At 35.4% G+C, this 52,984-nt stretch carries 52 protein-coding genes (1 of these 52 running past the window's edge); 30 read left to right on the top strand and 22 right to left on the bottom strand.

The window, feature by feature from the left end:
• Positions 1 to 104 precede the first annotated feature (104 nt).
• The 20 genes from AC1TPB_RS18575 to AC1TPB_RS18480 all read right to left on the bottom strand — a co-directional run bounded on the left by AC1TPB_RS18575 (position 105) and on the right by AC1TPB_RS18480 (position 17,744).
• Positions 105 to 2,372, bottom strand: coding sequence for a hypothetical protein (locus AC1TPB_RS18575; RefSeq protein ID WP_482077895.1), 2,268 nt, complete (start codon positions 2,370 to 2,372; stop codon positions 105 to 107).
• Complete coding sequence (locus tag AC1TPB_RS18570) at positions 2,373 to 3,320, bottom strand: copper amine oxidase N-terminal domain-containing protein (RefSeq protein WP_482077894.1); 948 nt, start codon at positions 3,318 to 3,320, stop codon at positions 2,373 to 2,375.
• Positions 3,321 to 3,732: 412 nt separating this feature from the next.
• The gene (locus AC1TPB_RS18565) at positions 3,733 to 4,239 is read right to left on the bottom strand and encodes a hypothetical protein (RefSeq protein WP_482077893.1); all 507 of its coding nucleotides are present in this window, start codon (positions 4,237 to 4,239) and stop codon (positions 3,733 to 3,735) included.
• A 15-nt stretch (positions 4,240 to 4,254) separates the two neighbouring features.
• Positions 4,255 to 4,638 (bottom strand): hypothetical protein, encoded by a 384-nt coding sequence (locus AC1TPB_RS18560; protein ID WP_482077892.1) that lies wholly within the window; start codon positions 4,636 to 4,638, stop codon positions 4,255 to 4,257.
• A 44-nt stretch (positions 4,639 to 4,682) separates the two neighbouring features.
• Positions 4,683 to 4,823 carry a hypothetical protein gene (locus AC1TPB_RS18555; RefSeq protein WP_482077891.1) on the bottom strand — a complete coding sequence of 47 codons (141 nt, stop codon included), beginning with the start codon at positions 4,821 to 4,823 and terminating at the stop codon, positions 4,683 to 4,685.
• A gap of 199 nt (positions 4,824 to 5,022) precedes the next feature.
• On the bottom strand, positions 5,023 to 5,172 hold the full coding sequence (locus AC1TPB_RS18550; RefSeq protein WP_482077890.1) for a hypothetical protein: 150 nt from the start codon (positions 5,170 to 5,172) through the stop codon (positions 5,023 to 5,025).
• A 45-nt stretch (positions 5,173 to 5,217) separates the two neighbouring features.
• A complete protein-coding gene (locus tag AC1TPB_RS18545) occupies positions 5,218 to 5,367 on the bottom strand; it encodes a hypothetical protein (RefSeq protein WP_482077889.1) in 150 nt (49 codons plus the stop codon).
• Between the two features lie 49 nt (positions 5,368 to 5,416).
• Positions 5,417 to 5,566, bottom strand: a complete 150-nt coding sequence (locus AC1TPB_RS18540) for a hypothetical protein (RefSeq protein ID WP_482077888.1) — start codon at positions 5,564 to 5,566, stop codon at positions 5,417 to 5,419.
• Positions 5,567 to 5,608: 42 nt separating this feature from the next.
• Positions 5,609 to 5,752, bottom strand: a complete 144-nt coding sequence (locus AC1TPB_RS18535) for a hypothetical protein (protein ID WP_482077887.1) — start codon at positions 5,750 to 5,752, stop codon at positions 5,609 to 5,611.
• A 40-nt stretch (positions 5,753 to 5,792) separates the two neighbouring features.
• Positions 5,793 to 6,695, bottom strand: coding sequence for a hypothetical protein (locus tag AC1TPB_RS18530; protein WP_482077886.1), 903 nt, complete (start codon positions 6,693 to 6,695; stop codon positions 5,793 to 5,795).
• A gap of 2 nt (positions 6,696 to 6,697) precedes the next feature.
• On the bottom strand, positions 6,698 to 7,708 hold the full coding sequence (locus tag AC1TPB_RS18525) for a hypothetical protein (RefSeq protein ID WP_482077885.1): 1,011 nt from the start codon (positions 7,706 to 7,708) through the stop codon (positions 6,698 to 6,700).
• A 7-nt stretch (positions 7,709 to 7,715) separates the two neighbouring features.
• A complete protein-coding gene (locus AC1TPB_RS18520) occupies positions 7,716 to 9,158 on the bottom strand; it encodes an ATPase, T2SS/T4P/T4SS family (RefSeq protein WP_482077884.1) in 1,443 nt (480 codons plus the stop codon).
• Complete coding sequence (locus AC1TPB_RS18515; protein WP_482077883.1) at positions 9,140 to 10,303, bottom strand: CpaE/TadZ family protein; 1,164 nt, start codon at positions 10,301 to 10,303, stop codon at positions 9,140 to 9,142. Before AC1TPB_RS18515 ends, AC1TPB_RS18520 begins: the two co-directional genes overlap by 19 nt.
• 12 nt (positions 10,304 to 10,315) lie before the next feature.
• Positions 10,316 to 11,074 carry an SAF domain-containing protein gene (locus AC1TPB_RS18510; RefSeq protein WP_482077882.1) on the bottom strand — a complete coding sequence of 253 codons (759 nt, stop codon included), beginning with the start codon at positions 11,072 to 11,074 and terminating at the stop codon, positions 10,316 to 10,318.
• Between the two features lie 13 nt (positions 11,075 to 11,087).
• Positions 11,088 to 12,332, bottom strand: coding sequence for a GGDEF domain-containing protein (locus AC1TPB_RS18505; protein WP_482077881.1), 1,245 nt, complete (start codon positions 12,330 to 12,332; stop codon positions 11,088 to 11,090).
• A gap of 1 nt (position 12,333) precedes the next feature.
• A complete protein-coding gene (locus tag AC1TPB_RS18500) occupies positions 12,334 to 13,809 on the bottom strand; it encodes a hypothetical protein (RefSeq protein WP_482077880.1) in 1,476 nt (491 codons plus the stop codon).
• 1 nt (position 13,810) lies between these two features.
• A complete protein-coding gene (locus AC1TPB_RS18495) occupies positions 13,811 to 14,044 on the bottom strand; it encodes a helix-turn-helix domain-containing protein (RefSeq protein WP_482077879.1) in 234 nt (77 codons plus the stop codon).
• Between the two features lie 161 nt (positions 14,045 to 14,205).
• On the bottom strand, positions 14,206 to 15,465 hold the full coding sequence (locus AC1TPB_RS18490) for a hypothetical protein (protein WP_482077878.1): 1,260 nt from the start codon (positions 15,463 to 15,465) through the stop codon (positions 14,206 to 14,208).
• Positions 15,466 to 16,068: 603 nt separating this feature from the next.
• On the bottom strand, positions 16,069 to 17,400 hold the full coding sequence (locus AC1TPB_RS18485) for an FtsZ/tubulin family protein (protein WP_482077877.1): 1,332 nt from the start codon (positions 17,398 to 17,400) through the stop codon (positions 16,069 to 16,071).
• A 20-nt stretch (positions 17,401 to 17,420) separates the two neighbouring features.
• On the bottom strand, positions 17,421 to 17,744 hold the full coding sequence (locus AC1TPB_RS18480) for a hypothetical protein (protein WP_482077876.1): 324 nt from the start codon (positions 17,742 to 17,744) through the stop codon (positions 17,421 to 17,423).
• A 1,102-nt stretch (positions 17,745 to 18,846) separates the two neighbouring features.
• Here AC1TPB_RS18480 and AC1TPB_RS18475 point away from each other — a divergent pair.
• The 17 genes from AC1TPB_RS18475 (at position 18,847) to AC1TPB_RS18395 (ending at position 37,681) form a co-directional block, all read left to right on the top strand.
• The gene (locus AC1TPB_RS18475) at positions 18,847 to 20,256 is read left to right on the top strand and encodes a hypothetical protein (RefSeq protein ID WP_482077875.1); all 1,410 of its coding nucleotides are present in this window, start codon (positions 18,847 to 18,849) and stop codon (positions 20,254 to 20,256) included.
• Between the two features lie 467 nt (positions 20,257 to 20,723).
• Positions 20,724 to 21,119: a hypothetical protein gene (locus tag AC1TPB_RS18470; protein ID WP_482077874.1), complete on the top strand. Its 396-nt coding sequence runs from the start codon at positions 20,724 to 20,726 to the stop codon at positions 21,117 to 21,119.
• A complete protein-coding gene (locus tag AC1TPB_RS18465) occupies positions 21,116 to 21,709 on the top strand; it encodes a hypothetical protein (RefSeq protein WP_482077873.1) in 594 nt (197 codons plus the stop codon). Before AC1TPB_RS18470 ends, AC1TPB_RS18465 begins: the two co-directional genes overlap by 4 nt.
• Positions 21,710 to 22,039: 330 nt before the next feature.
• Positions 22,040 to 25,111, top strand: a complete 3,072-nt coding sequence (locus tag AC1TPB_RS18460; RefSeq protein ID WP_482077872.1) for a type IV secretory system conjugative DNA transfer family protein — start codon at positions 22,040 to 22,042, stop codon at positions 25,109 to 25,111.
• Between the two features lie 157 nt (positions 25,112 to 25,268).
• The gene (locus AC1TPB_RS18455) at positions 25,269 to 26,135 is read left to right on the top strand and encodes a hypothetical protein (protein ID WP_482077871.1); all 867 of its coding nucleotides are present in this window, start codon (positions 25,269 to 25,271) and stop codon (positions 26,133 to 26,135) included.
• On the top strand, positions 26,125 to 27,261 hold the full coding sequence (locus tag AC1TPB_RS18450) for a replication-relaxation family protein (protein ID WP_482077870.1): 1,137 nt from the start codon (positions 26,125 to 26,127) through the stop codon (positions 27,259 to 27,261). Before AC1TPB_RS18455 ends, AC1TPB_RS18450 begins: the two co-directional genes overlap by 11 nt.
• A gap of 38 nt (positions 27,262 to 27,299) precedes the next feature.
• Positions 27,300 to 27,572 (top strand): hypothetical protein, encoded by a 273-nt coding sequence (locus AC1TPB_RS18445; RefSeq protein ID WP_482077869.1) that lies wholly within the window; start codon positions 27,300 to 27,302, stop codon positions 27,570 to 27,572.
• Between the two features lie 654 nt (positions 27,573 to 28,226).
• Positions 28,227 to 28,691, top strand: a complete 465-nt coding sequence (locus AC1TPB_RS18440) for a hypothetical protein (RefSeq protein ID WP_482077868.1) — start codon at positions 28,227 to 28,229, stop codon at positions 28,689 to 28,691.
• Positions 28,688 to 29,245: an NYN domain-containing protein gene (locus tag AC1TPB_RS18435; protein WP_482077867.1), complete on the top strand. Its 558-nt coding sequence runs from the start codon at positions 28,688 to 28,690 to the stop codon at positions 29,243 to 29,245. Before AC1TPB_RS18440 ends, AC1TPB_RS18435 begins: the two co-directional genes overlap by 4 nt.
• A 1-nt stretch (position 29,246) precedes the next feature.
• Complete coding sequence (locus AC1TPB_RS18430; RefSeq protein ID WP_482077866.1) at positions 29,247 to 30,191, top strand: Rad52/Rad22 family DNA repair protein; 945 nt, start codon at positions 29,247 to 29,249, stop codon at positions 30,189 to 30,191.
• A 101-nt stretch (positions 30,192 to 30,292) separates the two neighbouring features.
• Positions 30,293 to 31,735 (top strand): AAA family ATPase, encoded by a 1,443-nt coding sequence (locus tag AC1TPB_RS18425; RefSeq protein WP_482077865.1) that lies wholly within the window; start codon positions 30,293 to 30,295, stop codon positions 31,733 to 31,735.
• Positions 31,736 to 31,803: 68 nt separating this feature from the next.
• On the top strand, positions 31,804 to 33,627 hold the full coding sequence (locus AC1TPB_RS18420) for a hypothetical protein (RefSeq protein WP_482077864.1): 1,824 nt from the start codon (positions 31,804 to 31,806) through the stop codon (positions 33,625 to 33,627).
• A gap of 85 nt (positions 33,628 to 33,712) precedes the next feature.
• Positions 33,713 to 34,426: a hypothetical protein gene (locus tag AC1TPB_RS18415; RefSeq protein WP_482077863.1), complete on the top strand. Its 714-nt coding sequence runs from the start codon at positions 33,713 to 33,715 to the stop codon at positions 34,424 to 34,426.
• Positions 34,427 to 34,861, top strand: coding sequence for a hypothetical protein (locus tag AC1TPB_RS18410; RefSeq protein ID WP_482077862.1), 435 nt, complete (start codon positions 34,427 to 34,429; stop codon positions 34,859 to 34,861).
• A 284-nt stretch (positions 34,862 to 35,145) separates the two neighbouring features.
• Entirely contained in the window at positions 35,146 to 35,370 is a 225-nt protein-coding gene (locus AC1TPB_RS18405; RefSeq protein WP_482077861.1) for a transposase, read from the top strand.
• 218 nt (positions 35,371 to 35,588) lie between these two features.
• Complete coding sequence (locus AC1TPB_RS18400) at positions 35,589 to 36,563, top strand: hypothetical protein (protein WP_482077860.1); 975 nt, start codon at positions 35,589 to 35,591, stop codon at positions 36,561 to 36,563.
• Between the two features lie 572 nt (positions 36,564 to 37,135).
• Positions 37,136 to 37,681, top strand: coding sequence for a hypothetical protein (locus tag AC1TPB_RS18395; RefSeq protein ID WP_482077859.1), 546 nt, complete (start codon positions 37,136 to 37,138; stop codon positions 37,679 to 37,681).
• A gap of 151 nt (positions 37,682 to 37,832) precedes the next feature.
• On the opposite strand, the gene AC1TPB_RS18390 is transcribed toward AC1TPB_RS18395, so the two are convergent.
• Entirely contained in the window at positions 37,833 to 38,624 is a 792-nt protein-coding gene (locus AC1TPB_RS18390) for a hypothetical protein (protein ID WP_482077858.1), read from the bottom strand.
• Between the two features lie 47 nt (positions 38,625 to 38,671).
• Between AC1TPB_RS18390 and AC1TPB_RS18385 the strand changes: the two genes are divergently transcribed.
• From AC1TPB_RS18385 to AC1TPB_RS18335, 11 genes are all read left to right on the top strand, one after another.
• Positions 38,672 to 38,965: a transposase gene (locus AC1TPB_RS18385; protein ID WP_482077857.1), complete on the top strand. Its 294-nt coding sequence runs from the start codon at positions 38,672 to 38,674 to the stop codon at positions 38,963 to 38,965.
• Between the two features lie 27 nt (positions 38,966 to 38,992).
• Positions 38,993 to 39,928 carry an IS3 family transposase gene (locus tag AC1TPB_RS18380; RefSeq protein WP_482077896.1) on the top strand — a complete coding sequence of 312 codons (936 nt, stop codon included), beginning with the start codon at positions 38,993 to 38,995 and terminating at the stop codon, positions 39,926 to 39,928.
• Positions 39,929 to 40,430: 502 nt separating this feature from the next.
• Entirely contained in the window at positions 40,431 to 40,973 is a 543-nt protein-coding gene (locus tag AC1TPB_RS18375) for a hypothetical protein (protein WP_482077856.1), read from the top strand.
• Positions 40,974 to 41,147: 174 nt separating this feature from the next.
• Positions 41,148 to 42,554: a PIN-like domain-containing protein gene (locus tag AC1TPB_RS18370; RefSeq protein WP_482077855.1), complete on the top strand. Its 1,407-nt coding sequence runs from the start codon at positions 41,148 to 41,150 to the stop codon at positions 42,552 to 42,554.
• 128 nt (positions 42,555 to 42,682) lie between these two features.
• Entirely contained in the window at positions 42,683 to 42,901 is a 219-nt protein-coding gene (locus tag AC1TPB_RS18365; protein ID WP_482077854.1) for a hypothetical protein, read from the top strand.
• A gap of 256 nt (positions 42,902 to 43,157) precedes the next feature.
• Positions 43,158 to 44,336 (top strand): hypothetical protein, encoded by a 1,179-nt coding sequence (locus AC1TPB_RS18360; protein ID WP_482077853.1) that lies wholly within the window; start codon positions 43,158 to 43,160, stop codon positions 44,334 to 44,336.
• A 1,369-nt stretch (positions 44,337 to 45,705) separates the two neighbouring features.
• Positions 45,706 to 47,106: a hypothetical protein gene (locus AC1TPB_RS18355; protein ID WP_482077852.1), complete on the top strand. Its 1,401-nt coding sequence runs from the start codon at positions 45,706 to 45,708 to the stop codon at positions 47,104 to 47,106.
• A 687-nt stretch (positions 47,107 to 47,793) separates the two neighbouring features.
• Positions 47,794 to 49,203: a CHC2 zinc finger domain-containing protein gene (locus AC1TPB_RS18350; RefSeq protein WP_482077851.1), complete on the top strand. Its 1,410-nt coding sequence runs from the start codon at positions 47,794 to 47,796 to the stop codon at positions 49,201 to 49,203.
• Positions 49,204 to 49,388: 185 nt separating this feature from the next.
• A complete protein-coding gene (locus AC1TPB_RS18345; RefSeq protein ID WP_482077850.1) occupies positions 49,389 to 49,577 on the top strand; it encodes a hypothetical protein in 189 nt (62 codons plus the stop codon).
• 40 nt (positions 49,578 to 49,617) lie between these two features.
• Entirely contained in the window at positions 49,618 to 49,815 is a 198-nt protein-coding gene (locus tag AC1TPB_RS18340; protein WP_482077849.1) for a hypothetical protein, read from the top strand.
• A gap of 80 nt (positions 49,816 to 49,895) precedes the next feature.
• On the top strand, positions 49,896 to 50,069 hold the full coding sequence (locus tag AC1TPB_RS18335) for a hypothetical protein (RefSeq protein ID WP_482077848.1): 174 nt from the start codon (positions 49,896 to 49,898) through the stop codon (positions 50,067 to 50,069).
• Between the two features lie 541 nt (positions 50,070 to 50,610).
• Here the strand turns inward: AC1TPB_RS18335 and AC1TPB_RS18330 are convergent.
• A complete protein-coding gene (locus AC1TPB_RS18330) occupies positions 50,611 to 51,702 on the bottom strand; it encodes a hypothetical protein (RefSeq protein WP_482077847.1) in 1,092 nt (363 codons plus the stop codon).
• Between the two features lie 156 nt (positions 51,703 to 51,858).
• Here AC1TPB_RS18330 and AC1TPB_RS18325 point away from each other — a divergent pair, with 156 nt between their 5' ends.
• A complete protein-coding gene (locus AC1TPB_RS18325) occupies positions 51,859 to 52,074 on the top strand; it encodes a hypothetical protein (RefSeq protein ID WP_482077846.1) in 216 nt (71 codons plus the stop codon).
• A gap of 203 nt (positions 52,075 to 52,277) precedes the next feature.
• A protein-coding gene (locus AC1TPB_RS18320) for an adenine nucleotide alpha hydrolase family protein (RefSeq protein ID WP_482077845.1) crosses the window boundary here: on the top strand, positions 52,278 to 52,984 show its 5' portion. Its footprint extends 568 nt past the window's final position; 707 of the gene's 1,275 nt are visible here — the first part of the coding sequence; the start codon lies at positions 52,278 to 52,280; its stop codon lies off the right edge, out of view.

The following is a 52,984-nucleotide window of genomic DNA, read 5'->3' as shown; positions in this document are numbered from 1 at the left end:
TCAACCGCAAAGGTAGGTGTGGATAATGAAGAAAATGCTAATAGCAGTACGAGCATCATTAGAATGGATTTACTGGCTACTTTCTTCATATCGGTTATTCTCCTTTATTCCCACGTATTAGATTTTCTTCGATCACTAGCTGTTACAAAAGCATCAATCGTTGGTTGTCCAAATTCTTCTTGTACCTCAAGTAAGAATCTATATTTTCCTACATGCTTACTCTCGTAAATTACATTGGTTTCATTTCCACTTTGGAATAACACTTTCGGTTCGTTGTAGATGCCATCGTTATTCGCATCAAAAATGACAAACCAATTACGCTTTGCAATCTGATCACCATCAGTAGAATAGGAACGATCGGTAAGTTCAAACGTTGCTAGATTGCCCTTCACTGGATCTCGATAGATTTTCTCCTGGAATGTAAAGTTAGTATAAGGCACTTCATCAGGCAATATATTGTATACTCTTGTGATTTCATCGGTATAGCCTAATGTGTTCTCCATGTATAATGTCACTTTGTACTCACCTGGCGTTTTGAATAGAACATCGATGCTCTTACTACCTTTAAGCGCACTACTCGTTTTAATTTGTGTTTGTGGTATGTTTCCATATTGCGATTCAACCTTCCAAGTTGTCTTGCTATCTACAATCGGATATCGAGTTGAGGTTGTGCCATTTGCGGTAAAGGTTACTTTTCTATTCTCTTTTAATGTGCCTGTTTGATTAATATTTGCTATGACAATCGGCTCTGTGACAATAAGTGAATGTTTCGTACAATCTTGCAAACTATCATCATCGATTACGCATAAATCTATCGTTTTCGGTCCTAATTTGTCATACCATATCCACCCATCGCCTTCATTTTTCGTAATTGGATCTTTAGCACCACTCATCGTCCAATCATAGGTTTCAATCGTGCCGTCTTCATCGTAGGATTCATAACCATTGACATAAACATCGTCACCTAGCAGCACTTCGGAATCTGATTCAATGATCGCTGTCGGTTTCTTTTTCAATGGCGGTGGTGGTGGCGGTGGTGTCTGTTCTTTATAAACTAAAGAGGTAGCTCTCACTTGCCCCGAATCCATAAATTTTCCGTTGACTGGATCTACAAAGTATGAACTTGCTTTATAGTAAGCAAATATTCGACCAACATAGATTTCTGTAAATTCGGTTTTATTAGTCATTTTACTTTTTGGAATTGTAAAATCTATTGAACCACTAACCTTTAATTTTCCGTTCGCTTTTATCTCTATTCCAGGGGGATTGATCGAACTATCTTCCGTTCGAATGTAGAGCATGTAATAATCTATCGCTCCAGGACTACTTAAATTCTTTACTTCACCATCAAGAGTTAATTTTACTTTTACATCTTTATCACTAAACTTAGTGCTTGTTGGATCAGCCGTTAATGTTGCTACGATATAGGCATGGTTTGGCTTTGTGTAATCGAATGTGATTGTTCCACTATAATCATAAGATATGCTAGGTATTGTTGTAGCTGTTACATAGTAGGACATTGGACTAGCGTACATATAGCAAGCTGCATGCCCTGTTAGAAAAGCAGGGTTTTTGGTATCAATAACTCCCAAATCAGATAGGGTTCTTGATTCTGCGTTGTATTGCACTCCAATTTTCGGATTTTTTTTATCGTATCCATTATTTGGAAAAATAGGCGATCCTAATGTTGAGAATACTGCGCTTTTTGGCAGTTCAATAGTACTTGTATTAACTTGATTTGAAGGGAAACTCACCAAAACTTCATTTCCCTTTTTATCTAAAACAGGTTTACCGTTTTCATCTAATTTAACTTCAAACCAAGATATTCCTGTGGTGGGTAATTTAATATCTACAAAGGTTGCTATCAATTGTTTTTTTAGAGATTCATAAGGAACATCGCTTGGCATACCTTTCATATTAGAGAACCTAAATTGAGTCTGTGAAAAGTCCGATGTTTTCACCGATGCAATTTGCCAATCTATACCGTCACTATAACGGCACATGGCATTACCTGGATTTGAAGGGAACTTCAATTTAGAATTAGTAGCATATCCTTGTACCGTTTTAGAACTCACTACCTTTTCTTCGCCTTTAAGTGTTACCGTTATTGTTCTTGTTTCTGTAACTACGTTAGGTTCTCCGACAATCTCGCCTAATCCCGAAAATTTAAATGATCCTTTTACTATATTTTCTGCTTCCTTCGGAAAATATAATGTAATTGTTCGTGTCGCATTAGGTGAATCAAATATTTCTTCTTTAATTACTTTCAAATTTATCTCATATTGATTTGTATTCGTTTCGGCTTTAACACCACTAGAAACTAGTGGTGTTAATAATGCTAAAGCTAGTAATATAGCTACAATCTTTTTCATCTACTTATCTCCTTTTTCAGCTAACAATGATTCCTTTATCGAACTACCATTTAGAACACTGATAGCAACAAAGTCTAAATCTTTATTTACTAAATCTACAAATGGAATATTACTCGTAATTTTTTCACCTGCTTCAAGCGAGAAATTAGAAAGAATTTCAGTATTATTATTAATTGCATGTTTAACTAACCATGACGTTGAATATTCCATAGCATTTCCATCTCCATTAACAACAGCGACTTTTCTTTGCATATCGTGATAATCTCTAGCAATGCGTTTCTTAGAAACATTTTCAAGCGTTACATTCACCCATACAAGGTAATAAGCATCTTCAAATTTATAAATATCATACTTGCTATCTAGAGCCTTTGCTTCTGCTGCACTTGTTGGATAAACATACACTTCATTAACCGTCATTTTTAATCCATTCGCTGTTAGTTCAAGTGGCAACTTCTCTAATGGCGTTAATCCATAATCCTCAAAGTTGTGTTTCGCAACTTCGCCTGTATAGAACAACACTGTACCAGTAGCAGCTTCATAACCGATCTTCACGCCTAGACCTTGTGCAATGAATCTAGCCGGAATGAATACACGACCTTTTTTCATTTCAGAAACAGTATCCATAACCACTTTCTTACCATTAACGGTAATTTCTTTTTTACCAACAACAACAGATACCGTATTATTACCACGTACTAGAGTCGCTGTATTTGTAGCTGACGACCATTTGATATTTTTGTTTTCAACGCCCAATGCACTAGCGATCAAGCGTAGAGAACCCATTGTACGGTTGTCTTTGTTAACATATGGAGCAGGCTCACCAGTTGGCGTAACGAACAACTTTCCATTCACTTTGAACATAGGTACATCTTTTGAAGCTGCACCTACTGAACCAACTAATGAAAACATAAGTACCACACTTATTATTGCTAGAATATACTTTTTCACTTAAACATCTCTCCTTAATGGTATTTGATTACATTTCCTATTGTTAATATGTACTACTAACTAGCCTATATCTAATTATCTCATTACTAGACCAATTGTGCATTTTTAATAACACCTTATTTATAGGTCTAATCTCTATAGAACATAAGTGCATTTATATAGTGACTCCATTTTCAAAAAATATAAATCAAGAAAATAATATTGAATATTTGGAGTAGTCCTTTCCTTGTATTAATACTGTAACTATATTTTTATTGCTTTTCATTTCCACATTATTCAACCCTCCTTTTCTGCTTTGAAATAAAAAAGGCAGAACCGAATAAACAGGAGTTCTCCCCTACTTATACGGTTCTGCCGTATAACAATTTTTCATGTTCATTTACCTCTATTATAGGAAGGATTGAATTTTTTATCAAAAAGGGATATATTCATGTGAACTTCCCACAATAAAATCTTTATCTTGTGAAATTCCGAACTTTCTAGGGTGTCTCATGGAGATAATTGAAACGATGCTTGGCCCTTTTATCGTATCGATATAATCATAGGTGGTATTTATGTACGTACAAGGGAAACCTACACTACCAGCAGAACAACCCGTTTCTAGCTTTTCAAATACTAAGACTTGCAATTGATCCGAACTACGGAACAAGTTATTTGCAGTTGGGTAATGATTCGCATCAAACTTTAAGTTTTTTTGTAATGTCGAGTCTAAGACACTTCTAGCATTGCTAGTAAATAATATTGCTCCTTTACTAGCTAGAATGTTTTTATCTACTTGTAAAGCAGCGTCATGAGTAGCACGATCCAAACTATCTTTAAGCCTCATATGTGCTACTTTAGTTGAATGATTATCCATCTGCCATATCCATAGTATGGAACAAACAGCACCTACAAATAAAAGAATAATAGACCATTTCATTATAAATCCCTCATCTTAAAAAATGTACTCAGACATTTCAATGGCAGTAAAAACATAATTTCCTAAATTAGAATCTGAACCAAACCAATTCATAAAAATAAAGATGTTACCGATAGGGTATTCAACTCTTACTACGATATCTGAACCACGTTCTACTGGGCTTGTTGTGCCCGATATTATCAATTTTGATGTATCGTAATGTAAATCTGCTAACTCTCTCTTAATTCCGTTCTGAAGCGCTGGAGACAAATAACCTTCTACAGCTGATAACTTGGTATACTTATCCGTTATATGTTCTATATTCATCCCTCTCATATTCACAACTTCCGTCATAAATGGCTGAAACATGAAGAAGATTATAAAGGGAAACGCCAATAACATTGTAATAGTTTCTTTCATGTTATAAGGAGAGGAAACCTGAATTCCCCCTCTTCACCTCCGTATTATTGAAACATTTGCTGATAATGATTGGTTGTACGATCCTTAACTTTTTGACCGTCACTCATAATGGAAGGAAAAGCAATTACTGTGATACATGCAACGGCTAGTCCAACAAGAATAATTTTTGTAATCACTGATTTCATGCTTTAATCACCTTATCCTTATTGCGGTAATATTTTTTCCGAGAATTTATTGCTTACCTTCACATTGGCATCGTTAGAAGTATCCAACATTCCACTAAAAATAAATACTGAAAAGATTACCACAACTATTGTGATTGTTAAAATTTTTGTAATAACCGATTTCATAGAGATGACCTCAACATATCGAAATTTATAACGTTTAACTAGATGGAATAGCTGCTTTTTGGATTTGAGCATCTTTATTGGTATCAAGTTGCTTTGCATCACCCCAAAGGGCACCGACTACCAATAATGCAAATAGACCAACACCTGCTGCGATCATTAGAATTTTCATAATTACGGGTTTCATTTTCTTACCTCCTTCAATAATATGATTTTGTTTCTGAATACAGGATTAACTAGCTGGAATGGCTGCTTTTTGGATTTGAACATCTTTATTGGAATCAAGTGTCTTTGCATCCCCCCAAAGAGCACCGACCACCAGTAATGCGAATAGACCAACACCTGCTGCGATCATAAGAATTTTCATAATTACGGGCTTCATTTATTTAACCTCCTTCAAATTAATTGCAAAATTTATTCTTACAAAAATATTAGCTAGATGGAATGGATGCTTTTGTGATTTGAGAATCTTTATTGGTTTCAAGTGTCTTTGCATCACTCCATAGAGCACCAACCACCAATAATGCGAATAGACCTACACCTGCTGCGATCATAAGAATTTTCATAATTACGGGTTTCATTTACTTAACCTCCTTCATTAATAATTATTGCAATGGAGTATTTCATGGCGGTGGAGCTAATCTTGATTCAATGGTTGATGAAGAAGAGTCTCTGATTTGTTTTGTATCTCCCCAAATTCCATTATCGCTTTGTACAAACAAAACAATTGCTCCTACTGCAAACCCAACCATCAAAACTTTCATCATGACAGCCTTCAAGTGATCATTCCTTTCAAAAAAGTATATATTATTGCATGTTGTAAGTTGAAGACATCAGGTCTTGATATTCTAAAAAATAGATCATCAACGCACTTACAAACACAACAAGTACTCCTAAAAATACTAAGGTGTAAGCAACTAAGCCTCTATCTTTCATACGACTCTTATAGGCTTGCTGCCGTTTACCCCTAAGTTCTTCATATTGTTTGATTAAAACCTCTTTAATTTCATCAGGTGTAGCTTGATCGCATTGATATAAGATTTCTGATAGATTATTAGCTTCATTTGTACCTACGATGTCAGCAAACTTCCTAAAGGCTTTTTCCTTGTTGATTGGATCTCGTGGATATTCAAGTAAAAATGCATCAATAGCAGGCTGTGTATAATTCATAAACTTTCGTACATACAAGAACATATGGTAAACGTTTTGCCTAGACGTATGTTTATCTGAATATTCGTTTGATGTGATCTGCTGCAAAATAAATATTTCGTTGTTTTTCTTACGATCAAAGTTTTTCTTATAGAGTTTAAGCCCCATATTAAGAAAACTTTTATTAAATCCAACGATAATCACGTAAATAAGTAGAATAATTAATACGCTATTCCTTGGGTAATTCTGTCCTCCAGTAATTAAAAACTTTAAGTGTATGAAACACATTAAATAGATGAGCGTAGAATCTCGGATAATGCGATAGCGAGTAGGTGTGATTCCTGCCTTGATCAAACCCGCATCTTCAAACTCATCATGCATATCATTATTTTTATACATTTCAAATGCTATGCCTTTTTGGTTATCAAAAAATGATCGCATTTGCTTCCAAGTTGTACCACTTTCCTTTTTCACTGAAAACATAAATAACTTTATAAAGTAAAACACTAAAATGGCAGGTATAAGTATAACTAAAAGCTCAATATACTGTGATACACTCATTTTCAAACCTCATTTCTAGGCTTTTGAATAATATAAGCAACAAAAGCACATAGAGTTGTAAATAATAATGTGAATAAAACAACTTTTATCCCCATTGGTGTATTGAAATAGTAATGCCACGACTTACCTGCTGAAGGATACTGATTAAGGTAAATTGTTGCTGGGAAGAGAAATAACGGTAAATAACCCAATTGTACGTTTTCCCTATTTTCAGACTTAATAACTTCAGTAATTTGTTCAACTTCACTCATATCAGAAGCTAACCACTTCAATCCTAATTCAATATCATCGCCTTGTTCTTCAGATTTGTGTATTAAGATACCAAGTTGAATAGCCCATGTCGTTTTTGTTCTAAAAATGAATAATTCTACAGATTCGTCTAAATCGGAACCGGATGCTCCTTGTAATGCAGGAATTAAACCATTAAACGCATATAAAATGTCGCCTTTAAGTGTCTTTGTCGTATCCAGTATTGCATAGTATAAGTTCCCACGATGCTCAGAATACTTCATAATTAATGTATTTACAGCAGGAATTACGTCATAACTGTTCTTTACCCTGATTTTGTGCAATTTTACCCGCATGAGACAATAAGGCAAGGATGCAGCCATCATAGATATTACCCACCAACTCGCATCAAATAGCTTGTCCATAGTGAAATTATTCGGATGAAGATATCCTGTTAATAATCCATAAGCTAGGAATGTAGCCATAAATGATCCAATCGTAGAAGTTAAAAACTTTATGATAACTTGATCCGTAGCGATACTATTATTTGATGTGGATTTTGATAATAACACCAAATGTTTTGTCCATTTTTGATTTAAGATTGGTTTTTTTTCTGTTGGCGTGAACGGTAGTCCTCTAAATTTAGATATCTTCATTACATTGAGGGTAGGGAACGTAAGTTTACTTATTAAAAACATAATGATAAGCGGTATACCACAAATCAAAAGAGTTTTTATCGCAGGATCAAGATAAGGTCTTATATTCTCTATCCAACTACTCAACATTTAGGCTCTACCCCCTTATCGGATTGCGCTTTGAAAGCTCATTTAATGTATCTTGCATTTTTATTGCTTCTGCAGGAGCGTATTTCATAAGAATGTTCATTACCCGCAGAGGGATATAATTCCCATATGTCCACTCATTACTTACAAGGTCATAACTAATTAAAACATGCGTATCAAATTCTCTTGTTTTCGGATTCCAATCGAATACAGTTAGATTTACTAGTCTTTTACTCTTGTCACTTAGTTGTTCCATTCCAATAGCAAAATGTATATTTTTAGCTACACGAGCAAATTGAGCATCATACGACTTAGTTGGGTGTTCATCTAAAATGATATCAGCTATTTGTGATGGTATTCCCTCTAAGTCGGGTGTATGATACGAAGTAATTGCTCCAGGCAAACCACGTTCACAGGCTTTCATGAAAATCTCAGCTTCTTTAGATCGCAATTCCCCAACGACAATATATTCGTAATCTGATCGTAATACTAAATCGAATATTTCATTTTTGTTATCTTCGTTCATTATCAGCTCAATAACTGCATTTTTTGGATAATTCCGTGAGATTCGTAACTCATCGAAATCTTTTTGTACTACAACCATTACATCTGTTGAATCACGTTCAGCAATTAAAGCCCCCGTTAACGCCGTTTTCCCTGATTTAACTGGACCACTTACGATTAAGGTACCCCTTCCCTTAGAAATAGCTCTTAATATACTAATCACTTCTTCTTCATACGTACCATAGGATTGAATCAATTCCAGTGTAGGTTTTTTCATTGTATAGTTTCGAAAAATAATTGTTGGTCTTACTGCCCAAGGTGATATCGTAATCGTTACCCTTGTACCATCTTGCATATCTATTTGTAATGATGGATTATGTGCATTAAATTTGGTGTTTTTGTTTCGTATACTTAATTGTTTCGCAACACGCATCACATCTTTTTCAGACATATATCGAATACTCTGTAAACCATCTGGCTCTCCTGGTATCTCGAAGAAAATATTCGTGCCAAAAATTCGAGCAGCTTCTGAATCATGAAATCTTGGATGCTTCCACCATGTCGAAATTGGTCCTAATCCATACGTTTCCTGATAGGCCGCTTCAAGAATGTCTGTGTAATATGTTGGGTATGGAGCACCCAATAAGTCGTTTTTCCTTAAATAATCTTCTATTTCACGCTTAATCCATTCAATCGATCCACTTTCACCAATAATGGCTTGATGTGACTTCTCTAGCCATATCTCCTGTTCATGCGGTTTACCTTTTTCAAATTTTTCAGTGAAATAATCTGTAATATCTTTTTTGAGTCGTTCAAAGTAACTAAAGCTCGTATTATATTGTTCGTCTTGATGTTGAGTATATTTTTCATATTGAGTGCTCTGTAGATGTGTCTTAATATTGAATCTATTATCACGCCATTGCCACGTTTCTATCTTGCGAATCCCCATAGCTTATTCTCCTTCGCACCTGTTCTCTGTTGTCCGATATCCAATCGAGATACCAAGGCATTAGCAAACTCTTCAAATATGCCATTAGATTGTTTTCTGACACTTTTTTGACTACTTTCTACTAGCAACTTAGATTCTAGCTCACAATAGGTACCGTCATTACCATAATCAGAGATCGTTACCATTAGAGGCACTTCCATAATAGAGGATATATACTTTTGATCATGTCCAACATCTAATCTGTACTTATTAAGTACGAGCATAAACTCATCTTTTGTAAACTGTAGCAAACGCAATACATCGGTATTCATTTGTATCCATGAATTTATTGAAGTTTGTTGTTGATTGGCTACAATTAACTTGATGCTAGCACTTGATAGTCCTTCGAGTGTAAGATTAGTACTCGGATTAGAGCCCAAATCTAACAATACTAAATCGTGAGAATTTGATGCTACCTCTACTATTTCCCTTATCTCTTCGGAATTGAAATACCCCTGTTTAGAGTAATCTTTGTTACCTGCTAAATAGGAAAATGATAGTTCTTCATCTTGGTGCATGAACTTTATTAATTTTTCAGGCGTCAGTTTCTCGCGACTATCAACAATTTGATCATACATTTCGTCTAACGTATTTCCTGTATATTTTTTTATAAAAACTGTGCCAGGGTTAAATTGATTGAAACCGAGCACACAAACCTTCATGTTTTTTCGTGATAGTTTATAAGCTAGATTAAGAGCGACCGTAGTGACCCCGACTTGTGCATGAGTTCCCATGATCGCACACACATTTTTATAAGTGTGTTCGTCTGATTCGATGCCCATTATTTTCTCTACAATGGTATTCACTCCATTACGAGGCATAATTGGTATCAAGTTATGCTGTTTTGCTAAAGCAATTTTCACTTCGACTACGGATGCTTTAGCTGCATTAGAGATCAGGTAGTATTTATTATCTGAAGTAATAGACTTAATTACCGCTTCTAATTCTAGTGAAGTAACCATCTTGTCTGAAATGATTAAACAATCCACCTTGTTATGCAAGGCTGCTTCTTCAACAGTAACCATAATGAATTCACTTTCGTTGTCTATCTTTTGATACTCTTTTTTTAATTCATTATCATTACCAATAAATAAAACGGTTTTCATGGTTTGTCCTCCTTATTCGTAGCCAACAACAAATTTATAGTTTAATTCATTTAATCCTTTGATGATTACCCACTGTTCAGGACTCACAGCAATTTCTAATCGTGTACCTAAATTTGAGGAAGTAGTTCTTGGCACTTCACTAGTAAGCACACTCTCATTACTGTCTGTAATCTCATTTGCTGTATTATCCTTGAAATAAGCCACTGTCAGCTCTTTTAGCATGTCTTTTGCTTCTGCAATCAATTTATTAGCTTCAGCAATTTGTTGTGCCTCTTGCTTGACTCGAGCTTCTTCACTTACTGCCATATCATTTCGATTATTATTATTCGTGGGCATCTGGACCGGTAAGATATTGACCTGATCTAAACGACGTAAAGATTTAGGGAAGGATATCACCCATTCTGTAGGCAATTCAATGATCATTTCTCCTTCTTGCTTAACAACCGAGTTAATTTTAGTTGAAACCATTTGCTCGTTCGCAGTCAGCGCTACTTGACTTTCTTTACCTACGACTTCATTAAGGTCACTTATGGCACCAGCCACAATACTTTCTAACCGTACTGGCTTAATCGCAATATCTTCTTCTTTAATGACTGTATGAATCGGTATATCCCTTGTCATCACTACTACTTCTTTGGAATCTATGACTTCCGCAACATTATTGTTGTAATAATACACAACACCGATATGAACTAAGAAGAATACTAAGTACAACACTACAACCAATACTAACCTTACAACTAGTGGAAGCTTTATAAACCAATTTTTCACTCTTATTCCTCCATTATTTCTGTAATTGTTTCATAATAATTTCTAAGTCCAAAATCGAGTAGGGATCGCATAACAGGGCATCTACGCCAGCTCCTATGCTTTGATAAACTTCTATTTCAACTCTATTCTTAGTTATTAATATCTTTTTTGAAACAGATGGCAATCCTTTGGTATTACGAATAAAACTTTCTTGATTGAATTTGTTTTCAATTGAATACAGCAATATATCTACTTGTTCCATTTCAATATTTTCAAAGGTTGAAGATGTTTTTATCATTAATTCCCTACCAACATTCAAGTTTTGTAGAGAATCTATCGATATATCTCCTACTGCTAAGATATTCAGTGGTAATAACTGCTCTGCAGTAGCATTCTTATCCGATATGTTAGACAAAACTACTTGATTACGACCTTGCTCTTTAGCAAAGTACACACCATCATCAGCTATTTTGATCCATTCTTCTACAGGCATTCCTTCATGCCATTCAGCTACACCAGAAGAAAAGGTAATATGATACTCTTGCCCCATATGAACGGCCATCGGCTCATTTCTGCATATATCTAAAATAGTTTGAATTTTATCTGCAGCCTGTTCTCCATTTGCATTAGGTAAAAGTACAACAAACTCTTCCCCACCAAATCTAGCTACAATATCTGCAGTTCGGGTATTATCCCTCAACTTTTTACTCAGTCCTTGTAAAACAAGATCCCCAATATGATGACCATAAGTATCGTTTACCGCCTTAAATTTATCCGCATCAATAAAGGCTAAAGAGATAGGATACTGATTTCTATGAGCTCTTGATAATTCAAGCTGAATTTGATGGTCAAAATATCTTCGGTTATATATTTTCGTTAAGGGATCGCGATAAGCAACTTTCTCAAATGAATCTATTCGATTGACCCATGATTTGATCTTAGTTAGCAACTCTTTTTTTGTAACAGGCGTAACTATGACATCATCAAACCCTAATTCGAAATATTCTGATCGATAATGAACATCTTGACTAGAGGTAAGTATGAGTAGCGGAATAAATTGTAAGCTCTCCGTATTCTTAATAAATTGAATAAAAGTAGCTTGTACTTCCGAATACCCTTCATCTAATACAATAATTGTTTTGTAGTCATTGTTAATGAGTTGATTTTGAGCCTCATCAAACTTATTGACTATGTTAATTTCATAACCACTGGTAGATAGTAATTTAACAATGTTATTTGACGTGGCTAAATTTCCTATGAGTAGAATAGATGAAGTCATATTAACTGCCCTCCTTCTTTCTAAATATCTTGCTTAAAAATCCATTATTTTTTTTCAGATGATTAATTGGAAAATCTTTAGGTACAATATTTTTCACTATTCTATATAAAGAATAAGCAACCTCTCTTCTAACTTCTTCATTATCAGCTAATATTTCGTTACTCCAAATAGCTTCGATCACTTTATCATAAGGTACATTCGGTACAATGCTTATTGCCGGCATAGGTAATGAGTTCAGCCAGTTCGCCCTATTATTTAAGTTAATATCCTTATTCGCTATGATATTAACTGATTTCCCTAAACGATCTAATTCAAATAAAACATTTGAATTATTTTTAGTAGATTCATTGTGAAATTTTACAGGCAGCTCAGTATCTACAACAAAATAGATATCATCAGCTCCTAAACATATTTCATAAACTGATGGATCGGACCAACAATCAGAAACGTCAATGATCACAATGGGTTCTTTAATTTGGTACAATAGTTTAATCGTATCATCTGCTTCCCAATCATCACTATTCTCCAACCCTTTAGGATGAATGGGATACCACGTACTATTTTCACTAGTCCATTCAGACTTGCGTGTTGTATTCGCACCTAATTTCTTGATCTGTTCGGAAATAAACTGGTATTCATTAGGTATATTATTCTCACCATTAAGCATCGCATATAATGAAGGTTCGATAACTGGATGCTCTACCACAGCATTTGCCAAACCAATTTGATTCAATATCCTCGAAAGCATAATGGTGATAAAAGTTGACCCTGCTCCAGCGTAAGTACTACCTATCACTATCTTTTTAGGAACTACTCTAATTTCCTTAATTTTTTCAATATAAACGGTATCAGTAACTATTTTCTCTTTAACAACTTCTACTATTCTTTCGCGTTCTACAATCTTTTCTTTTTCAATAATGACCGGCTTAGTTGTTGTATTGGAATGTTCAATATTAACCGTTAAAGATCGAGCGCCTGGTGTATTCGCTTTGGAATTTCTCCATTGAATTTCTTGATTTACATTGCGAAGATGCTTGGCGTAAGCATAATTAGAGGGCTTATGTATTAAACCGACCAATTCATTAATATTTAAATTATTTTTACCATTGCGATTGAATATGTTATAGATCCCCATAGCAACTAACTCACCTAAAACTGGATGTCCGTCTGATTCATCACTTAATACAACAAACTCTATCTCTGGATAATTCTCTCGAACGGTTATTACAATGTCAGCAAATAATTCTAGTCGCTTACCTTCAAGTATATTCTTAGAGATAGTGGAATTAATAACTATGCCATCTATGACATTACCTTTTGACTTCTGTTCTTCGATGCTTGTAATAACGTGGTCAATTACAACAATAATATCTAAAACTTTACAGTTATCATTTTCTATTTGTTTTTTAAGGGCTTCAGCGAAATCAATTTCTTGCATAGCAATGAGTATATTAGTTACTTGTTGTTCTGAATTCACTTTATTCCACTACTTTCTTCCATATTTTAATATCCAGTATTTTATTAATGATTTCTTTAACATCGTCTTCAGGTACCTCATATCCACTTTCATATCTTGATATCTTCATTTGATATAATGATTCTTTAGGTTCTTTTGTATTTATCATTAGTGCCAATTTTTCCTGACTATATCCCTTTCGAACACGATACATTTTCATCAATTCACCTGGTTTTATTTCAATATTCCCGTTCAAAATATACTCCTTTCTAGCAAAAAAAAAAGCACGCGAGTTTCCCTTTCGGGAAATCTCAGCGTGCTTCGCTTTAGATATATAATATATATTAATTTGTTTAAATAAACATTCAATGTACTTATATTAACAACTACATATGATAGTGTCAAGATTGTATATAATTAGAACAAACCAAACCATTTTTTGTTTACTTCTCTTCTGATCACACTAACTTGCAGTTTAATAGACGTACTCACCCTTGGATTAGATTCAATCAATTTATCAAGCTCAGACATATATTGGTGTCTTTGATTCTTGCTTGTAGTACGATCCCTAATTTTTTCAATTAGTAATATGATTTGATTCTCTTGAATCTTGATTGCTTCATTAACTTGATTATTCTCACTGTTTTTCAAATTCTGTTCAATTCGAATAACGTAGTCATTAATCAAAGGTATGTCATTAGGATAACTCTCTCTCAAAGACTGCATTTCACCTATGACATGCTTCATATCTTCAATAGTTGTATTATCATCAATTCTATAATACAAGTCTTGTAAGTTCGCCAAAACATCCTCAGAAGGTAAAGCTTCACTAATTAATTTAGATTGATTGTTAACGATATGTTGAGCCTTAATAATGTAATCATTAATTATGTGTAACTTCCCTCTATAGATATCCTTCAAGTTTCCCATTTCATTAACTACACGTATATTATCTTCTAATGGAGCTGCGTCATTCATCTGGAAAAATAATTCTTGTAGTTCGGTTAGTACCTCTTCCTCCAAGGCTTTATCCTCAATTAATTCGTCAATTTTCTCTTGGTTACTAAATTTCTCGTCTTCTCCATCTGAATTCTGTATTAAGCCAGCAGCTAAGTTAAAAAGAGATTCATTAATAACTACATTATCATCTTCATAACTGACCAATTTCGATTCAACCATTTTATTAATTAAAGAATCAATAAAATCGTTTCTTAATTTCACTTTTAATAATTCAGAATCATTAATCAATTGATTACTACTCACAGAAGGATTTGTACTTAATACATCAGAGGTATATTTGGTAACTTTAGCAAGTTCAAAAATCATCGCCGGTCTCATTTTATCTTTACGTAACATCAATGCCATTTTCAATTTTATAAAGCCTTTGTATTCCATCACAGCTATCCTACTGATAGAACGTGTTTCAATATACGCGGCCAATTCCTTCATAAATAATCTCATTATTCCTTGCTTAGCCAAGAAGTGAACTTCATCATTGACTTGACAAAACATGGATTCAAAATCTGACGAAGCGTAGTATATATCTTCTTTCAGAAACGATACCGTTCTATCATCAAATAAAGCATCCACTAATCCTTTAATTTCAATCGTCTCAAATAAGGGATCTTCCTTAAATTCCTCTATTAAACGTTCCTTAGTTAAAACACCTTTTTTCATAAAACAAACCTCCGAATCTCGTTATTACCATTCTACCAAACTTGATCAAAAATATTCAATCATAATGCGAAATATATTGAAACATATTTCATTATATTGAGACATATTGAGTCAACATTTTTCAATATGTCTCAATATGTTTAGAATTATCTAAACATGATTAAACATAACTAAATATGTTCTAATATTTTTCAATATATTACCGCTCAACTTTCATCAACTTTCATCAACTTTCAATAACCCCTATATTTTATAAGGGATTTCAGCGTTTTAGTTAAAAACAACTTATCATTTCTTGTTTTGTTATTTTGTCTATTCTTAAAGTTTTGAATTGTGAATTTTCATTTTTACATTTCAATTTTTCATATAATCTGAAGTTTTAGACGCATGTTTATATAAATAAGAAAAAAACTTGTACTTCTGGTACTTTACGAGACAATATATCTAACCATAAAATTATGGTTAGATATATTGAACTTATAACAAAACTCAATCAATAACTTTCATTGTCTTATACATATTTATCTATCGAGAGTGGGGGGGACGCAAAAAAAAGACATATCCATCAATCTACGGATATGTCCTTTAAATCAGTTTAAGAAATTATAATTCCAAATTATCCAAATTAATATCTTTTTTCTTATTTACTTGTTCACTTGGATCACCGAACAAATCTAGTTCGTTATCTACTCTTGCAATTTCCCTTTTAGGAGCTTTGTCTAAGTCCAAGTAGGCAGATAGGTTAACGCTATTTCTATCGTTTCTTTGATTACGTTTTCTTTCCAATTCAATTTCTTCTTGTTCAATTTCAGACATCATACTGCTGATACGTCTCGGCATTTCTTTGAAAACTACACCAGTATAGATAATTGCTTTACTATCTTTTTTTACTGTTTTTTGAGAACTAGTGAGAATTCCCCATTCTTTAGCATCAACAATTCCGGTGTGAGGTTTCTCAGCATTTGCAATAAACTTTCCAAAATCACCTTCGAATTTAAGAAAATCTGCTTCATTTACAATTGGATTATTGGATTTAGGTTGAATGACAGTCATGAAACCATTTATAGCATCTAATTCATAATCATAATCACTAGCAGAAGGAGAGTTAGAGAAACCTTCTTTGAACCTATCAATAATATTATTCATATTTGATTTATCCGAACCATCAATGATAGACTTTCCAAGTGTTAAGTAACCAGGTGTAGAGATTACATCTAATAACTCAGAAGGATCAAAACTTTTACTGGAAGGGATACCAGTCAAACTAATAATTTCAGTAAACATAGATGCTAACGAACAGTTCCCATTATCTCGCCAATCTAATTCATCATTCGTTTCCACGAATACATTAGAACTTAAATTAATCAACTTTTCATTGTCTACAATGATGACAGAACCACAACGTTCTTGATCAATTAGTTTTTGAATTTGACCTAATCCCCAAGCAGCATTTTTCTTCATCCCCCGACTTTCCCAAGTACCAGGAACAGAAATGATTGCACCAAATGTTGGTTTACGATCAGTAAACATTTTATTTAGTCTTGCATTATATAGAGTGTTTAATAGAACAGGGGCAGCTGCGTTTCCTGTTCCACCGCCCATACCAGCGATCACAAAAACGTAATCAGCATCAGTAACTAAAGGTGATTTAAAAAGATCAAGAATAACATCTTTATTTTTTTGAATTGCTTCTTTTCCTCTATTAATATCTTTAGCAGCTCCATCGTAACCATTAAGTCGGATACGATTCTCAATAATCTTTAGATCATCTAAATCTGATTTAGCAGTGTTAATAGCTACTACATCATGATCTAAGCGAGCAAGTTCATCTCCTTGTCTACCACCGTACTGACCACAAGAAATGAAAGTGAATTTTAATGGTTTTTCTGTTGCTTCACGAATAAAACCCTCAATTTGTAAGATTCCTAATTGCATATAAATCCCTCCGTTTTTTATTATTGACTATGATTATTGTTCTTGTTTTTCCTATGTTCAAATATGTAAGACGCTAACTGATATCCACGCAAAGTATGAGGCAGGTATGATTTAGTTTTCAGATTTATTGTTTTTACTGGAGCTATAAATCCCATCGTATCTAAAAGTAATAACGATTTTTCAACGATATATCGATCACCAATAGCCTCAACAATATCTTTATGACGTATGCCTGTTTCTTTAGCTTTCCATATTTCAGTAAATACCTTAATTGCTTCTATAGGCAATTTATCACCTAAAAAAATTAATGCTGAATCATTAAATTCAAAATTATCATTACTCAACTTTTCACCACCTATTAATCAGATGCGTAGTAAACATTCAACTATTCATGTCTCTATTATGATTGTTCGCTATAGGTATTGTCAACAATAGGGTACATAATGCAACCTTTTAAATACAAGTCTCTACATATGTTTCTTATGAATGATATTTTACGTTGCATAATGCAGCATGATAATTAATATTTACGTTGCTTAATGCAACATTAAAATAAATAGAATGATATTTTTAATGTGATCACCCGTTAAAAGCTTATATACAAAGGGTTCTAGGTATTTATCATTTTGCGTTGCATTAAGCAACATTGTTTAATATTGGATGATTTTAAGTTGCTTAATGCAACGTAAACATGTTTAGTACATACATTTCAAGTTGCATTAAGCAACATAAAGTCATTTTTACAATTCGATTTTCTTCACATTGAAAATATTAAATATACATTTTTTCTATTCAGGACACACTTGATAAACATTACTAAGTGTATGTAGCTACGTTAATTGTTATAAAATTTAGTGTGTTTTGATAGTCCGATTCTCTATAATTACATATTCATCATGCCTACTACATTTTATGATTGTTTCATTAAAAAATAGGGGACGGGACTACGAAATTGTATTTTTTCGATATAAACTATTTTTTCTAAATAGAGTTCATCTATTTCAATGAATCTAAACATCAGATCCCCAGCCAATTACAATATCTCTTCGACATTGCACTTCAGTAATTACTGTTGATTTTCATACATACTAAGCTAAAAAATTGTATATGTTTTTACTATTCCGTTGACTAATTATTTATAATTCTGATTATCCTCTAATATTCTAATCACTTGACACGACTCATGACATTTTACTTGATTGAATATATGACACCAATAATGACATTTCTATTAACACTTATAACGACACGATATTTGAAACATGATTCATCTTAAATGTCATATGCAATCTTATCTTAAATGTCAAAATGTAAAATCACTTTAAAGTATTGACACTACAGACATATAGATGACATTTACATTGACATTCACAATGACACCAAGGTATCCTATTCACAAAGCTGATTCAGTTTCCACACATTTTGAGTAGATTAGGAGAGATGTTATTGCGTTACTATTCTGACGGCAGTTTTGTACTCAATACAATTGAGCATCAAATCGTCATATATTTATATCGATTTAGACTATTAAACAACGAACAACTATTGAATCTCATACACCCAGAAATGGTAACACCTTCGTTCCCACTGAATCCTAAAAACGATACTGATTGGAATAAGAAACACAGCTCCAAGCGTTCTAGGATTAATAAAGAATTAAAGAATCTAATCACTTATAACTTCGTTGATCACCAGCCTTATAAATCAGTGTTGGGAAGAAAGGCATTAACTGTCTATACGTTGAATGCTGAAAAATTAGATGCGATCAAGGAGTTACTTGATATCCCCTATGACCGTTTTGGTAGCGGATGGAATAATGACTTCGGTGATTTAAGCGCGGACTTCTATTCATTCCCTAAACGAATTGAACATCATATCGATAGTGTTAACTTTTATATTAAAATGAACTATGTTAGTGATTTCTTCTCGTTTAAGAATAAAATTGATTACGTGGATAATATTTATGCAGCTAAGACCTATCTAAACGAAAGTTTGACCAATATCAAGTTACGACCTGATGGTGAAATGAAACTTCATGGTTATCGCAATGATGAACTTATGGAAACACCAGGCTTTCATGCTTGGATAGAGATTGATCGATCAACGGAATATTCTACGACACTTACACAGAAGTTCGAGAACTATTTAGGATACTTAAATAGTCTCCAGTCAACTAATACATACAGACCACAGGTAATTCTTGTATACACAAATGCTTCTAGTGGGATATCAAGACGTTGGCACTCATTCATAAACGCTTATCAATCTCGTCTTTCAGAATACGCCAGTTCCTTAAATATGCTTGTTTGTAATGAGAAGAATTTAGAAGAAACAATCTTGTCATTTCTCGAACGCAATCAAATTTACGCAGAATTGAAACAACGTATTGAACACGCTGCACGATTAGATATGGGTTTCAAAGGGCAAGTTCACATGGGCGCACGCAAACAAGAGCTAACCGAATTACAGATTAACTCGCATACAGTATTAGGTTGGAACGTACAGTTTACGATCACCGAGAATAACCCCGTTCGTAAAGTATTGTATCTATACATCAAATTCGATGGTTTCGAATCACAAGGGATATCTCGTGTTATTGACTTTGTACGAAAGCAGAGCCAACTCTCTAATGACATATCTGAACTTGAAGTCGTACCCGTTTTTTATTTTAAGAACGGCACACCTACTGGAACTCCAAGAACACTTGAAGGAGTTAGCGAATCAGAGTTAGCGACATTGCATCGTGCGTTGTGGTACTCTACTGCAGATCAAACATGGTACAGCGAGAACTTACAAGCTTTCTCCAAAGAGTCAACGGTGAACCCATTAACCTATGTATTGCATCAATCCCATTAATACACTAGTGCTGATCATAATTTGATTAGCACTTTTTCATTTCCCGCTCCGATCAAATCCTCTTCATAGACCCTACGAGGTGCAAGCCCCATTTGGTTTTGGTTAGACCTTATCGGTTGATGCTTTCCCGCTCCTAGACCTTTCATGCAGCGATGACCTTTATCGTTTTACTTAGACCGTTGAATGAATTACTTTACTCGCTTAGACACTTTCTTAATGCCGTGCCCCTTTGCCGCTTGTTTTGCCTGTAAGATAAATTGCTTGGCTTCTTCTTTCGTTATTTTCAATTGCCCCATGATCACACCTCAATTCTAGTTTTACCCTTATTATTTCCATTACCTATTTTTTTAATCATAAACCCCTCTCTTGTCTCATAAGTATCAATAAAACAATGGCATAGTGTAAAAGTGGAATAGTGGCCCTTAGCTAATAGGGTAAACATATCAATTTGAGAGTGGGGGAGAGAGGTGCCTATTAATCCGATCTTTGAGGAAAAGCTAGTCCTTACATCATCACCACCTAAATCTAGTCCTGTTAAAGAACGTAAGACCCGTAGCGACAAGACACACGACATTAAATTTCCGGTCACACCAGCACAAAAACAAATGATACGTCTATTGAGTAAGAAGAATCGAATACGTGAGACAAGCATGACTACTAAGCTATTATCCATGTCATTACGAGAGAATACGGTCTTACCTGACTATGAGTATCACGACACGAAGCAGTATATGCACGTTAAACCGACTCAGTTAGAATATGAGCGTATCGTTGAGCTCGCTATCCGTCATAACAAATCCGAAAGGAAAGTGGTCACCTTGCTAATGATGAGCGTATTGAAACGAAACGGGGTGGTACAATGAAATCATTCAGTAAGGCTAATCTAATCTCCGAACGACTAGAAGATATTATTCAACCTAAACCATTTTGGAAAAGTCTATTTCTGCCTTCCCGGTCATCAAAGATTGGAATAAGTGTTAAGCTGCCTCACTATGAGTACTTTCGCTTAGAGATGTTTATCGAGGATTTACTAGAGCTAACCGATCACGAATTGACAATGGGCATGGGTGACCTTATCGCGATCTTGTATGATGACTTCTTGGCTACCTTGACCAGTGGCACTAATCAGCAGGAGCTATCAAAGAAATTGTTAGTGAAGCGGGATAAGTATATCTATCCGAAACAGATCATCGACGATCAGATTCAGATTACTGAGAATCATACCCGCTTCATCGAGCGTGTTGTTAAAAAGAAAGTAAGATGGGTACAAGTGAACTTAACCTTTTCAAAGAGGTCTGTTCTACGTGGTGAGGTGTTACTGATGGATTTATCCATAGACCTATCCCTTGAAGAGTTGATCTCAATACTATTAATTGATTTTGCGAATAAGTTAAAAGAGGGGAATAGCGCAAGCGTGGTAAAAAGTATCCTACGCTCCATAGGAGAAAGATGAACAGGACAAGCACAATAGCTGTCCTATTCGCCTAGTAGTGAAGATGAAAAACAGATAATCATTAAGATGACTACAAATATCATATTGGTCAACCCCTTTCGTCTTTATACTCTAATTATACGATATTGCCTATCATGCTTCATCTTTACTACCCCCTTATTTATTCATACTTGTCATCTACAATTCAATTCAGATATAATACAATCATAAGAAACGAATACAGCACTTTGAATGAGCAGCACTCATTCTCTATTTTATATAGGGAATAGTGCTGCTTTTTTTTCGTTCACTTTGCTTGTTCAGTATCATCAGAGAAAGGAGCATATTAGATTGTCAAAAGAATCATTCCACAGCGAGAGTACTACGTCCGAAGCGGGAATTGATTTAGTAGACATTACGATGACAAGCAAGCGTGAGTTTGGTACAGGTCTTACCCCTCACCATGTTCGTAAAGCATACGTGGATACACGAGAAATCATAACGGAGCTATACCATAAGTATTTCCATACCATGCTCTATACAATATTCATTGTGTTCAACTCACTCATTGCTTTGTCATCTTTATGGATCTATCTCAATTCGTTCGTTGGACAAGAGAGTGGCATAGCAGCCTTACAACACCTATTACCACAAAAAGGTCAATGGATCGCGAGTATATTCAATTTTATTTACTTTGATTTAGAGAAGCGTCCATATTTTTGGTTAAGTTGTTTGTTCTTTGTCTATCTGTCATGGTGCTACTCGACCAACACACAGCCCGTTAAGAAGGGCTTCAAAACGATCGTCAGTTATACTTCTGAAAAGGGCAGACGGTTTACTCTAATCCTAACCATTGTTCAAATGTCATTCATTTACTCCGGTTTATTCGCATGGTATATGAAAAGTAAGACATTTGATTATTTTGCAAGAGTCGTCGTAGAGGATAAACAGTTTTTGAAGATTACTTCCATGGAAGGTTTCTTAAACTTTATTTATGTCACGCCCGTCATTATTTGCTTAATCATGTCTTTCTTAATTTCGCGAGAATTCTATAAGTCTCCAGAAATCAAGAAAAGATTCTATTCTTGGGAATTTGGATTACTTGCTTCACAATCCTTCTCACTTAAAAACAAATCGAGCGATGTCATTATCGGATGGAACAAGGAAACGAAAAAACCAATCATCATTCCGGAATTGTCGCGATACCTTCACAGCCTCATAGTAGGAGCGACAGGAAGCGGGAAAACGTCTACGGCTATCCTTATCCGCATCGTACAAGATCTAATTAGACTCGCTAGAGGTGTGAAGCTGGGCATCATCGTATTAGAGCCTAAAGGCGATCTCGTACAAGACGTGGAGAAGCTTGCTGAGAAAATAGGCGTAGACAAATCTATGATTAAAGTCATTGATCCTACGGATAAAACAAGCAAGCTCAAAATGAATCCGTTAGCCGGTCCGATGGATGCTGCTGCTGCCCAATGGTCTGGTATCCTAGATTCCTTAGCTGGAGACCAAGACCCTTTCTTCAAAGGACAACAATCAGAAGTTTCTAACAACTATGTATTACTAGGTAAACTGAGATACGGTGAAGATTTCGGTTTTATTCAGCACTTACAACCCATGTATGCAGATGCCCGCTTCTTAGCGGATATCACAGAGGAAGTCAGAGCATGGATCGATAAAAACCTTCTCAATGAGAATCTTACCGAAGAGGAATCGTTCCTCCTTGATAAGTACAATCGTATTTGCGAATACTTTGAAGCTGATGTACTTGATTACAAGTCGGATCGTGAAAAAGATGGAAGCACGAAACCGCGTATCTACCCTAATGGGAAACATGCCGGTAAACAAGTCGTTGAGAACAAAAAAGACAAATTCATTACAGGTGCCAAGAAATATGTCACCGATATCAGTATGAACAGCATGTTAAGTAATTTGTTAGTCGCTAAAGGCGATGATGAGATACTAGACATTGATAAGTTCTTAGCTGAAGGTGGCGTATTACTAATCAATACCGCACTAGGCGAGTTGGAAGAGTTGTCGATCATATTCGGTCAATTCGTTATTCGGTCGATTCAATCTTCCGTATTCCGTAGACCACCTAATGATGTGACCAAACGTATTCCTGTATTCTTAAACATTGATGAGTTCCCTCTATACATCAATGAATCCTTTGTTCGGTTATTGACGCTCGGCCGTTCTTACTTAGTGGGTACGTTAATCGCTATTCAGAACTTAGCTCAGTTGCGTTCCGTTAAAGAAGGATATGACCAAACGATTATTAATAACTGCTCTAACAAAGTGGTATTCGGTCGTGGTGAGTTAACGGATAATGAATACTTCTCTAAACACTTTGGGGAAGACGAAGTGAATGAAGAGTCTAGTAACGAATCCAGAACACCATTCAGTATGCCTAATCAATCCGTTGGCTATCGCCATAATGTCCAAAAGACATTGAAACCGCGATTTACGCCTACGGAGATCAAAGAAGCACCATTCAAGCACTTTATTGCGGAGATTGTAGATGCAGAGGGTAACATTAGTAAGCCTGTCCTGTCCTACGGTAAATTCATAACCGAAACGTCTTTACTAAATAAATTCTACAAAATTGGGGAAACTGAATTATTAACTCGTGAACATAGACCATTAAATTATTCAGGAAACTTTAACCAACTTAAATATCTAGTTCAGCAGTTAGACCCTGTTACACCAACAACGGCTACTCCCGCTACACCAATAGCAGATGAAGTCATAGAACAACCGCAAGAGGTGACACATCAAAAAGAAGTTCAGGAAGTTGTACAAGAGATTGTTCCAGCGGTCACAGACGTAGAACAGACTGTTAACATTCCTATTGATGTCAATGAAGCTGATCTTGTCTATGAAGTCGTGGAAGACAAGCTTAGTGCTAATAGGTCTACAGAGGATAGTGAAGAATATATCGTTATTGCCACACCGGACAATCCTAACCCACAAGCAGTAGGGCATGGAGCGGGCGATCACGAACTGATTACTTGGGAAGCAGCCGAAGCGGGACCATCTGATTCCATTGCAGAATCCGTAACCGAAACAATTTCACATGATGACCAAGTTATCACTGGGGGTACGGTGGAAGAAGGTAATACCACTACCCAAAGTAATGATGTCTCTACTGCATCGATTCCCGAAAACTTTGAGCAGATCATTCAAACCGTGCATGACAACTTGAAAGATGTTCTTCCACAAGGAGATGCAAGTGTTACATCTGTCGTTACTGAAGCTACACCGCTGGTAACTACTCATACAACAATCATAGATTCAGACGAAGATTTTATGAATTTAGTAGATTTAGCAGCCAGTGATCGCAAACCATCACCATCTCGTCATGACGATGTTGCAAAGAGTAGAGTAGAGGTCATCAAAGATAGCAAAGATGATCTTTAGAGGTAATTGACAACGTAGTGACTAAATTATACAATATATCTAATATAATTAATTGTAAGCTAAAAGGAAGCACCTGTTTAGCGTGGGATACCCCCATGCCAAAGCAGGTGCTTTTTTTATTTGTAAAAATCAAACAAATAAAGAAGGGTGATATCAAATGAGTACTATTACACCAACAATGCAAGCTTGGGCAGATATTAAACAAGCACAACGTACTGGAGCAATTCTTGAAGGTTATGCCATTGGTATTGAAACGAAATCGATTGGATCTGAAAAATTAGATTGCATCAAATTAGATGTTAATGGCGTTTATGGCTATATGCCTAAAACTCTAGTAGATGACTATAACCTACGTGGTATGCAGGGCTTCCTAGATCGTTCATTAGAATTTGTCGTGGATACAGTTATTATTGATCCTTATAGCAATGTTGGTATCTTTGTAGCCAATCGTGTCAAAGCACTTGAAAAGAAAGCAGCTACATTTTGGAAAGAAGGACAAGAAGATTCTATCCATGAAGCATTTATTCGCGGGGTAGACCGTTCTCACTTGTATCTACTGGTAGAAGGGATTCCTTGTCAAATTGCAAAGCGTAACGTTGGGCACATGTTTATCGAGGATTTAACCGAGTTTTACGAAATGGGAGAAACCATTGATGTAAAAATCACATCAATCAAGCGTCCTACTGAAGAAACTAAAGGTAAAATTGAGGTAGATAGTAAAACACTACAAGAAGATCCATGGCATAACATTGTAAACTACCAGGTCGGTGGTAACTATGTTGGTGAAATTATACGTATACACCCTGAACATGGTTTGTTCCTAGAACTTATTGATTCTCCGGGACTAAACATACGTACCAATTTCCCTCCCGACTCAGGAAGAAAGCTGTATGAAGTTGGCGATCGTATTCGTATTCGTATTCAAAGCATTGATGTTGAGGGTCGAACTATCAAAGCTGTTGCATACGTCGTAAAGTCTAATAAAAAAGCTAATCCTATTAGAACGAAGTCTTATGTCAAGTAATTTCACCACTTTTGAAAAGTCAGCAGCTACATCAGCTACTTCAGTAGCTAATGTAGCTGCTTCAACAGTAGCCAGAGAGATCCCAAATCCTTATGATAATCCTTTATGTCCTACAGATATACAAGGTTATCTACTACCCGACGGATCGAAATTCGGATTATTCTCAGACCCATACGCTACTTTGTTATTTGTCGAACCAAAACTAAGAATATCCAATGGTCGTTATTGGCTTCAACATTATGAAGACGGTCATGATATTTCAACCTTTGAAATGCAATTACTAGATTTACTAGCTACTCATCGTGTGATGACTCGTAAACAAATAGAACGCATTCTCTTCCCTAATATTGGACAAGAAAACCGTACTGGTAATGTATTTCTAAAGCGATGTCGTCGTAAAGGCATTATCACTGCATTAAATTGGAACACTCCGATTAAAGATGAACGAATCAAACCATTAATATACGGATTAACCAAGTTTGGAGCAGATGCCTGTGAAATCCTTCGACAACGAAAACTATCGAAAGAGGAATGGTTTAGACCTGTAGATTATTCTGCAGGAAAAGGTCCAGAAATGACCCAATACTTTAACGATTTAGCTACAAACGAATTGTATTCTGAATTGGTTCGTATCGATCGTTTAATAAACTGGAAACGTCGCCCTAGAATACGAGTAGACGATAATAACTTCCATATCCCTTCTGCTTCATTCGAAGCGATTAAAGATAAGGGAGAAATTTTTAGTTTTTGGGTAGAGGTATTTCGACCTAATCCTCATTTTGAAAAAAAGGTAGCGGAAAGATTTTATCGTCTACGTGCCGTATATGACGCACTAGGACCAAATGAACGACCAATCCGTATTATATTGATTGCTGATGGAGATTCACGAATCGCGCAATTAGATAAAATAGCTAAAGTCGCAATGCCAGGTGTTCCTATACGCTACACCACAGACGAACGCCTCTTAGCAGGTATCAGTAATGAAACGTTCCTTGAATATAATCATGAAAAAGAAGCCCTCTCTATCAGTAGAATCTCATTTTTACAAGAAAATGCTCCTGGTATGACGGCTAGAGAGTACCTTATTGCATTAAATGACTACAATGATGATGAGTTTGAAGAATAGAAAGGTTTTTTGTTCTCTTCTTAAAAGAGAGGTGCTGTATGACAATTACATCTATAAAACAACAACGAAATTACATTGATTTTGTCATTGCCACAAAAGAAAATAGAACTATGACATGTACCTTTGTAAATTTTCTTTCCATTGGAGAGAAGATATACCTCATTTTTATTGACATAGCCAAAAAGTTTTATGCTTATCTCATTAAATCACCCTATAGTGAAGCCCCTAGCTTAATCGAACCGCCAACAGATGAGCAAGAACGCTTAATTCTTGCATATCAAAGGAGTCAAAGTCCGTTACACGCTATCTAACCATTGATACATATAAAAAAGGACAATCTACATCTAGATTGTCCTTTTTTATATGATCTATCTATGATTTTTGGCTATCAGCGACACTGTATATCTATGACAGACTGCAAGTAACGTTCTACTTCCGATTGGGTATATCCTTTTCTACGATGGTTCACACACCACACCAACGTGTCGAGGTCACATTCATAATCGACATGGATATGAAAGCTGATGCTGCCATCTTCTTCTACATAGTAAGCCGTAATCGGTATGCCTGTGGTCGGACAGACTATGTTATCCATCACATATAACAAATGAATACCTCTCCTTTACATAAAAATAACATAACTATAGTATATCGTTATTTATTCGTATACCCAAACTTTCAAATTTCAATTTTGTTAGATTATATAGTTGTCTTATCTTTATTCCACATGGTATAATTATCTTATTATTTCATTTTATTTCACCTTGCTCGCAACCACGCGGTTCATCGAGTCTCTTTGTTTTATAATGCTTATTTAAGCCCGAAATTTAATAGTTTCTATTAAAAAACCGTCTTATTAGATGCAGATTTGAAATTCCATTTTTATTTGAATTTCTAAATTTATCTGCTTTTAATAAGTCGGCTTTTTTTTTGCGACTAATTACAAGCGAAGGAGAGTGTTTTTTATGTTTAATGATTTGAAAAGAGTTTTAACTATGTGGGATAACGTTACTGTCGCTGCTCCTAATTCACCTGAATTTCGAGTTAATCGCTTTAATACTGCCCAAGTTCACCATGATGTAGAGTTAGATCAAATTAACCAATTGCCTATGTTGTATGATGCTTTATCGCAGCAGCTTCATGGACGTTGTGTTAGCTTGCAGATTTATTTCAATGGGGAGCTACCGAGAAAAGAATTAATAGCTCTAGGGTTTAGTCCACATGTAGAGGAAAGTAGAATTTGGCGGTTGGAACATGCTAAATATAGCGTGTCTACTTGTTGGATTGAAAATTCATCATCATGGATTTTACAAGTGAACCATAGAGTGGGATCAGGTATTCTATCTGATGCGATGATTATGGACAGTTTACTTGTTAAGCCAAATTTTCACGCTCAATTATCTCTTGAATTAGAGGTGATGATATCGTGAAGATCGCTATTCTTGTAGATGAAATGAATGCGATGGATCAAATCAAGGGTTTGGGCTTTCATGGCTTTAAGTCATGGTTAACCTTCTTTGACATGATCAAATCGCAACTAATGAAGGATTTCAACAAGGACGTGGTCGTAGATTATCATTTCTATGGTAGCTTACCCCCACAACACGTTGATCGAAACAGGCATTTCGACCGTCGACGATTTTTTGACCGATTGAAATATGATGGCATTCATGTCCACGAAGGTTTTTGCATTAAACGTGGAAACATAATGAAGGAAAAGGGTGTAGACATAATGATTGGGTTAGACTTATTCGAGTTTAGCTTAAATCAACATGATCTACTTTTTTTATTTTCGGGAGATATAGACCTTGTACCCGCTATCCAGCGAGCACAACGTAACTCCAGAGTGGTACCTATTCTAAGTAAGTATCAACATTCGGTCAATATGCGTAAAACTTCCGATGCGATACTTGTACTAGAAAATTTATTAGAACGTCAAAGTGATAATCTTATCCCTTTGAAAAAAACTAAGGAGGCTATTTAATATGCTATCTCAAGATCTTAATCGACCATTCCCTTACGAAGCTTATAGGCTAAATTATGAAAGAAAAGTTTATATTGGAGTGAACTGGATTGTCGAACGACTGAATGAAGTTGTGGGAGCAGAAAACTGGAAGCATGAATTTTCTGATGTGAATGAAGACATGAACGGTTTTAGCATTGATGTGTTAGGTAAACTCTCTATTTACGTGGAGGATCGCAAAGAGTGGATTTCACGTATACAATATGGTAACGATACGATGACCATTCTAACGGGAGAGTCATTACCTAGAACACAAGCAAGAATGGATTGTAAAAAATCTGCGGTTTCTGATTCATTAAAGAAAACGGCCTGCCTTTTTGGAGCTGCCGCTGATATTTATAAGAATCTTATCACCGTTATCCAAGATAATTGGTCAGAGTATCCCCATCTAATACGTGAACATAATCTTGATAGCTATCGTTACGGAAATGGGGTTCCTATTTTGCCTGATAGTTATAAAGATTATTATAAAGAAAAGAATTGGAAGGGAATCTTCTATAGTGATTTAGTAGCTATTCGTGCTATGAAAAATGGTAATAGTAAATCAACGACTACAACAGCAGCAGACAACGGTAATCGTGCTACCAATCAGAATCAAGCATCTGATAAGAAAGCTAAAACTGATAGCACTTCAACTGCCCCTGCTACTCAAACAGGTAACGGCCCTCTTGCCTTTCGTGTAAAGGTACTGGCTAAACCGGTCTACAATCCTGACCAAACAGCTACATTCTTGGTTATGTTTGAAGATGAAACAGAAGTGACTTGTTTTGCTAATAAGCAATGTGCTTCTAAAATTAAAAGCTTGAAAGATGGAGATGTTATTCACGTACATGGTTGGTATAAAGAAGCTAACAAAAGGCTTAATATTGCCGATAGACAAGCCATTACCGTTGAAAAATCAGCTTAAATAAGGTGTTACACCTTTGAATATTTGCCAAAAAGCCTATTATATATAGGTTTTTTGGCTTTTTAAATAATCTAACACCATGATGAAAAGAGGTATTTATAATGAGAATTAGATATGGAAAAAACACAATGCAAGAGATTTTGGCAAAACAATATCAAGAAAAACTTGAAAATCTCGTTCATGCATTAAACGTCGATAATACGAGCAGAAAATATGTTATTCATTTTATTGATAACATCAAAGGCGTATTGCTGCGTACGGACACTACTGATGATTTTATCCATTACTGTGAAGCTGCAGCTAATGGTCGTGGTTGTTCACATAATGCAACGGCCTTTGCCATTTCGGATATGCTTGGATTTAAACTTGATCGGTTCGGATTACCTTCATCTGTTAATGATGTAGCCGAGTTAATTGGTACAGATGAATATAATGATATTAACCCCTCAATCGGGTTAGAATTGGTAGTTGCCGCTGAGGATGAGGATGTTACTGCTACAGTAGCTCCCGCTTCAACTCCATCTCCTGCAACTCATAAACCTTCACCAAAACTAGCAAAAGCTAGAGATTGGAAAAAAGATTGGAGTTCAGTGGAAGATTTCTTGAATTTATCAAAAGTATCTCGTCCATTGATTTCCAAAATTAAAGCGAAACGTAAAGATGTGTTTGCTAAGGTTGAACTTACACCTATGGTTTCCGAGCCTACAGCTCCAGGTACACCATATATTGGTGATATGTCACAACGTGCGATAAAGCATATCCTTATGGGTAAATCTCTCTTGTTAGTTGGTGACAAGGGTAGCGGGAAAGATACGTTAATCAATACGTTATCTTGGGTTTTTGGCTATCCACAGTACCTTCAAACAGGTCATAAGGGATTTACAGCAGAAACACTAGTTGGAGATAATATGCCTACTGGTAATGGCTTAGAAATGGCGTTTAAGTACACCGCTTATGCGACAAGTGTTATGAATGGGGGAATGGTACATTTCGCTGAGCTTAATATGCTTCAGCCTGATGCTACTTCTATATTCCACTCCGTTTATGATGACAATTGCGAGCTCTCTACACCTAATGGCACCGTTCATAAGCATACTGAGCATGTCTTTGTGGCATCTATTAATGTCGGAGAGAACTATGCTGGCGTTAAAGCTCTGAACGCTGCCTTAAAAGATCGTCTAGCTGTCTTGCATTTGCCATACACTATTGATTTCAAACAATTAATAGAACAAAAGACCGGTATGAGCGATAAGCACGTCCTAGATTTCCTCGATAAAGTAAAGAAATCGATTGATCTTCTTTACAATAATGAGGGAATTGGTGATGAATCTCGTACCATTCGTGGCTACATTGATGCTGCTAATCATTTACTTGAATTCGGCATTAATGAAGACAACAAAGTGGAAGCCATCGAGGATTATGTTGTGAATAAAACTGAAAATAGAGAGGATCGTTTTGCAATACGTGATCAACTTCGTACATCTTGCTGGCCAACGCTAGTTAAGACAAAAGAGGAAATTGATTACGAAAACGGTGCCGCTTAGAACGTATGGAGGACTTCTAATTATAGAAGCCCTCTTTTTTAATAAAAATCCATTAGGAGCGTGTAAATATGAGTACAGTAACCCTGACCGAAATACCGAAAAGAGAAGATATCATTAAAGAGAGGTTACGTATTAGGATTAAACGCAATGTAAACAATGTGTTTCCTAGTCGTACATTTGAACTTCATTGGTCAAATATTGAAACTTCCTATACTGACTTCGCAGACATCTTTTTGAAGCATAGTTTTGAGAGAGGTTATTCTCCCGATCCTTATACTGATGCAGAAAATCACATGATCCGTATGGCTCACGCTTATCATGAACGTGGTCATTTGGAATATGATGAATCTGCTAGTTGGGTAGACTTTCAAAAGAGACTATCCTCTCCTAAACGTGAAGATTGGGAAAATAATATTGGATTCCCTTTGAAGTGGGTTCAATTTTTTGGGAACGTAGCGATGGATGCTAGGCTTGAAAATTTATCAAGTTTAGAATTTATTGAAACAAAACCATATTTCCGATTTGCAAGAGAAGAAGCTAACATCAAGACAACAACGAGAGAAAATCCAATTTCGGATTTTGAATCGCTATATTTCCTTCGTTTATTCGACTTAGGTGATGTTACTGGATTACATGATGAATCTTATCAGTTAATCGATACGGTTCAACATTTGATCGAGAAGGTGCCCGTTGCGTTATCTACTACAGAATGTTTAAGTTATGCGGAAGAAATGCTTAAATCCGTATGGCCGACATTAATGGAGTGGATGCTTAACGATAATGAAGAACCCGATAAAAGAGACCCTGATCACGAATCAAATGATGATGGTCGTCAATGGGGATCAGATGAGGATATTAAAGAGGCACTAGAACGTCTAAGTAAAATCTTTGAAGATATGGCAGCAGGTGATGGATCAAGTGCTGAAGAATTAAAAGCTTCTCTTGATGCCTCTATTGATGATGCTATGCGTAAAGCAGCAAAAGAGTCAGAGAAAGACGAAGCTGAAGCTGATAAAGAGCTAGAACCTTACGAAGAAAAACAAATAGAGGTCAAGATTAATACTAAGCGTCAGGCTTATTCCGATAAGGTTGTTATTTCACCTTTTAAGGAATCCAATCTTGCGGAGTATCAGAAACTAGCTAATATGCAAAAGAGAGAAATTCAAACGACATCTAAATTACTTAAAAAGTTATTAGAGCCTGTTGAAGATGATGTTCTTCATCGTCAAAAACAAGGTAAACTGAAAGCTTCTAGCGTATGGAGAGCGCCTGTATTGAATGATTACGGATTCTTTAATCGTAAACTCGATGGTACGCCTAGTACGGAAGTAAGAATAAGTGTGATGACGGATATTAGTGGATCTACTGGTGATGAATCTCGTTCCCAGGGTACGCTAATTATTGAAGAGATGAAAAAAGCTTTAGTCCTTCTGGCTGAATCTACGGAAAAAGTTAAAATTCCAACGTCTATTCATGCTTTTACTGAATTTCACGATACGCAAATCTTCACTCTGAAAAGTTATGAAAAATTCTCGAATATTGAAAAAGGCATGATTGGTGCGATTAGACCAAGGATTGGTAATCGAGATACCCTCGCCCTTCAATATGCAATCGATCAAATGAAACCTCATCGTGAAGAAGTGCGGATCATCATTATGATTTCTGATGGACAACCAAACTTCAAAGCTAATGAAGATCAAAATACGATGCTATCCATCTTTAAGGCTGCCGAAAAGCAAGGCATTAATGTCCTATGCTTATATTGCGGTCCCGACGATAAGGAAAATTTGGATTGTATACGCAAAATGTATCCAGGTTCAGCGATTAATGCTTCTAATTTAACGCGCGATCTATCTAAACAGATCACTCGTATTATTAGCAATCGTCAATAACTGTATGTGGAGTGTTGCAGGAAAGAGATAAGTTTCTCTTTCCTGCTTTTTTAATACTTAAATTTAATGATAAAGGGAGATTATTATGAAAAAACTTGAAATGTTAAAGCTAGAATTACATTTTTTCGGAATTCTTGCTTCAGAAAGAGCATTAACGCTGAAAGAATACCTAAATGTATTGCAAATGAGAGTGCGATTGGCAGAAATTGAAAAGGTAGATACCTTAGAGCCTTGTGTCTTCATTCATCGCTATTCTTATAACGGTCATTACTATGAACTTTATTACGACACGCTAGAATTAGCGTTGACAGACTGTTATGTGTCATTTAAAAGCCTGAAAGGACAACCATCATACCAAACATCTGTTTTATATAAGTCCGTTGAGATCGGTTATAGTATACCTCTCATGTTCTTTAGATTAGATGGTTTCCCTCAGTACCTAATGCCCGCTCCTGATGTCAATCGTTTGAAAGACTCAGAAGTATCGTTCATGCACTTTTACGCCGAACAACCAGAGATAATTCTTTGGAATGTATTCGCTGATTATAAAGGTGCGGATAAAAGTATGCGTGACTTCTATTGCAAGGTTACGTCCGATAGAGGGTTTTCATACCTTGCTGAAGGTTTCTGTAGAGATATCGTCGGTACAACGCTTCCTACAGCGTGTGAAATGAGTAATAGTCATGCTTATTCAGAGTTTCTTGTCATATTCGATGTGTTTTACGACGTATTTGAATATCTGCAAGAGAAAATCCAGTTGATTGACAACTTAAAACTTAATTCAAAGGAGAATGTATAAATGAAAACATTCATGAAAACTAGGATAGAAGCGGGATTTTGGATGCTAGCAATGGCAGCGTTGATATTAGTTGTTACTGGTAACATCATCTATGGAGCAATTATGACCGCTTTAGCGATCACACAGTTCAAAACGGACTATATCTTTTCAAAGATTCCAGCACACTTTAGATTCAAGGTACGTCAGTTTATCTACAAATGGTTTTTCAAATTTGCACCTAAACAATACCTCGTACATCAATTTAAAGTACAAGAAGTCGTTGTAATCCCAGGTAAGACTGTTCGATATGTGTTTCTTGCTAATACTGGATATTATCTAGCCATTAAAGAGCATGGTGTCCTCTTTCGTTCAACGGTTGCTGCAATGCACCATCTATCACGAGAATTCTCTAATGAATTAGCAAAACATTCATTAGATCAGGCTACTACACACTAAACTAAACAGGGTAATGATGCAGCTGCATCGTTACCCTGTTTTTGTGTTTACCTTGAAGCGTGAAGGAAATAGAACTTCTTAAATATTGTGCTAGACTGATTAAAAAACATTATGTAACTTATGTAAACTCGGTTAGTATTAATATTCATTTCAAATTATTCTGAACAATAAAGAATTAGATCGGGAAATAAAGTTATAGTGAGGCTGGTATATAGCCCATATAATATGACTTGGACAGTACACCCCTTACTCAGATACAATAATATTGAGGCGGAGGGGACGAAATGAAGAAACAACAATATGACCTGAATTTTAAGAAGACGGTGATAGCCAAGGGAAAAGAAATTGGCAATATGACCGCTGTAGCAAGACAACATGAGCTTGATCCGAAGATGGTGCTCCGATGGGCCAGAGAGTTGGATCGAAAGGATCTCGATCAACTGGATGGGAGAACGATCAAGCAAGTGTATAAGGAAAATAAAGTATTAGACTGTAAAATAAAGTGTTAGACTGGAACTGACCTAAGTAAATGGATCGTTATTTCATTTTTCAAAATTTCCATTTCAATTAGCTGGTGTATTTTAGGAGTAACTGAACGGCCTCGTTCGAGAGATCCTATTCGGTAGATAAATACTATATGAAACAGATATGTGGTAGTAGGCTCAGCATTCTCAAGCATTTGAAGTGCAAGACCGAGTAAATAATAACCTGGTACGGAGGATGTTTTATGACGTTAGACGAAATACTGAAAAAAGATATGACCCCGAGCCAATTCAAAGTTGGAAATAATCTTCCGGGAAACGTTTTTAAGTTATTCTTTAAAAAGCGCCCAGGAAAGGCATATCTGATTGCGTTAGAAGTTGCGAAACGAGCAGTAATAAATATAGTTTTGGAAAACACATTCGAGGATGATAATAGCGTTAATCATCTTGTTATATTTACAGAAGAACAAATAGAAGACTTAGTGTTTATTAAAAGCTTGTTGGGTACATCAGGTTTTTTTGATAACTATTTAGGATATTGTTTATACGAAGTTGATTTATCGTATATTTGTGACTGTACTTCTTTTTTCTGTGGTGGACAAAAAAAAGATCGGAAAATGTTAACAGCGAAAGATGATGCTTTAGAAGTATTAATGAGAAATCTTGATATAAAGGATAAGCATATTGCCATGTTATATATTAGAAAAAATTATTTAACGCCAATTCAAATGGAATACTTGAAAATCGAGGCCGCATCTAGATTGTTTTTTCAATCTGATAAACGTGGCTCTGATGGTGAGGAACATAGAGAGAGAATTAGAAAAAAACATTATTTAGAAAAAGAAGTGATATATCACAAATTAATATCCGAGGGGGAAATTCCAGTTAAATGGACATCGGAGTATACTTTGTATGAACTGGTTTCCATACATTTCAAAGACGCTTTGTTTCAACACAATCCCAAATGGCTGGGAAGACAGAGCTTCGATGTATTTGTTCCCTCAATAAACGTAGCTTTCGAATACCAAGGCATACAACATTATGAGCCCATTGAATTCTTTGGCGGAGAAGATGCTTTTAAATACCGACAATATCTTGATGAATTGAAAAGAATAAAGAGTCAGGAGAACTCTGTGAAAATTATTGAGTGGCACTATGAGGAACCAATTACAAAAATTAAATTATTAAAAAAAATGGAGTTGTTAGGAATAAAATTGTAATACGTTGATGTTCATTGGCCGGCGATCGCTTATGTGATCATTGGCAACGTGCCTAACCGGTTCCACGACAGGATGAACTTGATTCTCAATCAACGAGTTGAGTCGACCGGCTTTTCGCTTTGCTGCAGTCTAAAACTATATTTTTCAAGATTTGTTCCACCGATCCATCTAATAATGAATCAGTTTAAAACTTATTTATAAAAAGCTGACGATTCTTTAATTCAATAACCGCGTTAAATCAACGAATCCAGTCTAATACTTTTTTTCTCGTCTTTCATCTGTCATTGTCTGCCTCTAATCGTTTCTCGATTCAAGATTTTGCATGATGATTTCTCGAACAATTGTACATTTGCAGTTAAATAGAGAGCATCGTTGTAAAATGAAAAGGCGAAAATGGGTTATATTTAATACTATATTTTGATAAAATGGAATGAATAGCAATTTTTGTATGCTAAGAAGTCATCTTCTTCAAAAAAAGACCACTCAGACGTTATCATCCTAACTTAACGTAGTAGTAGCGACATAAATGAAAATGATTCCAGTACATATACATGTGTAATGAGATAAAGGAGGTGTTTGCAATAAAGAAATTAATTTTACTACTATCTATCGTTGGATTCGTGGTGTGTGCTGTTTTTTTGATAGTATATTTATCTCCCAAAACAGTTCATATCGACACTACAGCATTGAAATCTACATTAGCCTCAGATTCCAATTCATCGGATGCCATCATACGCATTCAAATGAATGGAAAGGTGGCTAAAAGTAAAGATGGAATGAGAAAGTTTGAAGGAATCATTGACATTGAAGATGAAGAAATACCTGTGCCTTCCGAACAGCGCAAATTAACGATGTTCATTTCAAATGATGGTGTTGGTTCAATCCATTATTCCTATTTCACATACTCAGATGTCAATGGTGCAGTAAACGGAATGCAATCCTATTTATACGGTACGTTAATTGTAAATGATGATTTCTCACAATTTGTGATTCTCCACAATGACCAACATCAGCAATCGGACGCAATGAACGGGATAGAAAATGGTTATAAAATCATAGGTCCAGCAAATAACAGAGCGGAAGCCATACCTATTTTCAACACATTATATAAAAGATAGATGAATACACTGACATGGATTCTTTTGTAAAACATAAAAAAACTATGAGAGCAACCTACATTGATTGGTTGAACCCATAGTTTTTTAAATGTAATCCTCGTTTATAGAACCTTATTTTCTATCATGGATAACATGATAAGGAAGTAGATAATTAATTTACAAGTCCTGGGTGCGTTGCGACACATGGACTTATTATGTGTAGATTATTTCCGTCTAAACCCTTTACTTGAATGCTGTTTACTAATCCAGTTGTGTAAAGATTTGAATTATTAAACGTATGAAGGGCTTGTTGGTTGTTTAGGAAACCTTTACCAACATATTTAAAGTATTGCACTACATCGATATTTTGACCAAATCCATTGGTTGCACCATTCGAACCGTATGAAAATGATTTTGTAGAGGATTCTATTTGAATATTAACAGAGTTACTAATATGAACTAATCTTTGAGAATTATCACCTTGAGATTTATACTTCACATACATAAATTCAAGCGCTTGATAATTCTTAGTTTCGTACGATATATTCACGTTGTTAGCAATTGTAGTTTTTGTAAAATTTGAATCGTTTATAAATGACCTAACAGCATCAAAAAATGAGACAACAGAACCCGTTACTGGAAAGGCAATAGATGTACCTTCAGTAGCTACCGTAGCCATTAAGTTAACAAGTCCAACTTGAAAACTGTTATTATACGTTTTTGCAGCAATAGTAGTCCCTTTTAAGGTTGAATTGTTACTATTTGATTCAGCAATCAGATGTTGTATTTCATACCCTATACCAAATATTTGCTCGTCTTGACGGTAACTTGTCCAAACAATATTTGACCTTAAAGGTGGTTCGACATAAGGATTTACCATATCACTATCACCAAATTGAGCCATAACCTCTTGATGTGTAAGAAACTCAACGCCTAAACTTTCAAGTTGTAGCTGCGTTCTCATTAATTGAAGGCCTTTGTCTTCATCTTCTGAAAGCGGAGGGGAACGAAATGAAGAAACAACAGTATGATCTGAATTTTAAGAAGACGGTAGTGGCCAAGGGAAAAGAAATTGGTAATATGACCGCTGTAGCAAGACAACATGAGCTTGACCCGAAGATGGTGCTCCGATGGGCCAAAGAGCTGGATCGAAAGGATCTCGATCAACTGGATGGGAGAACGATTAAGCAAGCAAAGTTTGTGCCTACTGCAGACGATTATGCACAGCTAGAGAAAGAGAATGAAAAGCTGAAAAAGCTGTTTGCCGAGCAAGCCTTGGAGAGGATATTCTCAAAGACCTACTAAAAAAACGAACCTGCACTTGCGGATAAAATAGTTATAGCTCAGAAATACATTGAACGAGGACATCCCATCTCCCGTGTGCTGCGCATCCTGGAAGTGGAGCGTTCAACGTACTATGCACATGTGAATAAAGGCAAACAAGAACCTAAAACGATCTACAGGAGCGGTCGCCCCGCACCTGGTTACTCCTATACGAAAGATCGGAAGCCCGTAAGCGACGAACAGATCTGCGAATGGATCATGGAACTGCTGGCTGATGAGTACACATCCAACTATGGATATCGGAAGCTGACGAAAATCTTACGGCGTGATCGCCATCTGGTGATTAACAAGAAAAAAGTATACCGCTTGTGCAAGGAAATGAATGTGTTGCGTCCACAGCGTAAACTAAAGGTCAAGTACCGCAAAATACTCGCAAATAATCGGCTCATCACGGCCTCTAATCAGCTATGGGAAACGGATATAAAGTATGGTTGGATTGAGGGTGAGCAGCGCTTTTTCTTCCTACTGAGCATCATAGACGTGTTTGATCGAGCGATTGTCACGTATCACCATGGGCTGTCCTGTGAGGCCAAGGATTTGGTTCAAATCACTCAGGAGGCATTAATGAAGCGGCAGCTCTTTGACAAAGTGAATAAGCCTGTCATTCGGTCGGATAATGGTCCGCAATTCATCAGCCACCGGTTTGCAGAGGCTTGTGAACAGTTTGGAATTATTCATGAGCGTATACCACCAAAAACACCCAACAAGAACGCTCATATCGAGTCATACCATGCCATTCTAGAGTTGGAGTGCTATCGGCGTCACGAATTTGAAAGTTATCAACAGGCGTTTGAAGTCGTGAGTCGCTTTATTCATAATTACAATCACAATCGGATCCACGGTAGCATTTACGACATGTCGCCATACGAATATATGGACGCTGTCTCACTAGGTATCGTGAAGCCAAAAGAAATAAAAGTGTGAATTCGGAATCTGCCGTAATTTGAAGCAATATCGAGCAATTATATGTAACCTATCGGATAAGAGGTGCAGTGTCCACTATAAGGGGGTTTAACCGGTATAAAAGAAGGGTACCCCAACATTGGAGTAGGCAGATCCCATTAGATAGGCTAGAGGATGGGTATAGCGGCTCATTAGCCATAGATAGTTTTAGAGCTTTAGATACTACAAGAATTTATGTGTGCCCTGATGATGAATATAATTTTTTTGAGGATTACACATTAAATGAGATTCTTGAAGGTCGATTGGTTGCTAAATTCCCCGTAGATTATTCCTTGAATCAAGGTATGATGCATATACCAAAAGAATTTCTCTTTGATAGGTTAAGGTATCGCGATCTAAGGGATTTAAAGGTATATACCAAAATCTATTGACCGATGACTTTAGACATATTCTTTAGGACAAAATTAAGTGTTTTTATTGAAATTATAGTTTCATATATTATTTTAAAATGGAGGATCATTAAATGAAAACTATTAATACACCAAAAAAAATAGACGAATCCGTTATTGACTTCTGTAAGTCCATTTCACCAAACTCAATACCGGAGTATATACAATTAAGCCCTGAATCGTGGTGCATAGAAAACGAATGCTATAATAATGTGCAGCAGAAGGTTGAAAATTTTGGGGGTAAAAGACAGTTGGGTTGGAGGATTCAAGTTGTACCTGACCCTGATCCTAAATTCATGATTGAAGCAATCCACCATGCTATATGGATTTCGAAGACTGGTGAAAAAATAGATATTACGCCACAACCATATTCTGCGAATAGAATAGTTTTTGTATCAGACGATTCAACTAAGCTTGAAGAGCATAAAATTGGTGAAAAGTATCATGGGTTGCTAAACTGTCCATTAGTTAATGAGTTTGTTCGACTTTGTAATTATGAGAGTGAAGAATATGTTAGCAAAACTAAGTTAATTAATAAGACTAACATTCCATTACCACTATTGTTCAAGCAAAAGGTGTTGCGAGATAAAATAATCCAGAAGTATCGCGGAAAATAGATAATGATAAATTAGTTTCATAACTCTCAGGCTATTACTTTATGTTCTTTGAATATCTGGTACTTGTCTAAACTGCTTGTAAGCATTTACGAAACAGGTATAATTTTTATACCTAGTGCCACAATTTTCATAATATAAGCATCCATAATTTTATTTCATAAAGGAGATTCACTGATGAGCCACATTCTACCATTTGATGAGTTTACTGAGCTTTGGGAACAAGAACCGATCGTAATTCCTGACACAAATGTTATTTTGGATCTATACCGTCATTCATCAGCTACCTCCGAACATGTTTTGGATATACTAAACCGTATATCAGACCATCTATGGATTCCGCACCAAGTCAGTGACGAGTTTCATAATAATTATCGTGGAGTGATTAAGCAAGAAAAGGTCAAATACCACGACGTCACCAATCAGGTTCATTTAATTACGGAAAAAGCAAAAGATAATATCAATAACCGTTTCCATCGATATCAAGGCTTTGGCTATCCTAAGATTAAAGAGCTTGCAGACATTATTTTAGCTAAACTTGTAGAAATCGAATCTGATGCAACACGCTTCCAAGAGGATGTCAAGGATGAAATTGAGCGGAACAAGCTCGTTCTCGATAATGGCAAGGTGAAATTGTTTATAGATCAACTAGAAGAGAAGGGGCAGGTGGGTACGCCCTTTACATATCGCGAAAAAATGGCTCTTTATGCTGAAGGAGACTCCAGGTTTTTGCGTAAACTTCCTCCGGGGTATATGGATGAAAAAGAAAAGGACAAAACAGACAAATCCAAAACCCAAAAGTTTGGAGACTTAATTGTTTGGAAGCAACTGCTGCAACATGCGGAAGAATGCGGGCAACCCATCGTTTTCATAACCAACGATAACAAAGAGGATTGGTGGGAATTGGACAAGAACAACAGACCAATTTCACCAAGGGAAGAACTTTTCGAGGAGTTTAGTTGTTATAGCAGCAATCAGCCTTTTGTAATGGTTAATATGGCTGAATTTGTGGAACACATTGCTAAACTATTCGATATCCAAAATACTCTTGCGAATCTCGAACTAAATGCAGATATTATCGTTGAGGACTTGATTTCGTCAGCAGAGTGGCAATTGACTCTTGATAAAATGGGTTTCACCAGCTATCTGATACATAGTGGCGATTTACAATTTGCTGTCGGTAACCCATTGACAGATGTAGAAATAATAGGTGATTGCAGTGGCAAAGTTAATATCGAGAGTGTTGAATACAACGGAACAACGGTTTCACTGGCAGGTACTTTTTCTACTCAAGTTGAAGTTAGAATTGAGCAGTACGGTGATCTATCAGTAGAGGGCTTAGTAGAAGCAAGTGGTTTGATTGACGTGAAATTTGAGTTCGATGACGAGAATAAAGAGGATAAAATCAAAAATGATTCTGTAACGATTCAACTTAGCGTATTCGAAGTAAACGATTTTAATGAATATGATGAAGAAGAAGATTACGATGGGATGTACGAGGATCTAGAATATTGTACCGGATGCGATCAGTACAAAGATCGTGGGGAATTCAGAAGCGCACTTTGCATCGAATGTGATAATTAGATTGTTTTAGGTGTACAAGCTAATGCCTAACCTGCTAACATTGGCAATATGTAAACTTATTATGTTTAATTTCTATGAAAGAACTCAATAACTTATATCTTCTGTGGTGGAGCTTATGTGCTACATTTATGACTAAATTGAAATGTTTGTTTAACGAAACGGAGGAACAAGTCAGTTGTGAAAACGTGTATACGCCAGAAGAAGCTGAATACTTAGCTCATCAACTTTCAGCCGCTGGAGGATACAGCTCTGTATTTATCTCATTTTCTCATAAAGATTCATCTTGCTTTTACAATCCAGTAGTAGGATTTGAGCCTGTAGGTCAAAATTGGATTGCGCATCTATAATGGAATCTCTAATTCATATTGAAAATCAAGTAATTTTCATGTAAAATTACTTTAACTTAATTTAACACACGAAACCTCGGCAGAACCGTAAGGTTAGGGCTCACCAGCTCTAATTTACGGTTCTGCCTTTTTTTATTCCCAATTATCACAACTTATCTATGATAACAAGGCGTTTTAACTTATTTATTATTTGTTTTGTTTGAATCAAGCAAGTAAAATGAAAGGAGGAATTAAGTTGAAGGGAGGCACCTCAAAAATGAATAAGCGTATAGCTAACATTATAGATTCTATTAAGATTCAAATTCTTCCTGACAAGGACACACTTACACAACAGTTATTGGACCACAAAATACATACTCTAGTTGCTACAGAATATAGTAGGGTTCTTAATTTCTCCTTACAGGAGATACAAGCTGCCTACTTAGAACAATTTCAGATTGAATTAAACATGCGAGAGCAGAAGCATAAACTTAACCAAGAAAGAAAAGATACTACTCCAGAGTTTGATGCACAATATAATGAAATCCAAACGATTGTTCATATTTTAAATCTCGTTTATAAAATCAGAAATGAAATACGTACTCTTCGAGGACAACATCCGATATTGAATCAACATGTCGAACACAATGTATTCAATATTACTACTCCCAATAAAACCGAACTAATCCCTAATCTTGATGCCAAGGGCCATTATAAAGAAGTTCGCGTAACTAACAATAAAAAATTATATTTTGAAAACTTAAACGGGAGTGTACTAACTGAGTATGACCATCGAGTATTGTCTGCTATCTGTAAGATATTTGTCGATAAAGGACATAACGAAAAAATAGAAGTTGATCTATCTGATATCTTATACGAATTAAAGTTCCCTTATCCGAGTGGGGGAGACTACGAAGCTCTACGAACCAGTATCAACGATTTATTACGAACTATGCTAGTATTTGAGGAATCAGTTCCGGGGAGCAGTGAAGGGGATACGGACACACAGTACGACCTTAACTATATCTTCAAACGTATGAAATTTATAAATAAGGAATATACTCGTGTAGAAATTCATCTTCAAGATTATATTGCAGACGCATTGCAGCAAGGTGATTATTTTAACATTAACATGTATCTTATCAATGACTTCAAAACAAAAATAGCTAAAGCACTTTATAAGTTTCTACTTTCTCAATTTACAAAGGAGAAAAGAGAATACTACGAATTTGATTTCGAAAGTCTACGCAATCACTTAATCCTGGATCAAAAGAATCCAAGTAGAGCCCGCAAACATCTTTGTACAGCATTAGAGGATCTAAGATCTAATAACTTCATAGAAAACTTTTTGGAAATTAAAGTTTCTAAAGGTGTATATCATTATAGAATCTACTCCAAAGAAGAAAGTCCATCAACCGATGAAATGAATTACGCTCAATTATATATAGGCTCATAAGGGAAAGCCTGATAAAACTTCAGGCTTTTTCTTATTTCATTTGTGAACTTTTTGTGTCTTTAACACTCAATTCATGAGATTTCATCACTTTTAGTATCAATTTCCATTCAAAAAAATACCCTGTACTACGTCTTAAATTTAATATTATCCTTCGAAAAAATACCCTGCACTACGTCACAGGTTTCATATTATTCTTCAAAAATATACTCTGTACTACGTAAAAAATACCCTGCACTACGTCACAGGTTTCATATTGTTCTTCAAAAATATACTCTGTACTACGTAAAAAATACCCTGCACTACGTCATAGGTTTCATATTATTCTTCAAAAATATACTCTGTACTACGTAAAAAATACCCTGCACTACGTCATAGTTTTCATATTATTCTTCAAAAATATACTCTGTACTACGTAAAAAATACCCTGCACTACGTCACAGATTTCATATTATTCTTCAAAAAAATACTCTGTACTACGTTACCTTTTTTGTGAATCATTAAATAATTACCTAAATTGTGTTTATACCAAAAGTCCTTAAACCTTCGTCATTACTCATTTCATAAGTTATAGTTGCGATATTCTCTCAAAGATCATCATAAAAAAATACCCTGTACTACGTCTACTTTATGATTATAATCTCATCAAAAAAATACCCTGTACTACGTCTGCTTTATAATCAAAATCTCATCAAAAAAATACCCTGTACTACGTCTGCTATATGATTACAATCTCATCAAAAAAATACCCTGTACTACGTCTGCTTTATAATCAGAATTCCAACTAAAAAAATACCCTGTACTACGTCTGCTATATGATTACAATCTCATCAAAAAAATACCCTGCACTACGTATGATATTTTGACAATATCCATAAAAAAATACCCTGCACTACGTGCGAAATAGTGGGGTATTTGCTAATTTCCTCTTTTATTCGACATCGAATTTGATTATTTCCACTAATACTTACCTCTATTGTCATATAATAAATAGGTGTGTTATTCTCTTTATGTAGACAAAGTAAAAACCACCCAATTAAATTAGGTGGCTTAATTGTTAATATTTAGTTCCAGCTAACTATTAATGATGACAATTAGCTTTTTTTGAATATGACTGTTCCAGCAGCCATACTCGATCGCTTGTCGGCTAAGACAAAAAACAACTTAACACACTTAACACACTTAACACACTTAAACTAACTTAATAAACTTAATATAATTACACAATCCTCAAATTTGAAAAATTCAAATCGTTGGGGTCGCTTTAATTTTGCCTAAAAATGATGTTATCTCTATTATAAATCAATCTACATCATTGTAAATAGCTTTTTTCATATAAATTTGCAGAAAATAGAAGGGAGGGAACAGAAATATGACGAAATCAGTAAATTATACATATACAAAGCAATTTGATTACGTAAAACTAGATAATAACTTAGCTACAATGGACCTATCGGCTTCAGCATCTACTTTTACATATCCTATTTCTGTTCCCTACGCATTCTATCAAGCTATCATAAAACTAGAAGAAAAGTATGCTACTAAAAAAGTATACCAATTCCGCAAGAACAGCCATAAGAAAGAATTGTATCATGTAACGCCAATTACGCTGCGTCTTATGATTACGATTTCCCGCTTCTTCAACACAGAAGGTTGGCTTGCTGGAGTTTCTATTTACACGTTATATCTGAAGATGCTAGAAGAATATGAAGAGAACTGTTCTAAAGAACAATTCTATGCTGAATTCGATAAATTACAACGTGCCGGAATTATCGTTAAGGAAGCAGACGGTATTGTGGATCGCTATTCTATAGCAAAGGAAGTACTAAGTAAACATAAGAACTTTATTATCTTCTCACCAGCTGTATTAACGAAAGCTTTCACTTCTTTATCAAGTTCAGCACAAAAGCTTTATTTTGAGCTGAGAACAAGTGCGTTAAAAAATACGATGTCAGTAACTCGTATTATAGAGAGTGGATGCTGGATATATCGTCTAACACATAAAACTAGACCTGTTCAAATTCAAAAATTAGTTAATGAGCTTAGTAAATGCGTACCATTTGAAGCAGCTCCATTAATCACTCATTCTTCTTTCGTGAAAAATGAGCTTGATGGCAGCTACTCACTTAAAGTTACGCTTAATAAGGCGTACCTACTTAACCATAAAAAAGGTAGTAAGTACAAAAAGTCGATACGAGCTAAGATTCCATATAAAGATACAACAAAAAAAATACGTATGTATGCAGCCAAGTATGCTATTCCAGAAATTAATCAAGAATCAAACCGTTTATCGTTTCTTAAACTGGCTAAGTTGTTACATAGAAAGAGCAGATCTATCTTCCAGTATGTATTTAATCGCTTAAAGGAATTGGCTGAGAGCTTAACCGACTTTAGTATGATCCTAGATTATATCGATAATGAATTGAAATCACCGCAACTCGTCGAGTACATGGACATTCTAAGGGAAGAGAGACTGTATCCTTATCTATCTCTAACGAAAGAAAATGATCCTCAATTGAGAGCTGGTAACATTCTATATTTCTATCAACGTATTCGTTCTAGATTATCACTAGATTCATTTAGAACGATCTGTAGTAAAGCGTTAGAACACATAGAATCATTCATCGTCAATCTACACAACAAGGATCAGCAGAAGGCTGCCAATTTAAGAAGGTTAGAAGCATCTGGTCAAATGAATAGCAATCACTACCGCATCTTAATTTCAGATGACAACACCTTCTATCTGGATGACTACTTATTGTCACTAGCTTAAACGACTGAATTGAATACCAATGCCTACAAGTCCTCTTTCGCTATAGATAGAGGGCTATTCGTACTGTATGCTAACGGTTATTAAACATTAAACAAACATTTAACAGTAGATCCGGTGCAACGGAATCAGAGAACCGAGAGGGGATAGGACCTATATTTCTGCAGAGTACGTTATAAAATTAGAAATGAAATCAGTTAGTCGCACTAATCTAATACTAAATTTCTAATTCTATAACCAGTTTTTCAATTAGGTCTAATTTAATCACTTATTTTCATATCTGTTCTATTTTTATACCAATCCCATCTCTATAACCCCTTTATCCCTATAGCGTTTATCCTGTGTATAGTTTTTTGTTAAGATACTATTTATTAAGATACATAATCTTTAAGATATATATATATCACCTAATGGCATCTTTTGTTTTATTCCATTTAGTAAGAAAGGACATAAACATATACTAACTTTAATTACGATTAAAGATTGCGACAAAATATCGTTCATGTTACTATAGCTATATTACTTTTTTTTATTTTCTAGCTTCGTTCCATGCGGACTATCGAAGCCCTAATGATTTCTAAATGACCTTATAAGGTATTGACTTTCACATGCCCATTTTGTGTGATAAAACGTCGATTCTTTATAAGGTCATTTTTTTTGATCTATTTAATCGATGAAAGGAGAATTAATTTGGCTAAAATTACACAAGAAACTATTGATCAGGTTCAATACTTTGACGTATTAGATTTAGCAATTAGAATGGGGCATTGGACTAAAACATCAGGAAATAGCACGATTGTTTATTGTCCTAATCCGAATCATTCAGAGAACACTCCAGACTGCAAGATTAGCCATACAAAAGGTATTTTTTATTGCTTTGGTGGTGGTGGTTGTGGAGCTAAAGGTGGCCCGCTTCAATATTATTCATGGTACACATTTGGAGATTGGATTCCTAAAACTCATTTTGTAGATTCCGTTATTGGTGTTTGCGAGATTATGGGTATTGAGGTTGTCTATGAAGGTGAAGGTGATCAAGCTAAGAAATCAGTTGATTATGTCTACAAGACTCCACCTAAACGTGTATATGAATCTATTCCAGCAAAATCCCCTGAAGAGTGTCATAAGGTATATCAGCGTATGCTATCTTTATGTCCGATCTACAGAGAACATGCTTTAGAATGGGTAAACAAGAGAAAGTATAGTAAAGAACAAATCATAAGCATCGGTCTTAAATCAATTCCCGCTACTTATGATGAAATGAATCTAATCATCAATGCACTATTAAAAGAAGGATATGACTTAGAACGGATTCCTGGCTTCACTAAGAAGCTACGTTCAAATGGTGATCCCTCTAATGAAAATCATTGGTTCTGGACAATGGCAGCCTACGGAAAGTATTTCATTCCTGTTAGAGATGAGAATGGATATATCGTTCGTTTAAGACTTGCCACTGAAAATGAAAAGAAGAAATACACATGGTTCTCAACGGAGCCCAATGTAAAGCCTGTCTATGAAGATGACCGGTTTACTGGTGTTGTACCTTCTATCACTTATCGTAAAGAAGAGATCGAGCCATCTAAAATGAGATGGGGCGGCGCTTCTTCAAGTCATCATCTTAATGTCGTTGTACCATCAAAACTTCTTGCAACATGGGAAGCGGGTACAGCTATAGAGGATGTCTACAATTTTGATTATGTTCTTGTTACTGAAGGAGAACATAAAGCCAATATTGTATCCGAGTTTGTTAAGACCTTGGTGATCGGCGTACCAGGTGTTGGTATCTATAAAGAGGTACTACCACTATTACGCAAATGGGGTATTAAGAAATTAGTTATTGCTTATGACGCAGATGCGTTCATCGAGAAGAAAAATATAGACGGCAAAGCAGTATCAAATGAGGTACTAAAAAACCTTATCTATTTTGCTAAAGACGTTTTAGAGAATGAGGGAATCGAGATACTTTTTTGGATGTGGAATATCGAGGACGGAAAAGGACTTGATGATTTACTCATCGGAGCTAAGAAAAATCCGATGGAAGTAAATCTCCACGAAAAATCAAGAACTGAAGTTATGATATTTGAGAGCAGTCAAAAATTATGAATACAAGATATGTCACACACATCAAGGCTTTGAGCCAAATATGCTGTGTGTGTTTTATTGTATAAGTAGTTATTGATCATGGGCAGGTATATTTAAAGAATGTCCATTTAGAATGCGACGTTATTGATATGTAGTTCATATGGACATAAGACACAAACTATGCAAATAAGAAAGGGTTGGGAATAATGCCGAAATTCAGAGTTTACGGAGTTGTTACAGCAACAAAATTTATTGGAGAATTTGAAGCCGAAACGAAAGAAGAAGCTGAACAAATGGCTTGGGATTCAGATGAAGGAAGCGTATCTGTTTGCTATCACTGTTCCAAAGAAGTTGATGAGCCTGAAATTACCGAAATGGTTGTAGAAGAAGCGTAATGTCGTAGTACGATTTTAATGAGAAGGATGTTGAATAACATTGAAACCCAACGTTAAAAAATGGCTGGATAAAAATGCACCTGATTACGAGGTTCATCAAACCGAAAAAGGCAGCAACGTATTATTTGTTCCAAGTGTAGTTGCTGATAAAACGCGAAATTATTTCAAGAGAAGTTGCGAAAATATTCGATCTGAATGGAGAGCTAACTATACGTGGCTTGCTATTTATATTGACTGATTGTACTAAAAATATATGTGAAATATGGAGAAGGTTCTATCAAGCAATACGATAGAACCTTTTTTTTTAGGAGGATTCTTATGAAATTTAGTCATTCATGGCTCTCGACATTTGATAGCTGTATGAGAAAGGGATATTACCTGTATCGTGTAAATTCTAGTCATGCTAGTCATACATCACCGCGTAGTACGTTTTTATTTACGCCACATTCAAACAACAAAGAGGACTTTGTTGAGGAAGAGATGATGATATGAGCATGATATATGATTGGGTCGTAGCAAATAGCACTATAATTGTGATTCTTTTAATCTTAGTAGTGCTCTATAAGATATATAAGTTATATCGTAAATGGGTTGGATTGTTATTTGGCATTATCGGGATTTATAAAATTCTTCATTATTTAAGTTTTATATTATCTTGACATAAATTTTATTGTCTTTTGTCATAAAATTTATCGTAATTCTGTCATTAACAGAAAATGAAAATGATCTTGATAATGTAGATAATGCAATGTAGTAGAGAAATGATCGATAACAAGGAGATGCTGAAAAAATGACATGTGTATTTTGCAACGATAAAGGTAAATTTAAGGCTAGTAACGGAATATGGTACAAGTGTTATTGTGTGTCAACTAGAGAAGTTAAACAGCTGACACATAAGGCGTAGAGATTACTGGTGGTTGGAGAGACTAAAGATAGTCGGTAACATTTATGAGAATGCGGAGTTTCTTACTACGTAGTTTTAATCATTACTGCAAAAAAAAGCACATGGCCACAGGCCAAAGTGCTTTTTTTGTCATTTCATTCTCTTATTTTTAGCAGCAAGAAAATCAACGACTTGTCCTTGTGATTCCTTAATAATGGAACGTAATGTTTCATAATCTTTAGCGTTTTTGTTAGCAAATTGTTCTTGATGATAAGCTTCATAGTTTTCTACCCATTCAGGCACTTTCTCAAAAGGAAAAGGACAAGGTGCATGATCAGGCATATCATAAGCTCCTAACACTCTAGGAATCTTATTAAGGTCGTAATTACGATCAACATTGGCTTTATTATACATTCTAATTGATTCGTCTCGTTTTTGCCGTAGCGTACTTTCCGCTTTCCAAACCTTTAGAATGACTTGTCCTTGATCAGTATTTGGAAATAGAGATATCCACTTTGTTTTTGGTTCAATCTCTCCAAAATGAGCCTTTATACTCTTTTCATAAGAAGACCATCTAGCATGTTCCCAAATGGCTAAAAATCGATAAAAAGAGCGTGATATCCATTTAATGATGAAAAGCAACAAAATTAGAGAGTAATTAATAAAAACCTCTTGAAAGTTTATATATGCAAGTGTCATAATAAGAATCAAGAGAGTTTCAATTACAATACTTTTAATATGTTTTGTTGGGATTACTTTTAACCAAGAAATAGGCTTGTTTGATGGTTCAAAATTACTATACGCATATTGAAAATAAATGATTTCACAAAATTCTTTTGTTGCATTCTTATATAATTGATTGCGAAAAGGGTTAAAATCTTCTATTCTAAGCCAGCTTGGTGGTTTAACCATATATAAGTGATGCAAAGGTGAAATATACGGTGTCTCTAACCATCGATCTATCTCAGCATAAAAACGATTATGACGTATAGTTTCCGCTAACTCGGAATATGCACGATAACTAGTATTACAAACAATAGGTATCAATGCTGTGAAAATAATCCAAGTCCATTTACTACTTAAATAATCCCAAATATGATTAATATAATTTGTGATTGGATAAAGAAGAGTTAGAGATTTCTCATTAAAAAGTAGAGAAATTATCATTATAATATAAAGACATACACTAATCATAAAAATCGAAGTTATAAATTTTAGTATGTTTTCTATTAAGTTTTTCATAACGCACCACCTTACTTGTATAGTTAATATATTACCGTAACTCTAAGGGCAAGGGAAATTTACAGGCCCACATTCCGCACAACAATGAATCTTTTAAGTGGAACTTTACGTAAATACTATATACTATTAATTTTCAAATTTATTAGGAGGCATACTATGAGTGCAAAACAAATCATTGAATGGGAAAATATAATTAAACCCGAATCAGCAGTAACTTTTAAGTTGAATTTGCAACTTTCATTTGATAAAAGTTTGACTGAAGAACAAGCAAAAGCGATATTAGCTAGAATGATAGAAGATACAACGATTCAAATGGAATTAGATCCACAGTTCAAAAATCAAGCTAAAGTAAATAAATTTATAATTGAATAATTACAAATACCTTAAAGAGTGCTATAATCTAATCATTATATCCTCTTTTTTTTATGCTTTCGTCACGAGACAATGGAAGCCCTAATTTTTACAAAAACGTCGCTCAGACGGCCGATTCTATTAGAGACAGTTCTCTCTATTTTTAATCGTTCGTGTGAGGGGCGTTTTTTTTGTCCCAAATTTATCACGAAAGGGTTTTTTTAATGAGTCAATTAATGTTGAATTTTGAAACAGGTGAAATCACACAAGAGTATACGTACATACGTGATCTTGATTGTACACCAAATACACCCATCGTCCATGGTATTAAACCGTTACCCATTTACGGTAAAAACTTCAGTATCAAACCGATAGTACCAGGTAGGCAGATAACGGAGTATGATCGTAAGATTCACTTGCCTGAATTGCGACCTCTCGAATCGTATGGAAAGATATACGTTTTGTTTAGCTCTGGTAAAGATAGTGTGTGTTCAGTACTAAATTTATTGGAGCTTGGTGTTCCAAGAGAGAAAATCGTATTACTGCATCACGATCTTGATGGAGGATCTGATAAAAAAGTAGATTGGCCGGTTACGAAAGCTTATTGCTTAGCTTTTGCAGCAGCCTTTGGATTACAACTACGTTTTAGTTATCGAGAACAAGGTTTTTACGGTGAACTATATCGACTAGGCGCATCTAATCCCGTTAGATTTGAGGATGCAGACGGTACAGTTAAACGAATAGAACCGAAAGCATGGCAGCGTAGTGTAGAGCTTAAAGAGTTAATCGTTCAAGCAGAGCTTGATGATGATTTGGAAGCCTTAAATTCTTATCATAAGGAATTAGAATCTTATGGTAAGCGAATGAAGTTTCCTGCTAAAAGCGCAGACCTTTCAACGAGATATTGTTCTGCTTCTTTGAAAATAGAAGT

The organism is Paenibacillus sp. Y951, assembly GCF_056786395.1.
The sequence above is the reverse complement of the archived record's forward strand: the minus strand, read 5'-3'. Positions and strand labels throughout refer to the sequence as shown.

Coding starts and splice junctions, on each gene's coding strand:
- AC1TPB_RS18345 (WP_482077850.1), top strand. CDS start 49,389: ATGCCGAAATTCAGAGTTTACGGAGTTGTTACAGCAACAAAATTTATT.
- AC1TPB_RS18415 (WP_482077863.1), top strand. CDS start 33,713: ATGAAAAAACTTGAAATGTTAAAGCTAGAATTACATTTTTTCGGAATT.
- AC1TPB_RS18520 (WP_482077884.1), bottom strand. CDS start 9,158: ATGGGGATTCGCAAGATAGAAACGTGGCAATGGCGTGATAATAGATTC.
- AC1TPB_RS18335 (WP_482077848.1), top strand. CDS start 49,896: ATGAAATTTAGTCATTCATGGCTCTCGACATTTGATAGCTGTATGAGA.
- AC1TPB_RS18565 (WP_482077893.1), bottom strand. CDS start 4,239: ATGAAATGGTCTATTATTCTTTTATTTGTAGGTGCTGTTTGTTCCATA.
- AC1TPB_RS18430 (WP_482077866.1), top strand. CDS start 29,247: ATGCTATCTCAAGATCTTAATCGACCATTCCCTTACGAAGCTTATAGG.
- AC1TPB_RS18540 (WP_482077888.1), bottom strand. CDS start 5,566: ATGAAACCCGTAATTATGAAAATTCTTATGATCGCAGCAGGTGTAGGT.
- AC1TPB_RS18465 (WP_482077873.1), top strand. CDS start 21,116: ATGAAATCATTCAGTAAGGCTAATCTAATCTCCGAACGACTAGAAGAT.
- AC1TPB_RS18555 (WP_482077891.1), bottom strand. CDS start 4,823: ATGAAATCAGTGATTACAAAAATTATTCTTGTTGGACTAGCCGTTGCA.
- AC1TPB_RS18525 (WP_482077885.1), bottom strand. CDS start 7,708: ATGTTGAGTAGTTGGATAGAGAATATAAGACCTTATCTTGATCCTGCG.
- AC1TPB_RS18355 (WP_482077852.1), top strand. CDS start 45,706: ATGACGAAATCAGTAAATTATACATATACAAAGCAATTTGATTACGTA.
- AC1TPB_RS18560 (WP_482077892.1), bottom strand. CDS start 4,638: ATGAAAGAAACTATTACAATGTTATTGGCGTTTCCCTTTATAATCTTC.
- AC1TPB_RS18440 (WP_482077868.1), top strand. CDS start 28,227: ATGTTTAATGATTTGAAAAGAGTTTTAACTATGTGGGATAACGTTACT.
- AC1TPB_RS18455 (WP_482077871.1), top strand. CDS start 25,269: ATGAGTACTATTACACCAACAATGCAAGCTTGGGCAGATATTAAACAA.
- AC1TPB_RS18385 (WP_482077857.1), top strand. CDS start 38,672: ATGAAGAAACAACAGTATGATCTGAATTTTAAGAAGACGGTAGTGGCC.
- AC1TPB_RS18515 (WP_482077883.1), bottom strand. CDS start 10,303: ATGAAAACCGTTTTATTTATTGGTAATGATAATGAATTAAAAAAAGAG.
- AC1TPB_RS18425 (WP_482077865.1), top strand. CDS start 30,293: ATGAGAATTAGATATGGAAAAAACACAATGCAAGAGATTTTGGCAAAA.
- AC1TPB_RS18370 (WP_482077855.1), top strand. CDS start 41,148: ATGAGCCACATTCTACCATTTGATGAGTTTACTGAGCTTTGGGAACAA.
- AC1TPB_RS18410 (WP_482077862.1), top strand. CDS start 34,427: ATGAAAACATTCATGAAAACTAGGATAGAAGCGGGATTTTGGATGCTA.
- AC1TPB_RS18505 (WP_482077881.1), bottom strand. CDS start 12,332: ATGACTTCATCTATTCTACTCATAGGAAATTTAGCCACGTCAAATAAC.
- AC1TPB_RS18530 (WP_482077886.1), bottom strand. CDS start 6,695: ATGAGTGTATCACAGTATATTGAGCTTTTAGTTATACTTATACCTGCC.
- AC1TPB_RS18485 (WP_482077877.1), bottom strand. CDS start 17,400: ATGCAATTAGGAATCTTACAAATTGAGGGTTTTATTCGTGAAGCAACA.
- AC1TPB_RS18445 (WP_482077869.1), top strand. CDS start 27,300: ATGACAATTACATCTATAAAACAACAACGAAATTACATTGATTTTGTC.
- AC1TPB_RS18490 (WP_482077878.1), bottom strand. CDS start 15,465: ATGAAAAAAGGTGTTTTAACTAAGGAACGTTTAATAGAGGAATTTAAG.
- AC1TPB_RS18360 (WP_482077853.1), top strand. CDS start 43,158: ATGAATAAGCGTATAGCTAACATTATAGATTCTATTAAGATTCAAATT.
- AC1TPB_RS18450 (WP_482077870.1), top strand. CDS start 26,125: ATGTCAAGTAATTTCACCACTTTTGAAAAGTCAGCAGCTACATCAGCT.
- AC1TPB_RS18365 (WP_482077854.1), top strand. CDS start 42,683: ATGACTAAATTGAAATGTTTGTTTAACGAAACGGAGGAACAAGTCAGT.
- AC1TPB_RS18405 (WP_482077861.1), top strand. CDS start 35,146: ATGAAGAAACAACAATATGACCTGAATTTTAAGAAGACGGTGATAGCC.
- AC1TPB_RS18575 (WP_482077895.1), bottom strand. CDS start 2,372: ATGAAAAAGATTGTAGCTATATTACTAGCTTTAGCATTATTAACACCA.
- AC1TPB_RS18330 (WP_482077847.1), bottom strand. CDS start 51,702: ATGAAAAACTTAATAGAAAACATACTAAAATTTATAACTTCGATTTTT.
- AC1TPB_RS18325 (WP_482077846.1), top strand. CDS start 51,859: ATGAGTGCAAAACAAATCATTGAATGGGAAAATATAATTAAACCCGAA.
- AC1TPB_RS18545 (WP_482077889.1), bottom strand. CDS start 5,367: ATGAAGCCCGTAATTATGAAAATTCTTATGATCGCAGCAGGTGTTGGT.
- AC1TPB_RS18375 (WP_482077856.1), top strand. CDS start 40,431: ATGAAAACTATTAATACACCAAAAAAAATAGACGAATCCGTTATTGAC.
- AC1TPB_RS18550 (WP_482077890.1), bottom strand. CDS start 5,172: ATGAAACCCGTAATTATGAAAATTCTAATGATCGCAGCAGGTGTTGGT.
- AC1TPB_RS18420 (WP_482077864.1), top strand. CDS start 31,804: ATGAGTACAGTAACCCTGACCGAAATACCGAAAAGAGAAGATATCATT.
- AC1TPB_RS18535 (WP_482077887.1), bottom strand. CDS start 5,752: ATGATGAAAGTTTTGATGGTTGGGTTTGCAGTAGGAGCAATTGTTTTG.
- AC1TPB_RS18390 (WP_482077858.1), bottom strand. CDS start 38,624: ATGAGAACGCAGCTACAACTTGAAAGTTTAGGCGTTGAGTTTCTTACA.
- AC1TPB_RS18400 (WP_482077860.1), top strand. CDS start 35,589: ATGACGTTAGACGAAATACTGAAAAAAGATATGACCCCGAGCCAATTC.